Here is a 53,315-nt window from a genome sequence, read left to right as displayed (position 1 = left end):
TACCTCGACCCTAGGGTCGATTCCTATTATTGGGTTCAGGGCCTGTCTGCCGACAAAGGCAGGCCTGCCCTGAGGTTTAATACCTTTTATTGCACCATGATGGATGGCAATAGTATGGAAGTACATGAAACGGCCTTTGTAACCTCTAGCTTCCGTGCAACGGATGTAAATCTAAGTAGGTGTCATGTGGTCTATTTTTGGATAATCCAAAGGTGGAAAAATGAATCGAAAAGCAGCTGTTAAAGGTGTGCTCCGAAGAAATTTTCACCTCTTGCAGAAAGTAAATCCATGAACAATATTCAATGCTCAAAATATAAATTAAAATTAGGTGACTTATATTGATACCAATATTTAGACCATGACCAAATATGAATAAATTAAAGTTTCCAACAGCCCAGACCATTCTTATCCTTATCGCTGTAATGGTGGCCCTATTAACATGGCTTGTTCCTGCCGGCAAGTACGATAGTCTGGCATATGATGCCAAAGACAATAGTTTTACTAAAATAAGCATGGAAGAAAGTGTTGTTTTACCTGCAACACAGGCGACTTTGCAAGAGTTGGGCATTAAAATTCCAATAGAAAAATTCACCAATGGCGATATCTATAAACCTATTGGGATTCCCAATACCTATAAAGAAATGAAAGCTCAGCCCCAAGGTTTCGCCGCCTTGGTGCAATCACCCATTAAGGGGATCATAGCCGCGGCCGACATTATTTTTTTAATCCTTATAATAGGTGGGCTCATCGGCATTGTGAACCTAACAGGTGCTTTCAATGCTGGAATTGCCTGGATGGCCAAAGTACTTAAGGGGAGGGAATATATTTTAATCATTGCTGTAACCGCGCTGATTGCCCTGGGGGGGACCACTTTTGGACTGGCAGAGGAAACCATGGCGTTCTATCCCATTTTAATCCCCGTATTCCTGGCGGCCAAATATGATGCTATGGTTGGTCTTGGTTGTGTGTTTCTGGGTTCAGGAATTGGTTCTATGTGTTCTACCGTAAATCCGTTTGCTACCATTATAGCTTCTGATGCCGCAGGAATAAATTGGACCACGGGACTCAATAATCGTATCATTATGCTGCTGCTATGTACCACCATCACCATTCTTTATATCCTTAGGTATGCCAAGCGTGTAAAGGACGATCCTTCCAAATCCCTTATTTATGATCAAAAGGAGCGTATGGAAAAGCTTTTCGGTATGGGGACAATGGATACCAATGTGAAATTTACCAACAGATTACGCCTCATCACTCTTGTGTTCTCCTTATCGTTCATTGTTATGATCATTGGAGTATCCCTTTTGGATTGGTGGTTCGTGGAAATGACGGCAACATTTTTGGTCGGGGCCATTGTCATTGGGTTTATTGCGAGAATTAAGGAAAGCGAATTTGTGGACGCCTTTGCCAAGGGAGCTGCCGATTTGCTTAGTGTGGCTTTTATTGTGGGGATTGCAAGGGGGGTAACCATCTTGATGGAAGACGGATTGATCAGTGATACGATTTTGTTTTATGCCAGTAACTTTACCGAAGGTATGCATAAAGGTGTATTCGCCAATGTAATGCTCTTTGTTTATGGAGGATTATCGTTTTTTATGCCATCTTCCTCAGGTATGGCGGTACTGACCATGCCTATTTTTTCGCCTTTGGCGGATACTGTAAATATAGGTAGGGAAATAATTGTGGACACGTATCAATACGGTATGGGCCTGTTTTATTTGATCAACCCAACAGGTTTGATCCTGGCCGCCCTGGCCATTGTACAAATAGGGTTTAATAAATGGATGAGGTTTGTAATTCCCCTTGTACTTGTATTGGTACTCACTACGATGATTTTATTGACCATTTCAGTGTATACCAATTAAATAAAAAAACCACGAATTTTTAAGATTACCCTTCAAGTTTTTAAAAAATTAAAGGGTAAATAATTAACTTTAATCGAGGATAATGGTTTGGCTGTACCTGCCAGTTATCAATTCCCCCGGAATTCTTAACTCCTACAAGAATGGTTGGTGTTGACATAATGAAAAACCCTGCATTTGTGTAATGATTATATCGAAAAAAATAAAACAGCAATGGAAAAGACAAAAATAATGGTCCAAGTGACCATTTCCGATGGAGTGGATAAGGTTTGGGGGTATTACACCAAACCAGAACACATTGTAAAATGGAATTTTGCTTCGGACGATTGGCACTGTCCCTATGCCTCCAATGATATGCGGGTAGGCGGAAAATATTCGTCGAGGATGGAAGCCAAGGACGGCAGTTTTGGTTTCGATTTCGAGGCTGTTTATGATGAGGTGATGCCCAACAAACAGTTTGACTATACCATGCTGGATGGGAGGCAGGCAAAGGTCACTTTCTACGAAATAAATCACAGGACAACTGTGAAGGTGAACTTTGATGCCGAAACCGAAAATTCCATTGAAAAGCAAAGAGGAGGTTGGCAGGCCATCCTTGATAATTTTAAAAAATATACGGAGTCCAATTAACTTAGGTGTAAATTGCTACTAGGAGTATTTTGCGTTAGTACCCAGATCAATTTAACCTGGGTAGTATTGTACTATGGGATATCGGCTTAAATTAGAGCTAATAAAAAGATAATTGAGTAACTTTGCCATAGTAAAATATGAACAACAGAACCCACATATTATCAATACTTGTTTTTTTGCTGTTTCTTGCAACTAGCAATGTACGGGCTTGTAGTACTACTGTTGAGAAACCCAAATCTGAAAATTTGGATGCTTGCAGCTCGGATACCCATACAGAAGATAAGTCGTGCTGCGACTCCGAAACGGATAAAGAGGATGAGGGTTGTAGAGGAACCTGTAACCATAATTTGTGCCACTGTCCTGTTGTGGTAAATACGCCTGTTTTTTTTAACGGATTCGAAGTGAAATTCTCAAATTTCAATACTGAATTGGAAAATAATTTGGCTTATATCCAACAAATTCCAAAATTAGTTTATCTCCCCATTTGGCAACGCCCCAAAATAGGTTAACTTTTTAGTAATAGCCATAGGTCTGTCTTAGTATTTCTGGTCAGGACCCATATTATATCTAGTATAATTAGTTTTTATAAATCGAAAAGGGATTCATGAATTCCTTTTCACAAAATATTAGTACGATGAAAAATTCAATAAACATATTGATGGTAATTTCCGTATTGCTATCTTTTATAGCAAGCAACGCCCAGACAAAAAATTTTAAATCAGCATCTGTAAAAATCTATGGAAACTGCGCCATGTGTGGGAAAACTATAGAGAAAGCTGGTAATCTAAGCAATGAAGCCAATGTAGATTGGAACAAGGACACGAAAATGGCAATTATCTCCTTTGACAGTCTTGCCACTTCCAAAGAGGAAATATTAAAAAGGATTGCATTGGCAGGATATGATAATGATATCTTTTTTGCTCCTGACGATACCTATGCCAACTTGCCGGAATGTTGCCAATATGAACGCGCCAAAAAAGATGCCCATAATAGGCAGATGCATAAGATGATAATGACAGGAGACCATATGCAACATGGAGCCATAGCCCAGGAGAATCAAAACAAAAATACGCTTGCAGCTGTTTTAGAACACTATATTTCTGTTAAGGATGCCTTGGTAAACACAGATGGCTCCTTGGCTTCCAACAAAGCTGAAATACTTTTGAATTCTGTTTCAGGAGTGGAAATGGATAAACTTCCAATGGAGGTGCATATGGCTTGGATGAAGGTACTGCAAGATCTTAAGCAAGATATAGGAAATATTATGGCAACTAAGAACGCGGATAAACAACGGGTTTATTTTAAGTCCTTATCAAAAAACATGTTTGAGGTAATTAAGGTTTCAAAATCAGAAACACCGGTGTATTATCAATTTTGCCCTATGGCGGATGGTGGAAAAGGTGGCAGTTGGCTTAGTTTGGAGGAAGTCATCAAAAACCCATATTATGGCTCTCAAATGTTGAGTTGTGGGAAAATCGTGGAAACTATAAAATAGCATGGACATGACCTATAGCAAGTATTGTTTGGCTGTATTGATACTAATACTGTCCAACTTTTTTGGGCATGGCCAAAATGTAGTCAGATACGACTTAACCATAACGGACACCATTGTTAATTTTTCAGGCAAGGACAAAAGAGCTATCGCCGTTAATGGGCAGATTCCTATGCCAACCCTCACCTTTACCGAAGGGGATATTGCCGAAATTGTGGTACATAACAAACTTCGGAAAGGGACCTCTTTACATTGGCACGGAATATATCTGCCCAATAAGGAAGATGGGGTACCTTTTTTGACGCAAATGCCGATTGCACCGAACACCACCCACACCTATCGTTTTCTAATTATTCAAAATGGAACACATTGGTACCATAGTCATGGTGGAATGCAGGAGCAAATAGGAATGTACGGAGCTATGATTATAAAGAAAAAGGAAACGGATCCTAGGTTTAGAAAAGGTATAGACGACCTACCTGCAGTTCCTCTAATTTTGAGCGAATGGACCGATATTAAACCTGAAAATGTGCATAGAATGTTGCACAATGCCAATGATTGGGGTGGAATTAAAAAAGGTACCGTTCAGAGCTATTCAGAGGCAATAAAGAAGGGACATTTTAAAACTAAACTGGAAAATGAATGGAAGCGCATGCTGGCCATGGACGTTAGTGATGTGTATTATGATAAATTTCTTATCAATGGGAAGAATGAAAGCCAACTTTCCCAATTTAAAGCTGGGGACAAAGTACGGTTACGTATAGCGAATGGTGGGGCCTCGTCCTACTTTTGGCTCTCGTATGCAGGGGGCAAAATGACTGTTGTAGCAAATGATGGAAATGATGTGGAACCGGTAGAGGTGGACAGATTAATTATTGGTGTTTCAGAAACCTATGATGTTGTAGTTAGTATTCCTCAGGAAGATACGGCCTATGAATTCTTGGCCACCCCTGAGGACCGTACGAATTCGGCTTCAATATATTTGGGGAATGGTACTGTACAATTGAAAAGTAGAATGTCAAAACTCAAGTATTTTGAGGGAATGAAAATGATGAACGGGATGATGAATATGGATGGTTCCATGGATGATATGGGTATGGATATGTCCCTTCAGAAAATGGATATGAACACGGTGATGTATCCGGAGGTCACGGGTAGTGGCAAAAGGAAAATGGACCATGCAAATCTTTCCATGAAACCCGATGTAGAATTGGTTACCCTAAATTATGGTATGTTGAAAGCACCACATCCTACCACCTTGCCCAAAGATGCCCCTGTAAGGGAATTGCGTTTTGAGCTTACTGGAAATATGAACCGTTATGTTTGGAGCATGGATAATAAAGTGCTTTCAGAAACTGATAAAATCCTGATAAAAAAAGGTGAAAATGTAAGGATAACCCTGTACAATGGATCCATGATGAGGCACCCCATGCACCTTCACGGGCACGATTTTAGGGTGCTGAACGGGCAGGAGGAATATGCACCCTTAAAAAATGTCTTGGATATTATGCCTATGGAAACAGACACCATAGAATTTCAGGCAAATGCAGAAGGGGATTGGTTTTTTCACTGCCATATACTTTATCATATGATGGCAGGAATGAATCGCGTTTTTTCCTATGAAAAGCAAACCTCCAATCCGTATCTACCCAATAAGGAATGGGCCTACAAAAAGTTGCAAGAGGAAAGTAACAAACTCCATTTTATGGTAGAAAACGACTTCGCATCCAACGGTAATGATGGTAGGGCCATGTTGCAAAATGCCCGTTGGAGTTTTGGAACGGAATGGCGTTTAGGCTATCATGATGACCATGGCTATGAAAGTGAAACCCATATTGGTAGATATATAGGAAAGAACCAATGGTTTATGCCATTTGTTGGGTTCGATTGGCGCTACCGGAAAACAAAGGGAATGGTTGAGAAAAACATTTTTGGTCAAGGAAATACTAAGGATACCAGGGCCGTAGCGAGTCTTGGAGCTGAATATACCTTACCTCTGTTGGTAACCTTACAAGGAGAAGTATTTACGGACGGGAATATACGTTTTCAACTGATGAGGGAGGATATTCCGGTTAGTCCTAGGTTACGATGGGCCTTTATGGTAAATACGGATAAGGAATACATGACAGGTTTTAAGTATATCGTAACACGCAATCTAGGAATTTCCACCCATTATGATAGTGATATGGGATTGGGATTCGGTGCTACCTTAAATTATTGAGTCAACAAATTGAATTACCAAAACTGGCTTTTGTCTTATAACATAGGTCAGTGGTTTAAATAACGAATACCAATGCCCTATTTTGAAATCATATAACAAAATAGGGCTTTTGCTATATGTGTTGCCTAAACGGAGATATTCTATGGAAGTAAACCCTTCAAAACCTAAACAGAAGATTGTATCTTTATGAGATGATCAAAGCAGATAAATTTCAGGAACTGGAAACGAACCGACTTCTCTTAAGGAGGTTGGAGGAGACGGACTGGGAGATGATCAGTTACTTGCGATCGGATAAGGTAGTAAATAAGTTTGTTAATAGACAGAGCGCAGAAACTAAGGAAAAGGCACTTGCCTTTATAGCCAAGACCAACACCGATATAAACAATGTACGATTGTACCAATGGTGCATTTCCCTGAAGAACAGTCCGGCAATGATTGGAAATATCTGTCTGTGGAATTTATCCCAAGATTATAAAACAGCGGAAATGGGATACGACCTAAGTCCCGAATTTCAAGGTTTAGGCCTCATGAATGAGGCTGTGATGAAAGTGTTGGACTTTGGGTTTAATAAATTGCATTTGGATAAAATTGAGGCTTTTACCAATTATAAAAATGAAAGTTCCAAAAAATTGTTGATCAAAAATCAATTTATTTGGAATGAAAAAAGGAAGGATCCAGATGATGGGGGGAATGTTATTTATGAGATTTATAAGGAGGATTACCAACCTAACCCTTAGGAGGTAAATACTTCATTGGCCAATGGTCTTCCGTAAAATTGAATGGAACGGCTACAATGTTCTTACTTTAAGTATGCCAACGGTAAGAACGCAAAAGATTTTATATCTTACAGTACCGATATTAATTATAGTATTAAAATCCTTATTCCATGCAATATTCAAGAAATTCATTTTTAAAGGCATTAGGTCTTGGTGGCCTATTGGCCACTGGTTCAGTATTGACCGCTAGTCCATTCCGGGATATTTTGGGAATAACTAATATAGGTACGGAAGCAAGGGGCCTTACGCTGGGATTGGCATCCTATTCCACAAGAAAATTTAGTTTGGATGAAACCCTGGCAATGGCCAATCGTTTAAATCTTAAGCAGATTGCCCTAAAAAGTATGCATATGCCCTTGGAGAGTAGTGAGGAAGATATTAAAAATATAACTGCGAAATTTGAGAAGGCAGGAATAGGCCTTTATGGCGGAGGTGTCATTTACATGAAAACGGCCCAGGAAGTTGAAAATGCCTTTAGGTATGCCAAAGCGGCCAAAATGAAGGTAATCATAGGAGTGCCCAACCACGACTTATTGCCTTTGGTTGAAATGAAAGTTAAGGAGACCAATATTAAGTTGGCCATTCATAACCATGGCCCGGGTGATAAGATGTACCCAACACCTGAGGTGGTTTACGATAAAATTAAAATGCTCGACCCACGTATTGGTCTGTGTATAGATGTGGGCCACGTACAAAGATTGGGACTGGATCCCGTGAAAAACATTAAAATGTACGCAGATCGCTTATATGATATCCACCTTAAGGATGTTGACAAGTCGGAGGCCGATGGGAAATCGGTTGAGTTTGGCAGAGGGGTTCTTGATATTCCAGCAGTATTGAACGCCTTGAAAGCGATCAACTATACGGGGGTTATGGCAATGGAATTTGAAAAGGATTCCGAGGATGTTTTTGCAGGCCTTGCAGAATGTGTAGGCTATGTAAATGGGGTATTGGATGCCATAAAATAGGTAATGCAAAAATGGGTGTACTGCTAAGATGCCGTAATTGCTGAGATAACACCTTATCTGGAAGAACTAAAAGACTATAAGGTTCAATATTTTGTGAATGCCATTCCTGCCTATTTAGGTAGGGATGTTCTCCTCCTGGAAAAACTGGCAGTTAAAACAGGATTGAAGATTATTAGCAATACGGGGCTATATGGTGTACGCAATCTTAAATTCCTTCCAAAATATGTTGAAAATATATCCGCTGAAAATCTAGCGAAAAAGTGGATTGCCGCATTTGAAGACGGTATTGACGGTACCGGTATCAAACCAGGTTTTATCAAGATTGGGGTAGATACTACCCACCCTTTGGATACCCTGCATCAAAAATTGGTCATAGCAGCTGCGATAACTAGTTTAAAAACCGGATTGACCATTGCCTCCCATACAGGAAAGGCCATAGGGCTTTGGCCACAATTGGGGATCCTTACTAAAATGGGAGTTTCCCCAGCGTCTTTTATATGGGTACATGCCCAGGCAGAGGATAATAATAAAACTTATTTAAAGGCTGCGGCTTTGGGTTGTTGGATAAGCCTGGACGGATTGGGTTGGGATGTGGAAAGACATTTGGAAAAGTTGGTTTATGCCAGGGATCATGGCATTTTGGATCGTATACTCATATCACACGACGCCGGGTGGTACGATCCCCAAAAGGAACAACAAAACATTGCCTCCTATACTAATATTTTCACCAAACTCCTACCAGCACTAAGGGGCCATGGCTTTACAGAGGATGAGATAACACTTTTGCTTTCGGATAATCCAGCAAAGGCTTATGGTCTGGTAATGAAGGGTTAATATTCAATTTCCAATTCCTCATATCGTACTTCCTCAATAATATTGGATCTGTTGGAATCAACTTTAGGATTGTATAGGTCCTTGCTTATGGGGTGGGCCTTTATGGCCGCATCTTCCATATCATCTTCCATGACATTACGGATTTCTTCTTCATTGAGGTCGTTGTTCAACCATGCATCCACATCCTCATCCCTTAAGATAATAGGCCTCCTATTTTTGGTATTGTGAATTTTCTTGAAGAGGGGAGTGGCCGCCTTCGTCAGGATAGTAAAGGTGTTGTAGCCATCTTTGGTGGTGGTATAAAGTCCGGCCAGGCTCATAAGGGCTTCATTTTTTAATTCAAAATAAAAAGGAACCTTAAACTTTTTGGGAGCCGTGTGAGGTTCGTAAAATCCGTTTACGGGTATTATGCATCGTTTGGTCATGGCACTGAATCTATAGATAAAATGATCAAAGATCTTTTCGGATTGGGCGTTGAGTCCGGCTCCAAACCTGGCGCCCTCCTTATAATATTTTTTATAATCGGCCCCCATAGTGTTCTGTGGCATAATGCCCCACATGGATGGCGTAATGTGATTTCTACTTTCTTGTGGAAGGATCCATAATAGCGGATGCGCCCATCCATTGGCATGGTGATAGGTAAGCTCCCCCTCAATTGGGGTTTTACCCATTAATTTGGAAACATTGTAAAATTTCTCCACCTCCTTGGCAGAGGTGGTTACCCTAGTACCGAAACACATTTGAATAATTTTATCCTAAATTAAGAATTTAACTTTTTTGGTCCGACTTCAAAATCTAAAATTTGTAATTTTGGAAAATATCCATAAAATAGGATTATTTCCAATAAATGAAAAATATTGTATACAGAAATCATGATCGATATGCCATTAAGCGCCTTTTAATGGAGATAGGTGCACACCAATTGAACAAGGAATGTGAGTTGATGAAACTTCCTTTTCCAAAACGCCTTGGTCTCTTTTATATAGAAAGTTCCGATGATTGTGTGTACCTGGTGTACAAGTATTATGATGGGATAAGAAAGATCATGAAATTGGATCGTTATGAACTACCGGAAGCCGGATGGGAACGGGTTTCTTTGGAATAAATTTTAATAGGAGATGGGGTGTATTGAGCATTGGGTGGTGAGAGGTAGAAAAAGGGAGATTGGAATCTGGATACCTGAGTCTGGAATCATGGTTACTGGCTGCAATTACATTGCCCCTCGGCATGATGCCTGTTCGTTTGCGTCTGTTTGCCGGAAGCCAATTGGACCAAGGAGGATCATCATATTGGGAAGGAGGTAGCTATGAACAGCTATAAACCCAATTGCAATACGTCCAAGTCTCCTGTAATTGTCTTGTTATGGTTGAACTACTAATGGAAATAGGGAATATTATCTTTATATAACTCCATCCATAACTATAAGTTGAACTTATTTTAACCGTTAAAGTGGAAAACTATGATAATTTGATATCATTATAATTTATGAAAATCGTAGTTTTACAGTCATGGCCTAAAATTATAAAATTTGATTTGGTATAATTTATATAACCGTTTTAAGCGAATCAAAAGAGTAAAGGATAAGTCACGTCGCGAACTGGAAAATCAGATTGCCGAACTTCAAAAACAAAATGAAATCCTTAAATCGCTTTTGGCCTTTCAAAGTGAAGAGGGAAAGGATGAAAATGAGAAATATGCCAATACCATTCTCAACAATATGGGGGATGCCGTATTTGTAAAGGACAAGGGGAGCAGGTTAGTCTTGGTCAACGATGCTTTTTGCAATCTGTTCAACCTTCCAAGAGCCAAAATAATAGGAAAGACACTAGCCGAAAGTGTTCCTCCGAATGAGAGGGAGAGTTTTTTGCGAATAGATAAGCAGGTACTTACGGATGGTGTAGATAATATAAATGAGGAGTCGCTAACCATAAGTAAGGACCACAAGAAAATTATTTCAACGAGGAAGTCGAGATTTGTAGATGAAGACGGAGAGAAGTTTTTGGTTGGGGTAATACGCGATATTACCGAACGGATAAAGGCGGAGGAAGATTTGAAGGAGAGTGAAATTCAATTGAGGGAACTAAATGCTACAAAAGACAAATTGTTTTCTATCATTGCCCACGATTTAAGAAGTCCGTTTAATAATATCCTGGTGTTGTGCGGTATCTTGAAGTCACAGTTATCAAAATCGCAAGATTCGAACGCTCTAGTGCCTTTGGGACTGATACATACTACTGCCAAAAATACCTTGGTTCTACTTGAAAATTTATTGGATTGGGCAAAATCCCAATCCGGTCAAATCAGTTTTAAATCAGAAAAAACAAGTGTATCTGCTGTTATCCATGAAATATTGGAACTCTCAACATCCTTGGCCCAGACGAAAGACCTTTACATAGAGGTAAACGCAGCAGATGAAATTGAAGTGAATTCCGATAAAAAAATATTGAAGACTGTCATTAGAAACCTTATTTCCAATGCCATTAAATATAGTAGGCCAGGCGGCAAAATAAGGGTTTCTGCAATAGAGCAGGAAGATTACGTTAAGATTGTAGTTTCCGATTCAGGTGTTGGGATGGATGAAAAAACCCTTAAGAATTTGTTCGGTATAGCTACCAATACCTCCTTGCCGGGGACCCTCAACGAAAAAGGCTCGGGTTTTGGATTGGTATTGTGCAAGGAATTTATTGAAAAGCTAGGAGGTAAGATATGGGTTGAAAGCGAGGAAGATAAAGGAAGCGATTTTATATTTACAATACCTCGTAATTGATTATCTATTAAATGTACTGGTTGGAATAGGATGTGGGGTAGTTACTTTTTCTTTTAAAGAAATACAACATAGAAGAAGCCTATACACTTTACTGAAATTGTAAATGCATAGGCCTCTTATTATACAAGGGTACAGGGAGTGTTCTATTGTAGCCAAGGAATGCCTGCTACCTGTTGGTCTTCTCCATTATTCTTTACAGAAAGGCACCAGGGGTCATTCTTCCTGATTAATTAACATCCAATAAAAGTACACTTCAATTATCCATTTTTACAATTTTGGAATCAGCGGAAAGTTTTTTATGTGTAATGGTGGCATTGCCCTTATAGGATAACACACTGTTTCCGCTGGCATCGATCCAAATAGAGTTGTTTGCCGTTAGATAGGCATTGCTATTACCGGAAAGATTAATTTTTAAGCTGTCAACGCTTAGGTCGTAATCTGATAGTTCACAGTTACCACCTAGATCCATGTCCATATTTTTTACACTTCCCAAGAGTTCTATCATACAGTTTCCTTTGGATACAAGATCAAGCTTTTCTGCTGTCAAGGTCCCGGAAAAGAAACTATTTCCACTTAGGTACATTTTTATGTTATCTGTTTCCAAGGGGTCTTCAAGTTCCAATGTGGTATTTCCCTTAATGGTAAAATTGTTGATACTTTTGGTGGTAATAAACACATTTAAGGTTTCCTTTCCTTTGATTCTTCGAACCTTGTCCAGCTTCACCGTTAACTTATTGCTTTCCTTGTTTAACAAGATATATTCGTGAAGGTTATCGTTGGCCTCGACCCGCAATTTCTCTTCAGTATCCGAGAAGCTTATATAGATATTAAAGTTATCGTTAACCTCCAAGGAAGTGTAGCCAGAGAATTCATGGTCCTTGGAGGTTACATCCTCTGAAACGGTTATAGTATCCTTTTCGCAGGAAATTGAAAATATGGTAAATGCAATGAGAAAATTTATTTTAAATGACGTTGCCATTCCCTTATTTGTTTAATTATTTGTGAGCCGTTAATAGTAGATAGATGAGGAAAATAGTATAGATGACATATATACATCTTCTGTAAAATTCAATACTTGGATTTTTCATTATTCATTTTTTAGAGATTTTTTAAACTATCGTGTTTTTTATCAATGGTTTGCCGTAAAGCGTCTTAAGGCCGACCATTGACTTCTTTTTCCATATTTAATTTGTGAGAAAAAAGCGTGTTTCTTGGATTCTGAGGGAATTCTTCGGTAATTATCAAAAGCTTTCATAACTATATTTTTTATAATCAATAATGATGACAAAGGTCGGTTGAAGATCAACAGTCCACAATCGCATAATCATGTGGAAGTTAATAGATTCCCCTTTGCCCATAGGGCCATTAATCACATCTTTGACGAGTATTCCATTTTACAACCCAAGGTTAAAAGTTATAATGATATGCCCACTGTAATCTACTAGGGCAGGGAAATGTCTCCAAGACTTAGGTCTTCAAAAAGGTTTACCATATTAAAATCAGGGTTTATGGAGGTATTGCGGTTTTCAAAGGCAATTCCGTAGCCATGGCCATGTGCAATCGTGGAATTTTTAAGGGTTAAATTGGCCATATAATCCCCATCTAGGCCAATACTCGCTATTTTGGAAACCCCGGGCATTTCGGTTTTTCCGGCATAGAGTACCTCCGTATGGTCCATTAGGTTTTTGGCACTGTCCGATTGGATTCGGATCCCGTTCCAAAATCCTTTGCTTGCATTGGCCCCGGTAAAGACAATCTTTTTATTTGCGGTACCCTGGGCAATTAAATAGCCATTGGGAAACACTCCAAACATCTTATCTTCGGCAAATTTGAAAATGGCACCAGGAAGTATTTTTAAACCGGATTGAACTCCTAAATTACCGCTCACCAAATAGCTGGCACCAAAGTGCAAGGCTGGCCAAACAGTCTCGCTACCATCTGGATTGAACAGGGTAGACCCAATAATTTCAACGCCATTATGACCGTTGCCCATAAACTCCATTCCCGCTCCATCCCTTAATTTCTTTACCTGATTCGCGGACATGGACATGGCGGGACCTTGATTATCATGAAACTTAACAAAGTCTATGTGCACAAGTTCGGCTCCGTTTTCAACATAAATACCATTGCCACCGCTTGCCACAATTTTGGAGCTGAACACTTTTAACTTAGCCTCATTGGCCCCTGCCATTCCAATAGCTGTCCTGTTCTGAAACCCGTCCATTACCTCACTTCCTGCATGGTATATTTCCACATTGTCCAATTCATTTCTCATGTCGTCGGACATTATGGAAATACCTTTCCAATATCCTCCGTCCGTGGCTTCCTTACCACGGAATTTAATTGGGTGTTGATTGCTTCCAAGGGCCACCATATAGCCCTTTTTGGTGATATTTATCTCCGAATCCCTATCCATGTACAGTTCCAGACCTTCCAAGATCCTAAGGCCGGAAACAACCTCTATTTTTCCTTCTACGATATATTTAAGGTCAAACGTACTATCGTACAAATTGCTCCAAACAGTTTCTTCGGTATTATAGATTCGGTCACCAATGACCTGGATAATATTTACTTCATTGTTGTGTATTTGGGACAGGGCCGATACCACTCCCAGTTGTGAGGCAGGTACTCTAATAATTTTGTTGTTGTCCCTGTACACATTAAAGGATTCGGTGTTCCATTTGGCCCCAACTTCTACGGCCATGGCATAGGAAGCACTGTGTTGGATAATGGAGGATACCAAATTAAGGTGTCCGGGCCCCTCATTGTCGATACCCAAGCTAGTAGCAACTTCCATTCCTTGGGCAATAGCTCCGCCCCCGTATTCAATGGTTGTTCTGTCCAATTTATTCAACGGGTTATTGGAATTGATAATTAAGCCCTTCCAATACCCTGGAACCTTGTTCTTACCAGTAAAGGTGATAAATGAACTGGCGGCTGCGGTTGTGATAATGGCCCCTGGATTGTCTATATACATTGCCGTGTTTTCCTCAAAGGCAATGACCACGTTCGGATCAATGGTGAGCAATGCCGTTACATGGATATCGCCAGTTACCAAATAATCAAATTTATTGGGGTCGTCAAAAACGTTTGCCAAATGGCGACGTTCCGTAATATTTTCTGAAATGAGTATGGTTTCTTGTACAGGTGGGGTGTTCTGCTTCTTTACCAAGACCACCAATGCATCCGTATCATAAAATCCGTCATTGAAAATTTTTAGCTCCACAGAATAGTTCCCGGCCTTATCAGGAGTAAATTTTGGCTGGGCCGTGGTTTCTTCCGTCAATTCGGTTAAACTTCCACTCGGTTTGGCTTTAAGGCTCCATAGGTATTGAAAGGGTTTTCCGGCTTTGTCCAGGGACTTGGAACCGTTGAGGATTACAGCCTGACCAGTAAAGATGTCCCCTTGATTTTCAATAGAGGCATCTGCCTCCAAAGTGTTCTTAGGAATTTCAGAATGATCATCATCGGAACATCCAATGAACATTAAGAAGAGGATTGAAAGAGTAAAAAGTTTTGTTTTCATTGCCTGATATTGAGTTTTAGTTTCAAATTTTTTCAGGACAAAGGAAGTGCGCTACCCCGGTTCTTACAATCGCATAAGTATGTGAAATCCGAGGATTTTTAAATGGTTTGGAAGCAAATATGTTATAGCAATTTATCCTTAAAGGCCTTGGCAACGGCTTCGCTTTTGCTGTTTACGTGTAGCTTTTCGTATATTTTTTTGATATGTGATCTAACAGTGTCAATGGCTATATAAAGTTCCGAAGCAATCATTTTATAGCTGTAGCCATCCACCAGAAGTTGCAAGACTTCTGTTTCCCTTTCACTTAAGCAATAGTCCTGATTCTTGGTCTGGGGTATTACTTGGAACATTTTTAACACTTGTGTAGCGATAGAGGAAGTCATGGGAGCTCCACCCAAGGTGGCATCTTGTATATATTCCAATAATTTTGCCGGTGGGGTTTTTTTGAGCAAGTATCCATTGGCCCCGTTCCTAAGTGCCTCGAAAACATTCTTATTGTCGTCAAAGACGGTAAGCATCAATACTTTGACCTCGGTGTTAACCTCCCTTATTTTCCTTAATCCTTCCAGACCATCGGTACCAGGCATATTGATATCCATCAAAATAACATCGGGCGACCATTTTTCCATTTCCGCGGCTACATTATTGCAATTCCTGTACGATGCCAAAACGGAAAATCCATCACTGCCATTGATCAACATGGTAAGCCCTTCCCGAAATTGGGGGTTATCCTCATATATTACTATCCTAATCATAATTGTGCTTTTTGTAAAATTAGACAGGAAATCCATAGGGGAAAATCACATAAAGATGTTAAATGTCCTCTAAGGTACAGGAACGTTCAAACAAATTTCCGTACCTAGATCCGGATTACTGTCAATTTTTAATTCTCCTTTCATTTTGGATGCCCTTTTAACCATATTGTCCAGACCATTTCCGCTGTCGGCTTTTTCTGTCTCAAACCCAATACCGTTGTCCATGATCTGCATTCTGAGCCACTTATCCCTATAGGTTAGTTGAACCTCTGCTCGTTTGGCATGGGAGTATTTGGCGATGTTATTGATAGCTTCCTTAAAAATAAGAAATAGGTCCCGCCGGGCTTCCATATCCAGTTTTAAATCGTTTATTTTATCCTCTACCTCAAAATCAAATTCTATGTTCTTGGCCTCCAGGATGCCTGTGGCATATTCCCTCATTCTTGCAATAACCCTGTGCATGTTGTCGTTGTCCGGTTTTATGCTCCAGACAATATCATCCATGGCCTCCATCATTCTTTGACTGTTGTCCGTAATCTTGGAGAGGTAGTTGCTACTGGTTACTGTATCGCTGTTCATTTTACTCTTGGCCATGGAACTAAGAATGTTTATGGTACTCAAGGTAGAGCCCATATCATCATGCAGGTCCCTGGCTACTTTATTCCTTAAATTTTCAACGGCCAAGATGCGGTTTACCTTAAGTCTGTATATAAAATAGGCCATTCCTACCCCAGTGCATAGGAGCAGGGCCATAAACCACCAGGTACGATAAAAGGGAGGGCGTATCCTAAAGTCGATGCTGGTAATTTCATCCGGTTCCAGACCTTGGAGGTTCATGCATTTTACCTGAAAGGTATATTTTCCTGAAGGCATGGTGGTATAGGTGGCGGCCATATCCATTTCGGCCTTTACCCAGTCTTTGTTCACCCCTGGAATGCGATAATAGTACTGTAATTTTCTTTGTTGGGAAAAGCTTAGGGCGGAAAAATAGAAAGTAAACGAGTTTTGATAATGATTGAATACGATTTCTTTTTGGGCCATGATCGAATCCAAAGGCATATAAGTATTAAAGAGTTTAAAATCGGTAATGTTTACCTTGGGCGGTTTTTGTTTATAATTTAGTTTTTCGGGTGAAAAGCCAAAAACAACATCTTCCCCTCCAAACCATATCTCCCCGTTTTGCATCATCCATTTGGCACTATTGGTCTTTTCCGCATAGATAACGCCATGAAGGTTGTTATAGGAACTTATGATGTTTTTTTCATAATTATAGCTGCTAAGGCCATTACTGGTTATCATCCAGGCTATTCCTTCCCTATCCAACATTAACTGTAATACCCTGGATCCATAGAGTCCGTCGTAAGATGTAATTTTCTTTACCTCGGAGGTGTTGATGTTAAGTATGTTCAATGCTTCGGCACCCACCAAAAAAATACTGTCGTTATATTGTTGGATATCGGAAACGGTATTGTCCATTATCCCATAATTATCGTTGAATACTGTATTAAAATGAAATAAGATTTCGTTGGTTTCCACATCAATTACATAAACACCTTGCTTATGGGTCCCAACCCATAACCGCCCCTGCAGATCTATATAAAGTCTGTAAATAATGGTGTTGAAATTGTGGAGTTCTTCAAAACTGGTATCGGTAATGGGGTCGTTCTTTTTCCATTTTACCAATAGCCCACTTTGCGTTCCAAACCAAAGATTTCCGTTTTGATCCTCCTTCACCTGCCGTACTGTAGATTGTTTAAATATGGGGGGATGTAACCAATGTAACGCCTTTTTGGTATTTGCATCAAAAACGGCCAGTCTACCCCCCTGACAGGCAGACCAAACGCTTCCCGATTCACTGTGCTGTTGAAGGTCCCAAATGGAAGAATATAGAGTGATGGATTCCGTTCCCAGACCCGTATAGGGGTTTCCTCCCAGTTTATTGAAATTCTCGTCATAAAAAAGGATACCCTTGCCCCATGTACCAATCCAATTCTCCTTGGTCTTGGTTTCCAATATGGCATTTACTGGAGAGTCCAGTCCAAGACCATCTATCACCACAAGGCTATATACATCCTTTTGATTGGGATTTATAACATACAGCCCATTTTCCGTACTAAACCAAATGTTGCCCTCCCTGTCTTCAAAGAGATGCCTGGCCTGATTACATCTAATATCGAACTCCAGGGGGTTGGCTTTGAAATGTTGATAAAAACCTTTCAAGTCACTATCATAGCTCAATAGGGAATTCTCACCCCCGATCCAAATCTGCCCATTACGGGTCTCTAAAATTTGCTTTAGAACGGTATATTTTTTTGTGGTCGTATGGTTTCTTAAGGTATCTGTGGGATATTGATTTGTTTTGGGATCGAAATGCAGGAGAACAGGGTGTTCCCGATGGGAATTAAAATCCCAATAGGTTAGCCACCAAGTGCCTTTTTGGTCCTTGATGAAATCTACGGAATTGGTAATGGCCTTGTTGTTCAGTATTGGTATGTCCTCCGGATTGTTGAGTCGGTGAAAGACCTCGTCTCTAGAACTCTTGTATACGGCTAGCCCCCGTTCACTACAGATCCAATATTCTCCAGTATGCCTATCTTCAAAAAGGGAAACGACGCCCCAATCTCTAGGAATCTTTATAGGTAAATTGGACTCTACAAAGGCGTTGGATTTGGCGTCGTACCATAAAAGACCATATTTTGATACACAGAGAAATACCTGCTTCTTACTATCTATAAACAGTTTAAATTCCGACCTTGGGGGAATGCTCCCATAACTTCTAACGGGTACCGGAGTATAATGAAAATCCACTGTGTTGAATTTTCCTATCTGGCCACCCTGCAATAACCAAAGATTGCTATTGCCAGCATCTAAAATTTGATCCACACCCAAGCTTGGTGGTAACTGGTAATTTTCGGGACCGGCATATGAAATGAATTTTCTCCCATCAAAACGCTGTATGCCCACCTCCGTGCCTATCCATAGAAATCCGATGGAGTCCTGCCAAACACACTTAACTTTATTGGTGTTCAGACCATCCACGGTAGAAAATCTATTAAAGACATAGGAATTTTGTCCAAATAGAAAGGCTTGGAAACATAGTAAACAATAAAGGATCCTTATGCCCATGCAGCCAGGTGGTTTATTATAAAATTACGTAAAGATTGGATATCCCAAGTATAAAAAAAACGGATATTACACCTTGATAGGCCGGTCATTTTCCGCGACTTGGAATCCAAGTTACTTTTACAATAGAAAGGTAACCCCAAGCTCAATTAAAAAGTTGATAAGAATTTGAAATAATGTAAGCATGATTGTTTTTGTTTAATCGATTTTATTAGTGAAACTCAATTTTGAGAAGTCGGTAAGACACACTTAAAATTGCAAGTTGAACTAATCCCGCCTTTTTTGGCGGGATCTAGGTTCAATACCTCTACCCTAGGGTCGATTCCTATTATTGGGTTCAGGGCCTGCCTTTGTCGGCAGACAGGCTTGCCCTGAGGTTTAATACCTTTTATTGATTGATGAATAACTCCATTTTTATTTTATTGATTCAAGGACCATTTTATTCAAGGATTTAATTGAGTTCCCTACCTGAAATTTAAATGGTAAACAACAGTACAAATATAGTTTTGGTTGGTCGTCCTTGAAATAGCATAAACATGTGAAAAATTCCCCATTGGTACATATAGTAAATGGGTCACTTTTAATGCGCTCGTGAAAATCTGGGTAATACATAGGGTTTCTCATAAAATATCACATTCTTATGTGATTGTTGGGTATGACGGATCCTGTGATCTTTGCTTTTAGATAATGCTTTTACCAAATATAGAGGTAAGGGATTGGTTAATTATTTAAAGCTATGGAACCAAAATTATTATGGCATTTGGTGCTCTTTATGACCCAAATTATAGGTGCCCCAGTGGTGGATGCCCAAAGCGCCATGGATCCCCCACAATTAAAGGAAGACTTTGAACTTTTCAGGACGGCCTTGGAGGAGGCCCATCCCGGTATTTACCGGTATGAACCCAAATCATCAATGGATTCAGGCTTTGAGACAATTTTTAAGGAACTTGATCAACCACTTAGCCAACAGGAGTTTTATAAATTATTGAACCCTATATTGGCAAAAATTGGATGTGGCCACACCAAGTTAATACCTTCGGAGGACGAGGAATTTATGTATTATTACAATACGGCAGCCCTATTTCCTTTAAAACTTTTTCTAGAGAATAACAGGGCCTATGTTCACTATAGCTATGATTCTAACATTACATTGGAGCCAGGTACCGAAATTACAGCCATTAATGGAATAGCTATGGAGGAGATAATTGATGGCTTAATGAACAATCTGTTTTCTGACGGGCGCAATCAAACCTTCAAGTATCATGAGCTTAACAGGTATTTTAATGCCTTATTTTCCAATTTCTATTTGGAGGAGGGCAAATCCCACAGCCATTTTGATATCACCTATATGCGGCGAGGGAGGAAGGTCAAAATGAAGTTGCCTACGGTTCCCGTTCAAAAGGTAATGGAAAGGGATACTGCCCAATATAACAACTTACCCTATCAATTGGAATTTAAGAATGCGAAGACGGCCGTTTTGACCATACGTACCTTCTGGCCAGATGAAAGGAAATATAATTTTGAAAACTTTCTAAAGCAATCATTTACGGACATCAACACCAAAAATATTCAAAATTTGATCTTGGATTTGAGAGGCAACGAAGGGGGGAAGGATGCCTATGGGGCACTATTGTTGTCCTATTTGGTAAATGCCCAATTTAGGTATTATGACAAATTGGTAGTGGCAACCAATGAAAGGTTTTCATTTGTAGACCACGCACAACTACCGGATGGATATGAGCAGTTAAGGACAATGATAACCCAAACTGCAGACGGGGAGTTCCGTTGGGAGCACAATGTAAACCTGCAGCTACAAATACCACAAGAGTATCCTTTTATGGGTCAGGTATATGTACTAATAGACGGAGCCAGTTTTTCAGTAACTTCTGAGTTCTGCGCCGTGGCAAACGATCTGGATAGGGTCAGTTTCATTGGGGAGGAAACAGGAGGTGGATATTATGGGAATAATAGTGGAGCCTTTGCCATAGTTACGCTCCCGAACTCCAAGATGAAATTGGGGATTCCTTTAATGTCCTATTACACAGCAGTAAAAGATAATCAATTTACAGATAGAGGAATTGTTCCTCATTACCAAGTGCAACCTACAATAAAGGGGATTTTATCTGGTAAGGACGAAATTATGGAACAGACCATGAAAATCATCCATAAAGGATAAGTGCGGTACCTGCTGGGAAACAATATAGAAATTTAATAAAGTATGCTAGCTAATATGGTCATAGAAACAGTTAATTTGAGGTTGGTTCCGTGTAATGCCCAAATGCTTAAAATGGCAATTAAGGGAAATAAACAACTTTCTAACCTTTTAGGAGTGTCCCTAGCGGAGCAGTGGACTGCATTTGGGGTAGATGCTTTGCAGTATGCTCTGGACCAAATTTTAGACAGGCCAGGGGAATTGGGGTGGTGGACCTATTTTCCAATTCATAAATTGGATAATATGCTGATTGGAAGTGGTGGATTTAAGGGAAGTCCAACTAAGGAAGGTAGTGTTGAATTGGGTTATGAAATTGCTCCGAAATATAATAACAGGGGGCTGGCTACTGAAATGGCAAGTGGATTAATTTTGAAGGCGTTTACGGATAATCGGGTCAAATCAATTTTGGCACATACCTTGGGTCAATCAAATGCATCCACAGTAGTTTTAACAAAATGTGGTTTTACTAAAATAGAAGAAGTTGAAAGCTGTGAAGATGGCCTTATTTGGAAATGGGAGTTAATGAGGCCTTAATTAATAGATGTGGCCGTTACTTTTTGCTAAGAGCCAATTTCTAAATGAAAAATATCTCCTTTAGTTTTAAATTTACCTTATGGAAAAAAGAAATTTGGTCTTTATAGCCACTAGCTTGGACGGTTATATCGCTGAAGGGAATGGTCCTTTGTATTGCTGCTATTCCCAATCCCGACCAATCGGATGTGGGCTTATATGAATTTATTAGTGAAACTCAATTTTGAGAAGTCAGTAAGACGCACTGAAAATTGCAAGTTGAACTAATCCCGCCTTTTTCGGCGGGATCTAGGTTCAATACCTCGCCCCTAGGGTTGATTCCTATTATTGGGTTCAGGGCCTGCCTTTGTCGGCAGACAGGCTTGCCCTGAGGGTTAATACCTTTTTTATCCCAAGGGGATGCCTTGGTGATGGCTGTAAAACGTATGAAACAGTCTGTGGTTTTGGAGGGGGTTGGCCTTACGCCAAGCCCAATTTTATAGTGATCGGCACTTTGGAAGTATTAGTCGAGGAGTATAGGGGCAAAGCCTAATTGGACAAAGGGAATTTAGCGGAAACCTTGGTGAAAAGACATAAAAGGGGATACCATAGGCCCTATTTAGATGGGGGGATAACCATCCAGAACACTTAAAGAAGATCTCATTGATGAAATGATCATTACGACCATTCCTATAGTCTTGGATGGGGGGAAGTAGGTTGTTTTTCAAACTTCCCACAGAATGGGAATTTACTTGGGTAGCTTCAAAGGTCTTTTTGAATTAGGTGGTTCAAAATCATTACCAGTGCAAGGGATAGATTATGGCACCTAATTCTATCAATATTGCTGAAAATTTTAAATTTATTTTTAAAGATACCTTTTTCTGCGCTCAGGGGTGTTACTGGATTTTTTTTAAGGATTTTAAGCTGAGGTAGAATATACCGTGAAGATGTTTTGAGGTTTTCCTATCTTAGGACCATAAATTCAATTATTGAATGTGGCTGTTGCAAGGCAGCTTTCCTAAAAAATCGTAAATGCGTTTAAAATTATTTATTGTCTTAATAATTGGTACCCTATTCAGTACCCAAATGTGTAATTCCCAAGAAGAAATTCTTTATAAAAAAGTGGATACGACCCATTTGTTTTTGGAAGTACATTATCCGCCCAATATGGATTCTTCCAAAAATTATCCGGCCATGGTCTTCTTTTTTGGAGGGGGTTGGGTAGGGGGGAAAAGATCCCAATTCTTGAATCAGGCCAAATATTTTGCCAGAAGGGGCATGGTTTGTTTTTTAGCGGACTATCGTACCTCAAAAATAAATGGAACAACTCCCTTCGAATCCTTGAAGGATGCCAAATCGGCTGTTAGATTTATAAGAAAAAATGCCAAAATATTCCATATAGACAGCACCAGGATTATTGCTTCCGGTGGGTCTGCAGGCGGACACTTAGCGGCCGCAACGGCTTTTATTGAAGGGTACAATGATTCTGCCGATGACACCTCCATTAATTCCATTCCCAATGCCTTGGTGCTTTTTAACCCCGTAGTGGATAATGGTCCAGGGGGGTATGGGTACGAAAGGATAGGGGATGCATATAAAGATTTTTCGCCTCTCCACAATATTAAAAAGGGGGCTCCCCCAACCATCATCTTCCAGGGAACCAAGGACCACTTGATTCCAGTGGTGACAGCTGAGTATTTTAAAATGGTCATGGAAAAAGTGGAAAGTAGGTGCGATCTTAAATTGTACGAAGGGGAAGGGCATGGATTTTTTAATTATGCCAATCAGAAAGCCTACAAAAGTACTGTTGCCGAAGCAGATCAATTTTTGGTGTCCTTAGGGTATTTAATGAAGGAACCAATAATAAATATTGACTAATAGATAATTTTAGATCAGAGAACTAAAGGATATTTATGAATTGGATTTTTTTAATCATTGCAGGCCTTTTTGAAGTGGCTTTTGCAGCCTGTCTTGGAAAGGCCAAAGAGTCTACCGGCGCAGAAGCGACTTATTGGTACATTGGTTTTTTGCTTTGTTTGGCTATTAGTATGCTGCTGTTGGTGAGGGCAACACGCGAATTGCCAATAGGTACCGCCTATGCCGTATGGACGGGAATTGGGGCGGTAGGGACCGTATTGGTGGGTATTCTGGTATTTAAAGAGCCGGCCACCTTTTGGAGGATTTTCTTTATTACAACCTTAATATGTTCCATTATTGGACTGAAGTTTGTTTCCAATTAATACCAAGGGTATTACCTATCTAGAACAGGAACCTTACTTTGGACCCGTAAATTTGTTTGTTTTTTTAAATGGATCCATCGAATCGGCTTTTCACAATTTAATAGATACACACTCATAGCGGGCTATTTTTTTGTTGTCGATATATTCTGTATTCAGAAATTCGAATAGGGGGTTAGCACCTTTTTTAATCATCTGTCCACTCGGCAACCTAACGAGGACCAAGAACCAATTAATTAAATCGAAAATGTTAAATACAAGAAAAGCCATCCTATTGGGTTATTCTTTTTTAATTTTATACTCCAAAATTGTTATAGTTAGTGTACGCCATAATTGAAACAGAAACTACCGGATTGCGGGGAGAGGATAATAAGATTACCGAAATCTGCATCCTTATTCACGATGGCGAAAAGATAATAAAGGAATTTTCTTCTTTGGTAAATCCCGAAGTTTCCATTAAATATAGGGTGTCGCGTCGCAATGGTATCAATAATGATAAGGTGCGGAGCGCCCCCAAATTCTATGAATTGGCCAAAGAAATTGTAGAACTTACCAAGGACTGTATTTTTATTTCCCACCATGTAAATTTCAATTTCAACGGTATAAAAAATGAGTTGGCATCACTAGGAGCTATATACAAACGCAAAAAAATATCGACGCTTAAATTGTCCCGTAAACTAATTCCTGGACAACAAAGCTATAGTTTAGGGGCTATGTGCAATCATTTAGGAATTAATGTAGGTCATGTACAAAGCGCATTGGATAAAGCAAAAGCCACGGTTGGATTATTGGAAAAGCTTTGGGATTTGGACACCAATGGTGTATTTAATTTCATGTTGGGTCAAAAATCCGGAGATTCGGGAATACCGCCTCTTTGGCCCAAATCCGTAGTGGCCGCCCTTCCCAATATTACCGGGGTGTATTATTTTAAGAATGCGGAGGGAAAGATTATTTATGTGGGCAAGGCCAAGGATATTAAACAACGGGTATTGAGCCATGTCTATAGTAAGGCGCATAAAGAAATGCGGCTTTGTTTTGAAACAGTGCACATAGACTATACCCATACGGGCAGCGAATTGGTAGCCCTGTTATTGGAGTCGGATGAAATAAAAAAACACCTCCCTAAATTCAATCGGGCGCAAAAGCGGATCGGTTATAGGTATGGGATAGGGGCAAAAATGGACAAAAACGGAATTACAAATCTATTTTATGATCGATTGGGCAAACTAAAATCGCCATTGGTCTGTTTTTACAACCAAGGGGAGTGTAGGTCATTTTTGGAGGAATTGTGCGAAACTTATGAACTGTGTTCCCTACATTGTAATTTACAGCAGATTTCAGGTGTCTGTTTTCATTTTCACATTAAAAAGTGTCATGGTATTTGTCTGGATATGGAACCGGCGGAATCTTACAATAAGCGGGTGGAAAAAGCCTTGATGCCATTAACTGAAGATAAAAATACCTATTTGATTAAAGCAGAGGGAAGAAACATGAATGAGAAATCGGTTATTATGGTGGAAAAAGGGGTATACAAGGGGTTTGGATTTTTGCCCAAGAAAATAAAGATGAAGGGCTTCAAGGAATATGATAAGTATATTACTCCCATGGCCGATAACAACGACGTGCAAAAAATACTTAAAAGATATTTAAGGAGAGGGGATGGGAAGTTGGTACTTATTGACTATTACCAAAAGGTAGCTGCCAATAACGAAAATCCTTAATCTACGGATTCACAAGTGGAAATGTAACCAGAAAGACTTCTTTTCATCAAAATAAGGTAACTACTTATTTTTAGAAGTTGGGCTTTACATTTCCTTATAGCGTGAAAATTTTAGAAAAAAAATATCTCAACCATAACGTAATCCGTTTTTGCGTTCAAAAGCCATATGGATATGTCCATAAGCCTGGACAGGCCATAGAACTAAGTATAGCAAAGCCTGGATATGAACTTGCGATTGCCCCCTTTACTATAACCAGCCTTAGTAGTGATCCTCACTTGGAACTGATCGTAAAGATTAACCAAGAGGTGGACAGCCTTACCTATGGTATGTCTACATTAAAGATTGGGGAAACCTTGCAAATTACTGAACCATGGGATTCCTATAATTACAAAGGTCGCGGAGTTTTCATTGCAGCAGGCACAGGAATAACCCCTTTTTTACCTATTTTAAAAGAACTTGAAGCCAAAGGTGAGGATCTGCTAAAAGAACATGTTTTACTATATGGCAATCGGACTAAGGAAGATATCTTGTTTTATGGGAAATTGAAGAAGGTTTTGGGAAGGAATTGCATCCATATCCTTAGTAGGTCAAAATCTCCAAATTCCATTTATGGCAGGATCAATATGGATATCTTAAAAAAAAATATCAAGGATCTACATCAGCAATTCTATATTTGTGGGCCCAGATTGTTCGAGAAGGACATTAGCAAACAGCTAATTGCCATAGGTGTTAAAAAAAGATACATCCAAACAGGTAATAAGTTCTAAACCCTAGGAAAATTTATATAAGCGGTTCATATCTACTTATAAAAAAAATGCCCATCAACATATAGGATTAATCCGAATGTCATGGGCATTTTCAACACTAGCCAATAAGTAAAAAGAGCAACTAAAACTATATTGATTTTAAATATTCCTCTAAATCGGTTTTATCTTGAGCGGTTAAATCCAATTGAAAGTGGGTATCATAATGGTTAATGACGTCGTTGAGGGTCGCAAATCTACCGTCGTGATAAAATCCACCCTGCATTCTGGCAAAGAGTCCTCTAAGCGGAGTTGTTCTATACAATCCAGTGGGCGATCTTTTTGCCTCAAAGTCGTCTATACCAATTTCCTCTGCGCTATGAAGGTTATATCCGGCATCGGTAAATATGGGGGCTATGTGGCAGCTGGCACAATTTGCTTTGCCATCGAACAATTCTTTGCCTCTTGCTGCGGCCGTGGCATCGTAGCTCCCCTCCGGAGGTGTTGGTGCTGTTAGCGAGAGCTGATAGGCCTGTAAACCTGGAAGCTTGGAAGTTATCAAATCTTGGTCGTTCACAATGTTTCCAAAATTGTTTTCTGCAGCTATTGGGAATTGGGGAGCATTATCCAGTCTAGAGTCGGTAAAGCTACCTTGACCGTGCATTTCCAAGTTGGCTACAAAGGCATTCCAATAAACCATGTCTCCCCATCCAGTATAGGTTGCTAGGTTTACACCTTGCAGTCCATATGCGGCTGGTAGTAGGTTGGCAGCAATACTTCCGTCCGGACGTAGTGCTTTACCGTCTACAAAAAGTCCTGCATTGAATTTTCCAGGTCCCCATCCATTAAGTACAGTTTCTACGGTGGGTTCATCTACATGAAGTAAATCCGCCAAGAATTTCTTGTTGTCGGTTAAATTTACAATACCTCCTACGTTAAGGTCCCTATTGGGATAACCGTCCAGACGTTTTCCTATACCATCGGTAAATGAGTTGTCTACCGTTGAATGGCACAATGCACAATTGATTCCCACTGCCGTCATAGTACCGTTATCATCAAAGGTTCCTTTAACCCCCACAACAGCGTTCAATTGAAGCAGTGCAATGGTGGTTGCCGGATCATTAAGATCTACTTGGTCTGCCTGAATTGCCGCTACCAATTCTGCAGGTAAGGCCTCGGAGTCTACTTTTAATCCTACTCCCAAAGCGGTAGCAGGACTAACCCCATCCCCGTAACCGCCATTGGCTTCTCCAAGTATGGCCTTGTCCAAATGCAAAATTCCGCTCCAAAAGGCTTCATCCCCAAAGGTGTCATATCTAAAGATTTGTTTCCCCTCAGCTACCAATGCAGGGTCAAGATGAAGGGCCAAGGTGTCCGTTCTGGTTTCTATAATAGTGTCGTTTACTATTTCCGTAATAGTTTCGGTTATGGTTTCTGTCTTGGTACAACTGATAAGGATATTGAGGGTTATCAGTAGGCTTAGTAATTTGAATGAATAAAGTGCTTTCATTTGTCGTTATTTAATTGTTTTACATTTGGATGTAGAAAGCACTTCAGGGTTACAAAAAAAAGAAAAGTTCAATGGGTAATGGATTTAAGATATTGATTTTGAACCTTGCCTTTACGGAATTTTCCCGAAAAAAAGTTGGTATTGGTAAGGCTATTGGTATCGCTTACACCTCTCGATGCCACACATAAATGCTTTGCTTCTATTGAAATGGCAATGTCATCGGTATGCAGTAAATTCATTAGCACGGTTCCCAATTCCATAGTTAATTTTTCTTGTACGTGCGGTTTACTGGCAATAAATTGAACGATTCTATTAATTTTGGAAAGTCCAATTACGCGATTCGTTGGGTAGTAGGCAATGCTTACTTTACCAAAAAAAGGTACAAAATGATGCTCACAATAGGAGTAAAGCGTTATGTCCTTGATCAGGATCATTTCATCGTATTTGTAGTGGTTCCCGAAAAATGATATTTTGGGAAAATTGGATTCGTCCAGGCCTTTAAAGGCTTCATTAATATACAATTTGGCCACCCTTTCAGGGGTATCCCGCAAACCAGGGTCTTCTAGATTGAGCTCCAAGGTTTCCATGATCTTTCTAAAATGAAAGGCTATGGTAGCAATTTTATCCAATTTATCGTCTGAAATATTTATTGGTACTTGGTCTTGAATTTCTGCCGACAAATTTACTCTTCCGTTTGTTTCCATGTTTAATAGCCTGTTTGTATGTTTTTCTTTTTAGCGCCGGATCTAAGGAGTTCTTTTTTCACACTTTCCATAAAGGCATTAGGTCCACAGACATAGAAATGTTGACCGAACCCCTCAACTTTCGACTGTAGGTAGTTGTAATCAATGATGCCGTAATCGAAATCAGTTGTTTTCTCTTCACTTAGGATAATGTGTAAATGGCTCTTGAATTGGTCGGTTAGTTCCTCATGAAGAATTATATCCCCAACACTACGATTGGCATATATCAACCCGTGATTTTTCAATTGTCTGTTTTTATTTAAATCCCGGAACATTGGAATGAATGGAGTTATGCCCGAACCGGCGGCAATAAAGCAGCCCTTTCCTTGGTATTCATAGGAATCCCAGGAGCTGGTGATAATCATGGAATCTTTTGGGTTTATTTTGGACAGAGCTTCCGTTAGGCCATGATGCTTGGGGTATATTTTAATGATAAGCTTTAATTGATCTTCCTCTGGTAAGCTTACAAGGGTAAAAGGGGCATACTGACTTCTGTATTGTGGAGTGTTCAGGGTGAGTTCAATGGCTTGTCCGATTTTGTGGGTAAATCCTTCAGGCTTTTCAAAAACCAACAATATTACATTATGTGTTAACCAGGATTTTTCTAGAATTTTAACTGTATAGTTCACAATTGAATTTATTTAAGGGATTAAAATATTTTATAAAAGCACTATTTTGTATATTGTAATAACATGATTATCTGTGTGTTATGTTTTTTTTGAAACTTGTGTTTAAGGATAATTACCGTATGATTTGATGTGAAATATGAGATTGGGTTACAAAATTTTGTAACCTTTTTTACCACTTGGCATCCAATACTTAAACAATGATAATGGACAACTGTAAACCCATAAAAATGATGGATATGTCTTCACAGCTAACTATGGCAGATTACATGGTGGTTCAGAAGGTACTGGAAGGAAATACTGAGTTATTTGAAATTCTTTTAAGGCGCTATAATGAACTGCTGTATAGAACAATAAGGAGTTATTTGGACAGGCCCTCGGATATAGATGATGTAATGCAGGATACTTATATTAAGGCGTTCCAAAAATTATTTCAGTTTAAAAATGAGTCTTTGTTTTCCACTTGGTTAATACGGATAGGAATAAATGAGGCGCTGCAGAGAAAAAGAAAGTCCAAGAAGTATCACATGTTGGATATCGGTAACGAAAAAGGTATCGATCAAATTGCTGATATATCTATTATGAATCCTGAAAGAAAAACTATGTATGCGGAATCGGTACAAATTGTTGAAAAGGCAATAGACCTTCTACCAGAGAAATATAAGATCGTATATATGCTGAAAGAAGTTCAAGAGTTGGGGATTTCTGAAATCTCGGATAGCCTGGGATTAAGCAATAGCAATGTGAAAGTGAGGCTTCACCGGGCCAGGAACATGATGAAAGATACGATTATGAAGTTTGCCGATGCCAAAAATGCCTTTGAGTTTGGTAATTCCAAATGCGATCGCCTAGTGGATCAGGTAATGGCAAAGATTCAAAAACTTAGGGGGCATTAAAACAATTGACATGGGGGAGATTTACCAACATTTTTGTAACCCCAGCCGTGTTCTTACATCTAAAGGGCATAATATTAAAATAATAGAATTATGAATGCAAATGCACAATTTGTTAGTAGCATGCTGAAGTTTACGTTTGGATTGGTTCCTATAATTGCCGGTTTGGATAAGTTTACCAACATTCTGGTGGATTGGACAATATATTCCTCGTCTGGAATGGTAAGTTTATTGCCTTTCGATGCAAATACTTTTATGGGAATTGTTGGGGTAATTGAAATAGGTGCCGGAATTTTGGTTTTGGTGAAACCTTTTATAGGGGCTATGGTCGTTTCGGCCTGGTTGGTCCTTATAGCTTTGACACTTATATTTGGAGGTCAATATTTGGATGTGGCGGTTAGGGACGTGGTTATGGCGATCGGCGCATTTTCCCTTGCTAAATTATCCAAAAGTGGGGCTTAACAGGTTCTGCAGAATGTTTTATCAAGATTGGCCATAAAAGGCTCAATATATATCCCCTAGTTGTATACAACTAGGGGATTTTTTTGAATCGTTTTCTTTGTAAAGGATCGCGATCATAACATCATAAGTCTATTGTAGACTTCAACGTTCTCATTAAGAGTCTTTAATATTTTTTGCCGATCGGAGTTCCCTAAATAATAAAACACCAGAGTTATTTAAACCGGTGTAATATTATAGCTAGGTTATAAACGGAAAGCTTCAATTGATAAATATTCCAATATGAAATGGAAATATTTGTGACATTGTTGATGCATTATAAAAAAAAGCCAATAGAATATGTTCTATTGGCTTGGTAAAGATTGGTTGGTTAATTGGTATTATTTAAAGTCGGATACTTTTAATTGTTTTTCATCCCAGTATTCATCTGTCCTGAATTCATAGGTGGTAGGATTATAGGAACCTACCAATTCTACCTTGGTTTTGGTAGGTACTGGTAGATCCAGTGTCCAATATACGGCATTTACGACTAATCTCCGTGTTCCTTCAATTGTGAAATCTACTGCGGAAAAGGCGGTAGATGTAAAGGCTTTTCCTTTCTTTCCTCCTGGTACTTGATAGGTTTTTGTCCATGCCACAGGCATTAGGGGCGCACTAACATCCTTACCGGAATGGTTGGTTTTGGCAGCTTCGTCATCTGTTGGTCGCATTCCATAGAATATATCATTTTCGTCGAATTCGCCTTTTCTGTTCATTACCTTTCCATAAATTATTGGCTGGGAATCCCCGGACATCGGTAAGCTTACTTCATAAACATCGGCAGAGGCCCAAACATCCCCATCAGCGATACTATTTGTAATTCCAGTAGTTTTCCCTGCATCGGCTACAAAACCTTTGGTGCTTTGTTGTTTGTGGTGTCCGTGGTGGCTCACCCATTTTTCACCTAGAACAAGTTTGCCAAATCCACCGTGCCACTCCTCTATATCTCCTTTATAGGAGTTTCCGTAATGTTTGTAACTGGAGATATCTTCCTCTTTAAAATTAAAAGCATGTGTTGCCGTTCTTAGTCCAATGACTGGTTTACCTGCCATAAGATAATCATCAATATGTTTCATTTGATCATCGGGCAAGGCTCTGAACCTTGTAGAAATAATCATTAGGTCGGCACTGTCAAGGGCTTCCAATCCAGGTATGTTTTTTGCATAATTGGCATCTATAATCCCTGGGTGGGCCGGGTCTTGCGCGAACAACACCGTACAGTTAAAACCATGGTGCCGGGAAAGGATTTTTGCCAATTGCGGCAAGGATTCCTCGGAACGGTATTCTTCATCGCCCGAAATAAGGACTATGTGCTTTGCATTCTTATCACTACCTTCAAAATTAAGCCATTGTTGTGGGGTATCGGTTGTAGCCTCGGTTGCGGTTTCATTCGTTTTTGCCTCTTTTTGCTCTTTACAGGCAAACATTAAAATGCAAATAAGGATAGGTAATAGATTTTTCATTAAATTTTTTTTAATTAATTCATTCATATAGGATGTAAAGTACTGGATTAATTATTTAATCCCCATCCCTTCTTTTATCAAATTTAGACCTTTGGTGTAGATTTCTTCGGAAGGAGAATAATCCCGCCAAACATTAATGGCGTTTGCAAACTCTGGGATAATGGTACTAAAAGCCTCTATGGTAAGCCAACCGTCATATTTCACCTCCTTTAATGCCGAAAAGACGTCGTCCCAATGTACTTGCCCACTACCGGGAGTTCCCCTGTCGTTCTCGCTAATATGAACATGTTTTAAATGGGGGGCTATAGTCCTAATGGCTTCGGCCTGATTTTTTTCTTCTATATGGGCATGGTGTGTATCGAACATCGCGCCCAAATTGGGGTGGTTCACTTCCCTGACCATAGAGCCAAGATCGGCCATAGTGTTATACAGGTAACATTCAAATCTGTTTACGGCTTCTGGAGTTAGTACAATATTGGCTTTTTGGGCATATTCCGCCGCCTTATACAACATCTCATTGCTCCATTGTTTTTCTTGTAATGTGGGGGGTTGGCGAGTAAAAAAGGCAAAGGTGGAATGAAATGGCCCACATATTACTTCTACATTGGCCGCTTCGGCCATATCAATGGTCCACTTTAATCGCTCCAAACCTGCCTGCCTGGTCTTCTTGTCGGGACTTGCAATATTTTGCTCTGCAGACAAGGCACCTACTGCAGTGACGCCCATATTGATGCTAGAAAAATACTTGCCCAATTTTGTATAATGCTTTAGATCTCCGTCGCCCAAAAACAGCTCAATACCATCATATCCTGTGGTTTTTAATCTGTCAACTATGGGGTAATGTTCCTCTGTAACATGATTTGTCCACAGCAACATATTCATTCCAATTTTCATACGTATGGTCAATTAATTATAAAAAATAAATACCCTATCCGGATTCCTTTGGGTATGGCTTGCCTTAGGGAAGACCTCCTTTACCATACCCTAGAAATTGGTTATTGTTTTCTTGATTTTTGTTTAGTGGTGGCTAGGCTACGGCCTCCTGTCCTTGTTTTTTTGATGAGCGTACCCAAAACCAAAGTATGGTAAAGAGGACGATCAGGATAGCAGGGAAGGCGACCATGGTTCCCAAGGTGGCCTGTCCGGAAACAAGTTCCAATTCATCACCTGTCAATCCTGCAGCAGCAGCTTCGGCCTTATCAGAATCGATCCATCCACCAATTATAGGTTGGAATATAGATGAGGAAAACATACCTACGGCACCAATAATGGACAATCCCAAGGCTCCACTTTTTGGTATTTTGTCAGCAATAAAACCAATCATATTTGGCCAGAAATAGGCGATACCCAATGCAAAGAAGATGGCAGCAACATAAGCCATGGTTCCGGTTTGGGTACTAAAAAGATAAATTCCAATGGTGGCCAGTACAGCAGAACCCAAAAGGACTCCTGTTTGATCAAATTTGTGAACCACTTCTCCTCCAAAATAACGGGCAACAGCCATTAGTCCTGTAACCAGGGCCAATATAATCATGGGCTCGGCGCCACTCTTGGCCAAGATAAGTCCTACCCATTGCTGTGGGCCAAATTCCGAGATTGCCGTCAAAGACATACAAACAATCATAAAAATAAATAGAGGGGAAAGCATGGCTTTGAAATTACCACTAAGTGTGGCAGCCGCTTCAATTTTAGCTTTTGGCCAAGCTTGTCCAAAGTACAGATAGGCATATATCAAGGTCGGAATCATTATCACCCAAATTTGTGTTTCCCAGCTTAAGCCTGCATCGGTCATAAATTTGGATATAAGGCTACCTAATACAATACCTCCCGGAAACCACATGTGGAAACGGTTCATCATTCTACTCATCCTGGTTCCTGAATAGGCGTCCGCAATCATGGGGTTACAGGCAGCTTCGGTACAACCATTGCCAAGGCCTATCAATAGTGTTGAAATGAGTAAACCAACATAACTGCCAGAATAAATGGTTAAAATAATCCCTAGGGCATGGGCAAGGAAGGCAAATTGCATAATGGCCTTTCCACCTACCTTATGATAGATTAATCCTCCGATAACCATCGATATCGGAAAACCAAAAAACCACATGGAATTGATAAATCCTAGTTGTTCGGCACTCAAACTTAATTCTTCTCCCAACTGTGGAAGAATCCCTGCTCTAATACTAAAAGAAAATGCGGTCGTAATTAATGCGAAACAGCTACCGTAAAACAGTCTGTTCGCATTGGTTTTTTGTTGATCATTTGAATTTTCCATTGAATTTAATAGATTTTTAATTAGTTGGTGTATACTTTACTTTTTGATTTCAGCGTATAAGTTTAATCTCTTTTTTACAATAATCATAATTTATTTTTAATTGTTTTATTAAATAATGAATAATCCACTACCTATTTTATGCTTTTATAACCTGACCATTAAACCCTTGGTTCATGATGTATGCAAGACCCTAGCAACCCTAAAAATTTAAAAGCTGATAAATTTAAACTTTAAAGATTTTTAAAAGTCCCTATATCCTACTAAAAGATGACACTTTTTTGTCATTGGGTTATTTTGGTTTATTCTCTGTAAATAGGAGGTGTGTTGCACTGTTTTATATCTATAATATATAATGATGGATAATTTTGGCTGGTCAATACAAGAATTCCAATTTAATTTAGCTGGGATAAAATATGCTTATAATTTATAAAGATCATGTTTTACGTTAAAACCATCATTGTGGTAATCGCTCCAAAAGGAGATCTAACCACTAGGATATACTGGTCTTGATGTTCAGGAACAATTTTCGATACTCGTGGGGGCTCATTTGTACAATTGCCTTGAATTGCCTGTTAAAGTTTGATAAGGCATTAAAACCGCACTCGTAACTTATCTGTGAAATATTTAGATTATCCTCCAGTAATAGTTTTCTTGAATGACCTATTCTGATTTCATTTACGAAGCGGGTAAAAGTTTTGTTTGCCCGAGGTTTAAAATATCGGCAGAAGGAGGTTGTGGTCATATTGAGCATTTCCGCTATTTCCTCCAGCGAAATTTTGGTCTTAAAATTGGACATGACATAGTCGTAGACAATCCGCATTTTGTCTGCATCATCGCCCTTGAAAACATTGGTGTACCCCGGACTGGACAATAGGTGGTACTCTTCGCTATTGGCTAGGATATCTATGATTTCCAATAATTTTATAATTCTTCGAAATCCGTGTTCGTTGTTTATTTTAAGTAGAAGTTTGTTTATTTTATTGCGGGTTTCCCCATAAAATTCCATACCCCTTACCGAGTTTTCCACAAACTTGTTTACATTATAAAATTCTTCCTTGCTTAATAAGGATTCACTAAATAGATCGTGGTCAAAGTAAATTACCAAACCTCTAGTGGAGAGTTTGCTGTCCTTTTCAAAATAAGCGTCATCGCTTCGCCATAAATGTGGAAGGTTGGGGCCTGTAATTACCAGATCACCTTTTTCAAATGATTGTACGTGGTCCCCAACAAATCGTGTTCCTTTGCCTTCTGCAATTAACGATAATTGGTAGTCAGGGTGAAAATGCCAATTTGGATTAAAGTAGGGGCCAACAATATCCTTGAAAATAAAAGTTTCTTTCGTTGTTAGTGTTTTTTCGATATTAGGGGTACTCATAAATTTCCGGATTGTATTTTATTTGGGCTAATTTAAGACAAAAAAGTGTCATCTTTTAGTAAGATATAGGGAATATTCATGCCGATAGTATTTTAGATTTGTAGAGTTAAGTTTTTATTGTCAGATTTTATCGTGTTATATTTTAAGAATAGTGTATAAAAATTGATAATAAATTTAGATATTGATAAACAATATGGCCAACGTGCCCGCTGGTTATCCGTGGAACTTTTTAATTGGGGATTGCCACTAACCCAAGAAGGAGTGGCCTAGGAATAGTTCCTGCATCAAGTATTTAAGATTTGTAATATTATGTTGGAATCATTAATTTACGGGTATTCTGTTTATTGGAAGATTGCATGGAACGGTATATTGTCTATGGTTGTGGTCTGCATGTTGGTTTCATGTGAAGATAGGGGAAGTAAAACCACTACCATTTTGGATGCTGAACATTCCGTACATTTAGTGGCGCAAGCCATTATACCGGATTTGGGCAATAGTAGTAGCTTGATGATGGGGGAGGCGATTGATGCTAAGAGGAGTGCGGATGAGTATCGTATTACATACAAGGGAGAAAATGGTCCGGGCAAGGGCAAACATATTGTTTTTATTGCTACGGATCATGAATATAGGGGGGAAGAGACCTTACCGGCCTTGGCACGGATATTGGCCAAAAGATATGGTTTTAACTGTACGGTGGTATGGGCTTTGGACGATAGGGGCAATATATTACCAGGGGGGTCGGACCTCAAAGGACTCGATGTTCTTAAAGAAGCGGATCTAATGGTAATGTTTATGAGGTTTGCAAATTTTGAAGATGGGCAGATGCAATATATTGATGATTACCTAAATAGGGGAGGGGCTGTAATAGGATTGCGGACTTCTACCCACGCCTTTAAAAATGCCGATAATCCCAATTGGGGACATTATGATTATAAATATGATGGGGAAAAAGAGGCATGGCACGGTGGATTTGGTGAAGTGGTTTTAGGGGAAACTTGGGTAGGACACTATGGCAAAAACCATCAACAGGCTTCCAAACTTATTATAGAAGAAAGTAACAAGGAGCATCCCATTATGCGGGGAGTACAAAATGCCTGGGCACAGTGTGGAGGCTATAACGCCTACCCGCAAGGGAAGGACTTAAAGATATTGGCCAAGGGAAGGGTGTTGAACGGCATGACGCCAGAAGCAACACCGGATACTAGTAAGGACGAACTTCCAGTTGCCTGGGTTAGAACGTACCAGTTGGAAGGGGGTAGGCCCGGGAGGGCGTTTACAACTACCCATGGAGCCTCAGAAGATATCCTGAGTACGGGGTTTAGAAGAATGATCATAAACGCCTGTTTCTGGGGATTGGAAATGGAAGAAGATATTAAAGCGGATAATCCGATAGATTTTGTAGGGGGCTATGAGCCAACTACATTTAACTTTGAGGGTTATCAGAAAAATGTAAAGCCATCCGACCTGAAGGGGTGGGAATCGGTAATAATGCCAAGAAAATAATATTACGAATAAAAACTGTTGTTATGCCAGAAAACAATTACCCAAAACTCCACAACGCTTCGTGGCCCGGTGTGGTAGGGAAAGGACCTGATTCAGAGCCACCAATATCCATTGATACCATGATAGAGCTTACTGCCAATGCAGAGGTAGATGGAGTTAAATTTGACGGTTTTGACCTTTTTGCTGCGGATCCTCATTTGGATATCGATTCCAATGATGATGGTATTAAAAAATTGGCCGACAAGGCGAGATCCAAAAATCTTGAAATTGGAAGTTTGGTAGCCCCTGTATGGGCTGGAACCGGTGGTGGCTCTGCCATGGGCTCCAGGGAAGAACGCAACCAATTTGTAACCCAGGTCCGAAAGGCTTGTGTTATAGGTAAAAAACTGCGTGATTTGGGAATACGCCCCAATGGAATAATCAGAATAGATTCGTCCGTTGATCCACATAGTTGGGCGGCAGATCCCGTTGCCAATACAAAATTGATTGCACAAACCTTTCGCGAGGCATGTGACGTGGCCGCGGATTATGGGGAGTCTTTAGCTGCCGAAGGTGAAATTTGCTGGGGCGGGATGCACGGTTGGAAAACCATGGTGAACACCCTTGAAGCCGTGGATAGACCCAATATCGGATTTCAGGCCGATATGGCCCATACCTTGTTGTATCTTTTGGGATATAATAAGGAGGACGAAAGAATACTGCCCAAAGACTTCGATTGGAACGATCGGGCAACATTGACCGAAGGTCTTAAGACCGTTACGGCTGCACTTCGCCCATGGACAATTGATTTTCATGTGGCCCAAAATGATGGCACGGTGTTCGGGTCCGGATCCCATGATAAAACAGGTAGGCATTGCCAGGCTACGGATCCCAATGGAAAATTGGACATCGCTGTGGATGCTGGCCATTGGTTGCGTGACGAAAATGGCAACCTGACCAAAAAAATCCGACATATCTGTTGGGATGGGTGTATGTTCCCCAACGATGTTATGATGCAACCCAAAACTTGGAACGATATTTTAGGGGCCATGATCAAGGTACGTCAACAACATGGTTGGTACGAAGCGCCTTAAGATAATAGGCTGATTATACATTTGTTAAGCTGAATTTTTAATTAAAATAAAAAATAGAGTACACATGTCAAGTAAGAAAGAATTACGAATAGGATTGGTAGGTTACGGATTTATGGGAAGAACCCATTCCAATGGTTATCGTAGGGTAGGCAATTTTTTTCCCGAACTGGAATATCAGCCTGTATTAAAGGCAATTTGTGGGCGTAACTTGGAACGTACCCAGGCCTTTGCCGATCAATGGGGTTATGAGTCCGTTGAAACCGACTGGAGAAAGCTTATAGCTCGTACTGACATTGATGCCATAGATATTTGTACCCCCAACAATATGCATGCTGAAATTGCCATAGCAGCGGCAGAAGCCGGAAAAATGGTTTTGTGCGAAAAACCTTTGGCGCGTACTGTTGCGGAAGCCCAGCCAATGGTTGATGCGATTGAAAAGGCAGGAGTGCCCAATACCGTTTATTTCAATTATAGGAGATTGCCATCGGTAACCCTTGCGAAACAACTTATAGATGCAGGTAAACTGGGTAAAATATTTCATTATCGCGCCAATTTTTTACAGGATTGGACCATTAGTCCAGAACTCCCACAAGGTGGAGAGGGCTTGTGGCGCTTGGATAATGAGGCGGCTGGATCTGGTGTTACGGGAGATTTGCTGGCACATTGTATAGATACGGCCATGTGGTTAAATGGGGGGATCAAGGATGTTTCCGCCATGACCGAAACCTTTATTAAAGAAAGAGTACATACCGGTACCGGGGAAAAACAAAAGGTAACCATAGATGACGCCTGTTTGTTCCATTGTCATTTCGATAATGGCTCTTTGGGCCTTTTTGAATCCACACGATACGCTAGAGGGCACAAGGCTTTGTATACTTTTGAAATAAATGGGGAACATGCCTCCATAAAATGGAACTTACATGACTTAAGTCGCTTGGAATATTTTGATCATAGGGATGAATCACAGGAGAGAGGGTGGCGTTCCATCCATGTAACGGATGGTGATCACCCGTATATGGATAAATGGTGGGTGCCAGGACTGTCCATTGGCTATGAGCATAGCTTTGTACACCAAATAGCCGACTTTCTTAAAGCCCTACAGGAAGGAAAACCCTGTTCCCCTACGTTTAGGGAGGCGCAAGAAACACAGAAAGTTTGTGAGGCCGTTTTGGAATCGGCAAAAACAAAAAGTTGGAAAGACACCGGCGTTAATTGGAAATTTTAAACTTGTCTATAGAAGGGAAGTTCATGGTGTAAAATTGAATTATCAATTTTAGGCTTTAATGTGTACAAAATATTGAAATCAACAAACTATTGCTATGAGTAATTCTATAAAAGGATTTTGCCTACAAACCAATGAAAAAATATATCCAAATACAGATCAATCGGTCCTTAGTAATTCAGCGGTTGTAGAAATGGAAATGCCGCCTTTGAAGGAAGGCGAGATATTGGCCAAAACATTGTATACCGGCATCTGTGGTTCGGATAACAGCGCCACTATTGGCAAGGCCAATTTTGATTGGGTACAGCGTCCCAGGGTTATAGGGCACGAGTTTAGCGCCGAGATCTTGGAATTGGGTCCCGGGGACCACGGGGACCTCAAGGTTGGGGATATTTTCACTCCTCTGGCCATGTTGGGATGTAGGGATGAAGAATGCCCGGCCTGTAGTGTGTCCAAATGGAATCTATGTCCTAAAAAGGAAATAATAGGCTTTCACAGGAACGGGGGGTTTGGGCAACAAGTAGTTTTGGAGTCGGATCGTGTAGTGCCCTTAATGAAAGGCCTAACTCCGGCCCAGGGAGCCTTGGTGGAACCTTTGTCCATCATAACCAATGCTCTTTACAATAAGTGCGATATTAAACCAGGGCAGGATGTCGTGGTAACCGGTTGTGGGATCATAGGGATGATGTCTGCGGAAGTTGCCCGGGCAGCAGGAGCTAGAGTGGCAGTAACCGGTATTGCGCATGATCGTGACATCCGTTTGAAAAGAGCAAAAGAGAGAGGGTTCATAACCATAGAAGTCTCACCGGAAAATTCCTTGACCACCCAATTGCAAAAAGGTATAACCGATGATAAGGGTATTCCTTTCGGCACCAATGGAAAAGTTGATCTGCTTATAGAATGTTCGGGTGTACCACCTGTACTAACCGAGGCCATAGGTGTTGTTAGGCCCGAAGGGGACATATGCGTAATAGCTACCTATGGAACCGATGTACAGATCAACGCCACGCACCTTACCCGGACCTCCTTGAATATGAGGGGGTCCATGGGGTCTTGTAGGGCAGACTATATGGCCGCACAAAAACTAATGGTAACTGGTATTTTTCCTTCTGAACACTATACGGATTACTATGATTTTAAAGACATCAATCAGGCTTTTGAAGATTCGATAAAGGCAAATAATATGAAGGCCGTTGTAAAAATGAACTGATAACTTCAGTGTTCTTGTTCAGGCGTACAACCTATTATTAAAAAAAATCTAGCATTAAGGATTATGCACAAAATATTTATTACCGGAGGTACCGGCTGTATAGGATCGGTCACTATTTATAAGCTTCTACAATCAAAGGAAGTTGAAAAAATTGTTATAGCAACACGCTCCAACAATACAGACCCATTAAAATTATGGCTCCCTGCCGAGTTGGATTCCCGTTTGGAGTTCGTTACCTTGGATGTTTCCAATTACAAAGAGATTGAAAGGGTATTGTTCCAAGTAGATCCCACGCACATTATACATTTAGGGGCCTACCAAAGTCCGGATTGTTCCCGAGATCATATTGGTGGCATGGAAATAAATACCGGAGGTACAATGGCGCTTTTTGATGCTGCTGAAAAATTAACCAAGCTTAAACGGTTTGTTTTTGCAAGTTCGGCCGCAGTCTATGGAATGCGCTCCATGTATCCCCAAGATATCATTAATGAGGATGTTCCCTTGGCCCCACCAAACCATTATGGTATCTGGAAATTATCTGGCGAACACTTGGCACGTCTTTTTCACGATAACACCAAGATACCCACGGTTTGTTTAAGGTTGAACACTACTTATGGAAAGGGACGGGACAAAGGAAAAACCTCTGCCCCCACCAATGCCTTAAAGGCCATTGTCCTTGGACAGGCGGCAGGAAAGGTAATCCCCTTTGAAATGCCATATCAGGGACGGGAAAACTATCATTTTGTTGAAGATGTGGGGGCTCAATTCGCCGCCTGTGCATTACAGCCCTACGAAGGCTTTGGAGCCTTTAACATACAGGGGGAAACAATACCGATTACCTCCTTCCTGGATATTGTAAAAGAACAAGCTACCGCATTGGGTATGGAGAAATATGTATCCCTATCCGTAACCGATGGTGCTCCGCCCAACCTGTTCGTTTGCGATTTGGATCACAGTAAAATTGCAGGTACATTCAAAGATTTGCCATTGACCGATATCGCAGAGGGAATACGGATTTCATTGGTTGAGTTCAAAGCTATGGCCGAAAAAGGCATATTAAAATATTCTACTGCAGCCTCATGAAAGATATAGGAATAGGATTTATTGGAGCGGGAGATATAGCTGATCTACATGCAGAGGCCATTAATAGTTTGCCAGGTACCCAACTTGTGGGACTTTGGAACAGAACCTTTGAAAAAGGGGCAAAAAAAGCCAAGAAATTCGGTTGTAAGACCTATAAAACAGAAGATGAACTGTTTCAGGACCCCAAAATCGATGCCGTTTTCATATTGACCAATATGGAGACCCATTGCGATTATACCATTAGGGCGGCAAAAGCGGGAAAACACATTTTGGTAGAAAAGCCTGCAGCCTCCAGTATTGCTGAACTTCAACTCATGACGGAAGCGGTTGAGACAGCTGGTGTTAAATGTATGCCAGTCCATAATTATATCTATGAATCAGGGATAAAAAGGACGAAATCCATGATCGATACTGGTAAATTGGGGGCTATTTCCCAGTTCTACATGATGTACAATATACATCATGCCGAAGATGTCAGGGCCCGCTATCCTGGGGTAATCCGTCAAATATTGACACACCATAGCTATACTATGTTGTATTTGGCAGGACAACCTAAAACCATATCCTGTCTAAAACATACCGTTGATACCACTATAGCCCCACAAGAAAATGTGGCTATGGCCAATATACAAATGCAAAACGGTACCTTAAGCCATTTATCGGCTAGTTTTGCCAACGATGATCATGCGGGTGATCCATGGACTTGTATTATAAAGGTTATTGGCACAAAGGGAAGTACGCGTTACAGCTATCGGGATTGGGTAATCAATGATCGTAATGGGGCCCATTCCCAAACGTACCAGTGTTATCCTGAATCCATAAAGAATACGGCAACCCATTTCATCAACAATGTTCTGCGGAATAATGAAGCCCCACTTTCAAGCCTTGAAGATGCCATTACATGCCAGCGAATTATAGAGGCTTGTGAAAAATCTGAAAAAGAGGGAATACACGTGAATATCAATTAATTATATACCAAAAAAAAGATGAATATTAACAAAAACGTTGCAAGGGGAAAGTTGTTTTTAATGCTTTTCCTAGTCCTTGGATTTTACAGTTGTAGTAAAGAGGAAGACAACACTTTAAAAATTTCCCCTAATTCACATATTGTACTAGTGGGTAATAATTTAGGATCACGTATGATGAACTTCGGGCATTTCGAAACTGAAATGCAACTTCGTTTTCCCAATGATTCCTTGTATATCCGCAATATGTGCGATGGCGGTAATACGCCCGGTTTTAGGCCGCATTCTTCACGGAATTCGCCATGGGCCTTTCCAGGTGCGGAAAAATTTGAGCACGAATCCGGACAAGCCATACATTTTGAGGATGATGAAAACGGACGCAGATCGGGCCCAATAGGTCATTTTCCTTCTCCAGATGAATGGATTACTAGCTTGAAGGCCGATATTATCATCGGATTTTTTGGGTATCCCGAATCCTTTGAAGGACCAGAGGGAGTGGATAATTACAAGGAAGAATTACGGGCCTTTATCAAGCACACGCTCAATCAAAAATATAATGGTTCCACTCCTCCGCAGTTGGCCCTTGTTTCACCTATTGCCTTTGAAGATCTTTCAGATAAGATGGATCTACCGGATGGAAAAAAGGAAAATGGGAACCTTGAACTTTATACGGCTGCCATGAAGGAAGTTGCAGCTGAAGAGGGTGTCCTTCTGGTGGACGCCTATGAACAGACCAAGGAATGGTACCAAACGGAAAGTACGGATTTGACCCAGGATGGATTTCAGTTGAACGATTTCGGATATCGGAAGTTTGCCACATTGCTGGCCGATAAAGTTTTCGGGTCTAAAGAAATTAAGTTGGAAGAAAACCGTGAATTGGTAAATGAAGCTGTAAATGAGAAAAACTGGTTCTGGCATAACGATTTTAAGATCCCGAACGGGGTACATGCCTATGGAAGGCGTTATGACCCATTTGGTCCGGATAATTACCCTTATGAAATTGAGAAGATAAGGCAGATGACCGCCATAAGGGATACGGCTATTTGGCAAGCCCTAGAGGGTAAGAAAATGGATTTGGCCAAAAGTGATGCCAAAACCAGAACATTGCCCGAAGTAAAGACCAATTATAAGCCTAGCAATAAAAATGGAACACCGGAATATCTGTACGGCCAGGATGCACTGGACAAGATTAAACCGGCACCGGGCTATAAAGTGGAACTTTTTGCTTCAGAAGTGGAATTTCCCGATCTAGCCAATCCAGTGCAAATTTCCTTCGACAATAAAGGAAGGTTATGGGTAGGGGTAATGCCCAGTTATCCACATTACAAACCGGGTGATAGTAAACCCAATGATAAGTTATTAATATTTGAGGATACCGATAATGATGGTAAGGCGGATAAGCAAACTGTTTTTGCGGACGGACTTCATCTTACTATAGGATTTGAATTTGCACCAGAAGGAGTATATGTTTCCCAAGGTACCAACCTGGTATTGTTAAAGGATACTGATGGTGACGACAAGGCCGATGCAAAGGATATTATTTTAAGTGGTTTTGATGACCATGATACCCACCACGCCATTAGCGCTTTCACAGCAGATCCTTCCGGGGCAATCTATATGGGTGAGGGAGTGTTTCTTCATACCAATGTGGAAACTGCTTATGGAACCGTTAGGGGTACCAACGGAGGGTTCTACAGGTATAGCCCACAAAGACATTATTTGGAGCGTACCGCGCAATTGCCCATTCCAAATCCATGGGGTATTGCGTTCGATGATTGGGGGCAACCGTTTTTTGAACATACGTCGGGACCCTCTGCCACTTGGATGATGCCCGGAACCATTGTGCCCAGGTACGGCGTAAGTTCGCCTTTACCGGAAAACCTTATAGAAAAAGACCATTTAGTGAGACCCACTTCAGGATTGGAATTTGTGTCGAGTAGACATTTTCCTGACGCGGCTCAGGGCAATATGTTGATTGCCAATACAATTGGGTTTTTAGGGATTAAGGAACATTCCATGGTAGATGACTCTAAAACCGCTGGTTATGTTAGTAAACATCAGGAGGATCTAATTTCTTCAAGCGATAAGAATTTTAGACCTGTAGATATGGAATTTGCCCCGGATGGCTCCTTGTATTTCATAGATTGGCACAATGTGCTAATTGGCCATATGCAGCACAATGCCCGTGATCCATTACGTGACCACGTTCATGGGAGGATCTATCGGATTACTTATCCATCCAGGCCCTTGGTAGAACCTGCCAAGATAGTCGATGCCAACATTGACGAATTATTGGACAATCTTAAGCTTCCGGAATACCGTACCCGTTATAGGACCAAAAGGGAATTACGAGCAAGGGATGCCTCTGAGGTATTGTCGAAGTTAAAGACATGGGTAGCAAACTTGGATACCACAGACCCTAGATACGAACACCATGTTTTGGAAGCCCTTTGGGTTACATGGGGCTTGGATAAGGTTGACGGGGAATTGCTAAAACAAGTGTTGAATGCCAAAGATTTTAAGGCTCGGGCAGCTGCAGTAGGCGTTCTTCGCTATGCAGGACATCAAATTCCCGATCAGGCCGAACTTCTTATGCAGGCAGCCAAGGATGACAATCCAAGGGTAAGGTTGGAAGCCTTGGTAGCAGCCTCGTGGTTGGGTAGGGATATTGGAATTCCCATAATCACAGAAGCTGGTAAAAAAGGTTTGGATAAATGGATGGAAAAACCATATGAATCGGCAATCGCCCATTTAAACGGGCACAAGGCGGGCGAAGAGCCCAAAGAGGTGATTAAAACGGATCTAAAGGGAAAGGATTTGGAATTATTGGTTGCCGGAAGGGAAATATATATGAGGGATGGTTATTGTGCCACCTGTCACCAAGCAGATGGTCAAGGACTGGAAGCTTCTGGTTTTCCTCCCCTTGCTGGCTCCGAATGGGTTACCGGTAATGAGGATAGACTTATAAAACTTACTACCAAGGGTCTTATGGGGCCTATTGTTGTCAATGGTAAGACCTATCCGGGTCAGGTACCTATGACACCATTTGGAAATTTACTTACTGCAGATGAAACTGCAGCCGTATTGACCTATGTAAGGAATACCTTCGGCAATAAAGCCGCCCCAATTTCACCGGAGAAAGTGAAAGAGGTACGCGAGCAGATCAAGGACAAGCAAGGCTTTTATTCGCCAGAGGAATTGTTAAAAGAGCACCCTCACGGCAAATAGTCGAGTTGGCAGTTAATTTTTAATATTTGGTAAAAAGGCTGGTTATAGGATTTTCCTTATACCGGCCTTTTACATTGGAAAGGTCCTTGATTGTTTTGGATGGGACTTTTGGCTGTTTCTTTTCCAGTATTCAAATTGTTCATATCTGTATTGACTTACACTCCATTCCTAGTTCAAAAAAGTGAGTAGGAGGTATTACAACCTAGTTGATACCTTGGCAGGAATCAAAGCCTCTTTCTGCTAAGTTTATGTTAAAAGTGACTGTTTTTTAGGTTTATATATTAATAAGCCATATTATTCCTGATTAATGTGTTAAGTTTTCAAACGTTTATACGACTAAGGAGATTTAGCACAAATAGAATTAATAGTTAAACAGTAAAAACGAGTTATTAAATATGGGAAGGCCGGCGACAAAACCAACGGAACTTAAGGACGGATATTACATTGAAGTTCGTAATAGAAACCAGAAAACTGGAGGTATAAAAATCAGAAGGGACACGGAGGAGCAAATGCTTCTTGCCCTTGCAGAATATAAGAAAAGCAAAGACGTTACAGTACTTGGTGAATTAAAAAACGGTAAAATGCTGGATTTGGCAGGTTAGCCTCCAAAGTACATTGTGGTATAAAAACCCTGCTTTCTTTAGGGCAGGGTTATTTTTTTTTATTAAAAGCGTTTCTGTGTACATGCCTTATAGATAAAGAAGTCATCATTAATTGGCTTGGGCATAATTTCATCACAGATGACTCAATATGTTACTCGGGCAATGATTGGGGTTTTAAGAATCTTTATCCGTTACGTTTACACTATTTTTATGTTTTGAGGTGGACTCAGACTTAGTCTTAGTTGATTAAAATAAAGACCAATATGCCTGAAAAGTAGCCAAGTAAGGCCAGCCAGGCTATATGGCGCAAGTACCATAAAAAATCTATTTTTAAAATTCCCATTGCTGCCACTCCAGCGGCAGAACCTATAACAAGAACACTACCCCCAGTACCTGCGCAATAGGCCAAAAATGTCCAGAATTCATGATTTTGTGGAAAGGTTTCCATAGAATACATACCCATGGCACCAGCCACCAAAGGTACATTGTCTATCAAGGACGATAAAAGCCCCAATAAGGTATTGGTAATATGGAAATCGTGAAAAGCGGTTTCTAATGCACTCCCCATAAATTCTAAAGAGCCATTGGTTTGTATGGCGGCAACCGCCAACAGAATCCCTAAAAAGAAAAGAATACTGGGGGTATCAATTTTTTGAACCGTATAAGCGACGGATAAATGGTGTTTTAGTTCAATAGGTTTATTTTTATGCAGTATTTCCGTGATCAGCCACAATAAACATAAACTAAATAACATCCCTAAAAAAGGAGGTAGATGTGTAATAGCTTTAAATACCGGTACCATCAAAAGCAGACCTACACCCAAAATCAAAATAAAATTGCTTTCCCCAGGACTAATTTGATGTGTCGTAGGGGGAGTGGGAACCTCGGCTTCAATAGTTCTGCCCTTATAATTATACGAGGCAATTAATAAAGGAACCAATAAACAGACCAAACTAGGTAAGAATACCTCGGTTATTATGGTATTTGTGGAAACTTGACCCCCATTCCAAAGCATAATTGTGGTAACGTCGCCAATGGGTGACCAGGCACCACCTGCATTGGCGGCAATGATGATAAACCCGGCAAAATACCAAAGGTCCAATTTGCTTTTAAAGAATTTTCTTAAAATGGCCACCATGACAATTGTGGTGGTTAGGTTGTCCAAGACAGCGGATAGGAAAAAAGTAAGCAAGCAAAGTACCCAAAGTAGGACTAACATGCTTCGAGTTTTTATGACCCTTAGGATAATTTCAAATCCATTATGTATGTCTATCAATTCAACAATGGTCATTGCTCCAAGTAGAAAGAAGAGAATTTCGGAAATTTCTTCAAAATGTTCCTTAAGTTGTATTAAGGTTTCTGAAAAATTAACTCCCGAATGGGCAACTATGATCCATAATACAACCCCAATTAACAATGCGGTAGCTGCCTTGTTAATTTTAACAACATGCTCCAGTGCTATGATCATATAGCCGGCAATAAAAAAAAGTGTGGTGATCAGCATGATAGTTTTATAGAAAATCTATTATTTGTTCTCATTATATTTTCAGTTTAACCTGTGTACGATTAGGTATTCAACTATTGAAATTGGTTCTTTTGCATAAAGTTTTTTTACCTCGTTCAATGGGCAATTGGAGAAATGATGGCTTTGGGATAGAGCGGTTGCCCCTTTTTATTTCAACAAGGCCAGATGGCACTTGCTATTTATAATACTAAGTAGATGCTATGTGCATAGAAAAAATAGTGTTATTTAAAGGCGTGACAATAAAGAAGGAAAGGCATTTGCCTAAATCCCTTTTATCTAATAGCCAATTCTAAGGTATAAATAATAATCGTTAATGGATTGTTAAAAATAAATTAGGGGTACGCTTTCTTGTAGAGGTGTCCATTTGTTTTGGTTTCTATAATTTGTGGAATCATTTACTGTAGGCACAAACTCGTTGAGGAGTCGGGGTTGGGCCGGCCATTGCCTTTTCAACGGGGTTTTGGGATTGGTACACAGTCCCCTGGGCTATTATAGTTTACTCACTAAGTATTCATAGATCGACATATCTTAAAAATACCAGAATGCCAATACTATTTGGCCAAAGGCAATGTTTACACCCCTTAAACACAGTTGATTTATGGTTAAGTGGCCATAGGGGAGGGTAGATCATTGGCTGCCAAGTTGCATGGCTAAAACAGGTGTTTTATTTTTTTTACGATTAACATGGGCAGGTTGTAAGGGGGATATCGGAGTGGTGCATCCAACCAATTTGCTTTTTTAACAATGGCCTTATGATGTGAAAAAAGGTCGAAGGATCTTTTACCGTGATAAGCTCCTATTCCACTAGCTCCAACTCCTCCAAAAGGGAGGTTTTTATTCGTAATTTGAATTACGGTATCATTGATAGCACCCCCGCCAAAACTGTATTTATTGATTATTTTTTTCTGAAATGATTTTCGGTTCGAAAAGATATAGGTGGCCAAGGGCTTTCCGTAATTCGTTATATGCCTATCTATGTCATCTTCATTGGAGTAGGCAAGAATTGGTAGAATTGGCCCGAAAATTTCACCATGCATCAATTTACTGTCTAATTTGGGCTCCTCTACCAGTGTAGGGGATAGGTAGTTGTCCTCATCGTTACAATCTCCGCCAAAAAATATTTTTTCGCCCACTAGCATATCTTTTAATCCATCATAATGCCCTTTGTTAACTGCTCTGGTATAATCGGGAGATTGCTCTATGTTTTCTCCATAGCATTTGGTGATATTTTTTATTAAGGCAGCCACAAGCTGGTCCTTCACTTCTTTATGGACAAGTATATAATCTGGAGCAATGCAGGTTTGGCCCGCATTTAAGAATTTGCCCCAAACAATGCGTTTTGCGGCCAGGTTGATGGATGCCGTTTCATCCACTATTGTGGGGTTTTTACCACCTAGTTCCAAGGTGACAGGGGTAAGGTGTTTTGCCGCTGCCTCATAGACTATTTTACCTACCCGGGTACTTCCCGTAAAAAATATGTAATCCCATTTTTGGGATAAAAGTTCTTGGGATACTTCCACACCACCTTCCACTACGGCTACATGTTCCGATTCAAAAACGGCAGAGATGATCTCCGATATGATCGACGCTGTATGGGGTGTTGCTTCGGAAGGTTTTACAACAACCGTATTTCCTGCAGCAAGGGCAGCGATCATTGGGGCAAATACCAATTGAAAAGGATAATTCCATGGGGCAATAATAAGGACTGCCCCAAAGGGTTCCCTATAGATCCAATCTGAAGACGGCCAATTCATCAAGGAGGCCGATTTCCTTTCGGGACTTGCCCAATTGTCAATATTTTTTAATACCAATTTTAGCTCTGCCAAAACAAACTGTGTTTCTGCTGCCAGGGTCTCAAATTTAGGTTTTTTGAAATCTTTGTAAATGGCTTCCGCAATATCATCCTCACGGGCAATTATTTCTTTTTGCAATCGCCTTAGGGCATTTTTTCGAAATGGAACATCTTTGGTCTTTTGTGTTGCAAAAAATTCATGTTGTTTTTCCAGTATCTTCATGGCATTAAATTAATATAAAAAACATCCACAACCTTCCCATATGGCATAACATTAATATTATATTATAAATCAGGTACAAAATGTACTTGACTATTTATTTTTTTTGTCATAGCAATCATTTGTATTGATTTCGAACCATGTTGAAATCATAATTCGCTGATAATGTATTGATGCAGCTATTTTTTTGTAGCTGTGTCCTTGGTTCAATGCTTTAATGAGAGAATATACTCCGCTACGGCCATTTTGGCTTCCTCCGATAAATAATCCTGGGGAGGCATTTCCGGATAGTCTTCCCTAAGGTTTTTTGGAGCAGTGATATAATCCACTATGCCCTGTGGGTTGTCTTGGTGAATGGCCTGTAGGATTTCTGTTGGCGGACCTATCAGTCTAGTGCCAAAGGCGTGACAACCAGCACAGACTCCATAATAGGTGAGCTCGCCCAATTCTTCTTTGGAAACCGATCTTGGTGGCACCGGCGCTGGAGTCCTCATTGTTGGGATATCTTGGGTGTCGCTTATTTGAGCGATGCCGTAATTTTCCAAACCAAAAGTTCGATATTTGCTTCTATCCCTTATGGTACTTCCGGAGCCTCCACCATAGGCGAAAATATCTGGGCCATGGGTATCCATTTGGGTAAGCATTATGGCCTTTATTTCACCCGTTGGGTCGTTGCCGTTTTCGAACATAATATTGTCCAAAATAACGACCCTGTCCGGGTTTCCTTCGGAATTGGGATCGTTGGCTTTGGGCGCCCCAGTAGCGAGATCCACGATGGTAATCCCTGTGTTGTTATTGCCGGTAATAATATTGTTCTCAACAATCACATCATCGGCGGCCATGATTAAAATACCCGTACCTGATGGAATTCCCGAAACCGTAGACCCGGGGGCACCAAAGTTTTCGTGGTTGTTGTTTACCACAAAATTGTTTCTAAAGATAACGTCAAAGGTGGTTTTTATGGGAAGTCCCGGGGTTACAAATGCCAATAGTCCCCCTGTATTGTTGTGCGCATAATTGTTTTCCACCAAACAGTGCCTGGAATTCTCGATCTCTATACCTGCAACGTTGTCAAATACTTCATTGTGCAGTACGTCCACATTATCGCACATGCCAATATATATGGCAGCATCCGCAATTTTACTCAGTACGTTATGAGCTACCAAACCGTTTTTGCCATACTGTGGAAAAATGCCATAAACACCGGTATCTATAATCCAGTTGTTGCGTATTGTAAAATTGTTACCGGCTTGGCCCATTATACCATTGCCTTTGTAATGGATTATTTTAAAATTCTCGATTAGAATTCCATTGCCCGAATATAGGAAGGCATCATTTATTTCCTTTTGGCCATCCAAGGTTGGCCATTCTCCGTTGATCACCACCCCTTGAAGGCTAATATTATCCTTGTCAATGTAAACGTTCTCCGAGTACGTTCCCGGATAAACACGTATTAGATCACCTGGATTGGCCTCTTTAACGGCATTTTGAATGGACGAACCATTTTTGACTTCTATGATCTTACCTGAAAATTCTTGTTCGTAAACAGCTTGTACCGAGTCATTGGCTAGCCTTACATTTCTATGTTTTAGGGAGGAAGGAATAGGAACGGTCCCTATATTTTTTTGTCCAAAGAACGATTTTCCAAGGAATATACCTGTCCCTATGAGTACAACGGCGGTGATGATCCTTATAAAAGGCGATTTTTTCTTCATTGTTCCAATTGGTTATTAATTAAGTAGATACTTTAAGTCCTGAAGGCAATACTTCCGGAATTTCTGGTTTAAAGGATTCATCGGTCAAGGTCTTAAGAAAATCCACTAAGCGATCCATTTCGTAATCGGTTAAATTAGGTTCCCATATATGCCAATGAATCAGTAGGTTTTCATCTTCCGGTACCGCATGTCCACGCCCGTCCGTATAAAATTGAACGGTTTCGCGAAGTGTTTTGAATCTTCCAGAGTGCATATAGGGAGCGGTTAGTGCTATATTCCGTAAGCTGGGGACCTTAAAAGCTCCTCTTAGGCTTTTGTCATCGAACGGTATTTCGGCTCCTGGGTCCAATGGAAGTCCCTCTGGTTCAGGGGTGCCTATAACGGCAAATTGTTGATTTGTAAATAGGGGAGGGGTATGGCATTCGGCACAGCGCGCAACAAAAGACCTAAAAATGTTGAGTCCTTCAATTTCGTTTTTGTTCAGGGCTTGGTCATAACCATGGGCATATTGGTCATATTTACTATTTAGGGAAACCAATGTGGATTGGAAGGCGGCAATGGTCTTTGTAATTTCCTTGAGCAGTATTGGCTCGTCCATGGGCTTATTTGGAAATGCTTCCGCAAATAGTTTTTTGTAATTATCAACTTCATTCAGGGTACTGAGTAAGTTCTCCGGTGTATTTCCCATTTCAACCTGGGAAAACAATGGTTCCAACATTTGCTCTTCCAAAGTAGAGGCACGACCGTCCCAAAAAAGTTTTTTTAGATACCCCACATTATACAGGGAGGGGGCGGCCCTTTTTAGTTTGTGCCCATCTATGCCACGGCTTACCGCCAGTCCATCACTAAATCCTTTATTCGGATCGTGGCAGCTGGCACAGGAGATGGTTTGGTCCACAGACAGGATGGGGTCAAAAAATAAATACCTTCCCAAATCGATTTGTTGCGGGGAAAAGCCATCCCTGATTTCTGGTAAGGCCGATTTTAAGCCTCCTACACCCACCTTGTTGGTTGTGGCGTATTGGCTATAGAGATTTCTTGCAATACACTGATTATTGGCGTTCAGTTTAAACCCGGGAGGGCAGGTACTTTTTAAAAGGGGCACTAGGTAATAGGCAGTGGGTCTTTGGCCTGCAAAAAACACCAGCGCCAAGATAGCTGGAATTGCCACTGAAATAATTATTTTTAAAACGACCCTACTTTTTTTCATTTGATCCTGTGTTGGTCTTTGGTTATTTCATAACGTTTTGAACAGCAAAAGCTAAACTGGTTTTCAATGATTTAAAGTTTCATTTAATTTAACGTGAGTTCGATATAAGGACTATCCAATTCTTTGAAGGTTGTCTATATTGATGTTTGGTTTTGTTGGGTAAAAGGCATATGCAATGAGTCCGGAAACCATATTTGTGATGAAGTT

General features: G+C 40.4%; 43 protein-coding genes and 1 pseudogene. 27 read left to right on the top strand and 17 right to left on the bottom strand.

What is annotated here, in order from left to right; genetic code table 11:
* The 9 genes from QSE00_RS09510 to QSE00_RS09470 form a co-directional block, all read left to right on the top strand.
* On the top strand, window positions 1–243 hold a 243-nt coding region (locus tag QSE00_RS09510), incomplete at its 5' end, for a hypothetical protein (RefSeq protein ID WP_286105757.1).
* A gap of 125 nt (window positions 244–368) precedes the next feature.
* Window positions 369–1,868, top strand: coding sequence for a YfcC family protein (locus tag QSE00_RS09505; RefSeq protein ID WP_286105756.1), 1,500 nt, complete (start codon window positions 369–371; stop codon window positions 1,866–1,868).
* A 210-nt stretch (window positions 1,869–2,078) separates the two neighbouring features.
* Entirely contained in the window at window positions 2,079–2,495 is a 417-nt protein-coding gene (locus QSE00_RS09500) for an SRPBCC family protein (RefSeq protein WP_286105755.1), read from the top strand.
* Window positions 2,496–2,632: 137 nt separating this feature from the next.
* Window positions 2,633–3,004, top strand: coding sequence for a hypothetical protein (locus QSE00_RS09495; RefSeq protein WP_286105754.1), 372 nt, complete (start codon window positions 2,633–2,635; stop codon window positions 3,002–3,004).
* A gap of 125 nt (window positions 3,005–3,129) precedes the next feature.
* On the top strand, window positions 3,130–3,990 hold the full coding sequence (locus QSE00_RS09490; RefSeq protein WP_286105753.1) for a DUF3347 domain-containing protein: 861 nt from the start codon (window positions 3,130–3,132) through the stop codon (window positions 3,988–3,990).
* A gap of 7 nt (window positions 3,991–3,997) precedes the next feature.
* Window positions 3,998–6,208, top strand: a complete 2,211-nt coding sequence (locus QSE00_RS09485; RefSeq protein ID WP_286105752.1) for a multicopper oxidase family protein — start codon at window positions 3,998–4,000, stop codon at window positions 6,206–6,208.
* 191 nt (window positions 6,209–6,399) lie between these two features.
* A complete protein-coding gene (locus tag QSE00_RS09480; protein ID WP_286105751.1) occupies window positions 6,400–6,945 on the top strand; it encodes a GNAT family N-acetyltransferase in 546 nt (181 codons plus the stop codon).
* A gap of 149 nt (window positions 6,946–7,094) precedes the next feature.
* The gene (locus tag QSE00_RS09475; RefSeq protein ID WP_286105750.1) at window positions 7,095–7,952 is read left to right on the top strand and encodes a sugar phosphate isomerase/epimerase family protein; all 858 of its coding nucleotides are present in this window, start codon (window positions 7,095–7,097) and stop codon (window positions 7,950–7,952) included.
* 36 nt (window positions 7,953–7,988) lie between these two features.
* The gene (locus QSE00_RS09470; protein ID WP_353477453.1) at window positions 7,989–8,786 is read left to right on the top strand and encodes a phosphotriesterase family protein; all 798 of its coding nucleotides are present in this window, start codon (window positions 7,989–7,991) and stop codon (window positions 8,784–8,786) included.
* On the opposite strand, the gene QSE00_RS09465 is transcribed toward QSE00_RS09470, so the two are convergent.
* Window positions 8,783–9,526, bottom strand: coding sequence for an SOS response-associated peptidase (locus QSE00_RS09465; RefSeq protein ID WP_286105749.1), 744 nt, complete (start codon window positions 9,524–9,526; stop codon window positions 8,783–8,785). The two genes, QSE00_RS09470 and QSE00_RS09465, sit on opposite strands and share 4 nt — an antisense overlap.
* A gap of 107 nt (window positions 9,527–9,633) precedes the next feature.
* Between QSE00_RS09465 and QSE00_RS09460 the strand changes: the two genes are divergently transcribed.
* Window positions 9,634–9,891 carry a hypothetical protein gene (locus QSE00_RS09460; protein WP_110356043.1) on the top strand — a complete coding sequence of 86 codons (258 nt, stop codon included), beginning with the start codon at window positions 9,634–9,636 and terminating at the stop codon, window positions 9,889–9,891.
* Between the two features lie 423 nt (window positions 9,892–10,314).
* Window positions 10,315–11,553 carry a PAS domain-containing sensor histidine kinase gene (locus tag QSE00_RS09455; protein WP_286105748.1) on the top strand — a complete coding sequence of 413 codons (1,239 nt, stop codon included), beginning with the start codon at window positions 10,315–10,317 and terminating at the stop codon, window positions 11,551–11,553.
* A gap of 253 nt (window positions 11,554–11,806) precedes the next feature.
* Here QSE00_RS09455 and QSE00_RS09450 read toward each other — a convergent pair whose 3' ends face one another.
* The 4 genes from QSE00_RS09450 to QSE00_RS09435 form a co-directional block, all read right to left on the bottom strand.
* Complete coding sequence (locus QSE00_RS09450; protein ID WP_286105747.1) at window positions 11,807–12,532, bottom strand: head GIN domain-containing protein; 726 nt, start codon at window positions 12,530–12,532, stop codon at window positions 11,807–11,809.
* Window positions 12,533–12,994: 462 nt separating this feature from the next.
* A complete protein-coding gene (locus QSE00_RS09445; RefSeq protein ID WP_286105746.1) occupies window positions 12,995–15,079 on the bottom strand; it encodes a hypothetical protein in 2,085 nt (694 codons plus the stop codon).
* Between the two features lie 122 nt (window positions 15,080–15,201).
* Window positions 15,202–15,834: a response regulator gene (locus QSE00_RS09440; RefSeq protein WP_110356086.1), complete on the bottom strand. Its 633-nt coding sequence runs from the start codon at window positions 15,832–15,834 to the stop codon at window positions 15,202–15,204.
* A 69-nt stretch (window positions 15,835–15,903) separates the two neighbouring features.
* Window positions 15,904–18,960, bottom strand: a complete 3,057-nt coding sequence (locus QSE00_RS09435; protein ID WP_286105745.1) for a ligand-binding sensor domain-containing protein — start codon at window positions 18,958–18,960, stop codon at window positions 15,904–15,906.
* A 733-nt stretch (window positions 18,961–19,693) separates the two neighbouring features.
* Here QSE00_RS09435 and QSE00_RS09430 point away from each other — a divergent pair.
* The 6 genes from QSE00_RS09430 (at window position 19,694) to QSE00_RS09405 (ending at window position 26,404) form a co-directional block, all read left to right on the top strand.
* A complete protein-coding gene (locus tag QSE00_RS09430; protein WP_286105744.1) occupies window positions 19,694–21,133 on the top strand; it encodes a S41 family peptidase in 1,440 nt (479 codons plus the stop codon).
* Between the two features lie 111 nt (window positions 21,134–21,244).
* Window positions 21,245–21,703, top strand: a complete 459-nt coding sequence (locus QSE00_RS09425; RefSeq protein WP_286105743.1) for a GNAT family N-acetyltransferase — start codon at window positions 21,245–21,247, stop codon at window positions 21,701–21,703.
* Window positions 21,704–22,711: 1,008 nt separating this feature from the next.
* Window positions 22,712–23,557 (top strand): alpha/beta hydrolase, encoded by an 846-nt coding sequence (locus QSE00_RS09420; protein ID WP_286105742.1) that lies wholly within the window; start codon window positions 22,712–22,714, stop codon window positions 23,555–23,557.
* A 35-nt stretch (window positions 23,558–23,592) separates the two neighbouring features.
* Window positions 23,593–23,919, top strand: coding sequence for a DMT family transporter (locus tag QSE00_RS09415; protein WP_110356035.1), 327 nt, complete (start codon window positions 23,593–23,595; stop codon window positions 23,917–23,919).
* A 317-nt stretch (window positions 23,920–24,236) separates the two neighbouring features.
* A complete protein-coding gene (locus tag QSE00_RS09410) occupies window positions 24,237–25,637 on the top strand; it encodes an exonuclease domain-containing protein (protein WP_286105741.1) in 1,401 nt (466 codons plus the stop codon).
* A gap of 101 nt (window positions 25,638–25,738) precedes the next feature.
* Entirely contained in the window at window positions 25,739–26,404 is a 666-nt protein-coding gene (locus QSE00_RS09405; RefSeq protein ID WP_286105740.1) for a ferredoxin reductase domain-containing protein, read from the top strand.
* 127 nt (window positions 26,405–26,531) lie between these two features.
* On the opposite strand, the gene QSE00_RS09400 is transcribed toward QSE00_RS09405, so the two are convergent.
* The 3 genes from QSE00_RS09400 to QSE00_RS09390 form a co-directional block, all read right to left on the bottom strand.
* Window positions 26,532–27,890 carry a hypothetical protein gene (locus tag QSE00_RS09400; RefSeq protein ID WP_110356032.1) on the bottom strand — a complete coding sequence of 453 codons (1,359 nt, stop codon included), beginning with the start codon at window positions 27,888–27,890 and terminating at the stop codon, window positions 26,532–26,534.
* A gap of 68 nt (window positions 27,891–27,958) precedes the next feature.
* Complete coding sequence (gene folE, locus QSE00_RS09395) at window positions 27,959–28,594, bottom strand: GTP cyclohydrolase I FolE (protein WP_286105739.1); 636 nt, start codon at window positions 28,592–28,594, stop codon at window positions 27,959–27,961.
* Between the two features lie 2 nt (window positions 28,595–28,596).
* Window positions 28,597–29,262, bottom strand: a complete 666-nt coding sequence (locus QSE00_RS09390; protein ID WP_286105738.1) for an FAD-binding oxidoreductase — start codon at window positions 29,260–29,262, stop codon at window positions 28,597–28,599.
* Window positions 29,263–29,465: 203 nt separating this feature from the next.
* Here QSE00_RS09390 and QSE00_RS09385 point away from each other — a divergent pair, with 203 nt between their 5' ends.
* Both QSE00_RS09385 and QSE00_RS09380 read left to right on the top strand, forming a co-directional pair.
* Window positions 29,466–30,155: an RNA polymerase sigma factor gene (locus QSE00_RS09385; protein WP_258364814.1), complete on the top strand. Its 690-nt coding sequence runs from the start codon at window positions 29,466–29,468 to the stop codon at window positions 30,153–30,155.
* A gap of 90 nt (window positions 30,156–30,245) precedes the next feature.
* A complete protein-coding gene (locus tag QSE00_RS09380; protein WP_110356029.1) occupies window positions 30,246–30,614 on the top strand; it encodes a hypothetical protein in 369 nt (122 codons plus the stop codon).
* Between the two features lie 377 nt (window positions 30,615–30,991).
* Here the strand turns inward: QSE00_RS09380 and QSE00_RS09375 are convergent, their stop codons facing one another.
* From QSE00_RS09375 to QSE00_RS09360, 4 genes are all read right to left on the bottom strand, one after another.
* Complete coding sequence (locus QSE00_RS09375) at window positions 30,992–32,113, bottom strand: ThuA domain-containing protein (protein ID WP_286105737.1); 1,122 nt, start codon at window positions 32,111–32,113, stop codon at window positions 30,992–30,994.
* Window positions 32,114–32,164: 51 nt separating this feature from the next.
* Window positions 32,165–33,007 (bottom strand): sugar phosphate isomerase/epimerase family protein, encoded by an 843-nt coding sequence (locus QSE00_RS09370; RefSeq protein WP_286105736.1) that lies wholly within the window; start codon window positions 33,005–33,007, stop codon window positions 32,165–32,167.
* Window positions 33,008–33,140: 133 nt separating this feature from the next.
* Window positions 33,141–34,385, bottom strand: a complete 1,245-nt coding sequence (locus QSE00_RS09365) for an MFS transporter (RefSeq protein ID WP_110356027.1) — start codon at window positions 34,383–34,385, stop codon at window positions 33,141–33,143.
* A gap of 490 nt (window positions 34,386–34,875) precedes the next feature.
* Window positions 34,876–35,760, bottom strand: coding sequence for an AraC family transcriptional regulator (locus QSE00_RS09360; protein ID WP_110356026.1), 885 nt, complete (start codon window positions 35,758–35,760; stop codon window positions 34,876–34,878).
* Window positions 35,761–36,069: 309 nt separating this feature from the next.
* Here QSE00_RS09360 and QSE00_RS09355 point away from each other — a divergent pair, with 309 nt between their 5' ends.
* The 8 genes from QSE00_RS09355 to QSE00_RS09320 all read left to right on the top strand — a co-directional run bounded on the left by QSE00_RS09355 (window position 36,070) and on the right by QSE00_RS09320 (window position 46,646).
* Window positions 36,070–37,263, top strand: a complete 1,194-nt coding sequence (locus QSE00_RS09355) for a ThuA domain-containing protein (RefSeq protein WP_286105735.1) — start codon at window positions 36,070–36,072, stop codon at window positions 37,261–37,263.
* 23 nt (window positions 37,264–37,286) lie between these two features.
* A complete protein-coding gene (locus QSE00_RS09350) occupies window positions 37,287–38,336 on the top strand; it encodes a sugar phosphate isomerase/epimerase family protein (protein ID WP_110356025.1) in 1,050 nt (349 codons plus the stop codon).
* A gap of 64 nt (window positions 38,337–38,400) precedes the next feature.
* A complete protein-coding gene (locus QSE00_RS09345; protein WP_110356024.1) occupies window positions 38,401–39,561 on the top strand; it encodes a Gfo/Idh/MocA family protein in 1,161 nt (386 codons plus the stop codon).
* Between the two features lie 94 nt (window positions 39,562–39,655).
* A complete protein-coding gene (locus tag QSE00_RS09340; protein ID WP_110356023.1) occupies window positions 39,656–40,768 on the top strand; it encodes a zinc-dependent alcohol dehydrogenase in 1,113 nt (370 codons plus the stop codon).
* A 63-nt stretch (window positions 40,769–40,831) separates the two neighbouring features.
* Window positions 40,832–41,851 carry an NAD-dependent epimerase/dehydratase family protein gene (locus QSE00_RS09335; RefSeq protein WP_110356022.1) on the top strand — a complete coding sequence of 340 codons (1,020 nt, stop codon included), beginning with the start codon at window positions 40,832–40,834 and terminating at the stop codon, window positions 41,849–41,851.
* Complete coding sequence (locus QSE00_RS09330; RefSeq protein ID WP_286105734.1) at window positions 41,848–42,819, top strand: Gfo/Idh/MocA family protein; 972 nt, start codon at window positions 41,848–41,850, stop codon at window positions 42,817–42,819. The genes QSE00_RS09335 and QSE00_RS09330 overlap by 4 nt, the downstream gene beginning before the upstream one ends.
* An 18-nt stretch (window positions 42,820–42,837) precedes the next feature.
* Window positions 42,838–46,044 carry a PVC-type heme-binding CxxCH protein gene (locus tag QSE00_RS09325; RefSeq protein ID WP_286105733.1) on the top strand — a complete coding sequence of 1,069 codons (3,207 nt, stop codon included), beginning with the start codon at window positions 42,838–42,840 and terminating at the stop codon, window positions 46,042–46,044.
* Window positions 46,045–46,439: 395 nt separating this feature from the next.
* Window positions 46,440–46,646, top strand: a complete 207-nt coding sequence (locus QSE00_RS09320) for a hypothetical protein (RefSeq protein ID WP_110356019.1) — start codon at window positions 46,440–46,442, stop codon at window positions 46,644–46,646.
* 238 nt (window positions 46,647–46,884) lie between these two features.
* Here QSE00_RS09320 and nhaD read toward each other — a convergent pair whose 3' ends face one another.
* The 5 genes and pseudogenes from nhaD to QSE00_RS25345 form a co-directional block, all read right to left on the bottom strand.
* Window positions 46,885–48,150 (bottom strand): sodium:proton antiporter NhaD, encoded by a 1,266-nt coding sequence (nhaD, locus tag QSE00_RS09315; protein WP_286105732.1) that lies wholly within the window; start codon window positions 48,148–48,150, stop codon window positions 46,885–46,887.
* 671 nt (window positions 48,151–48,821) lie between these two features.
* Window positions 48,822–50,186, bottom strand: coding sequence for an aldehyde dehydrogenase (locus QSE00_RS09310; RefSeq protein WP_286105731.1), 1,365 nt, complete (start codon window positions 50,184–50,186; stop codon window positions 48,822–48,824).
* A gap of 203 nt (window positions 50,187–50,389) precedes the next feature.
* The gene (locus QSE00_RS09305) at window positions 50,390–51,898 is read right to left on the bottom strand and encodes a parallel beta-helix domain-containing protein (RefSeq protein WP_286105730.1); all 1,509 of its coding nucleotides are present in this window, start codon (window positions 51,896–51,898) and stop codon (window positions 50,390–50,392) included.
* Between the two features lie 19 nt (window positions 51,899–51,917).
* Window positions 51,918–53,108 (bottom strand): cytochrome-c peroxidase, encoded by a 1,191-nt coding sequence (locus QSE00_RS09300; RefSeq protein WP_286105729.1) that lies wholly within the window; start codon window positions 53,106–53,108, stop codon window positions 51,918–51,920.
* A gap of 111 nt (window positions 53,109–53,219) precedes the next feature.
* Window positions 53,220–53,315 (bottom strand): annotated as a pseudogene (locus QSE00_RS25345) (IS982 family transposase); the annotation flags it as partial.

Source organism: Arenibacter flavimaris, from assembly GCF_030291335.1.
Classification (GTDB): Bacteria; Bacteroidota; Bacteroidia; order Flavobacteriales; family Flavobacteriaceae; genus Arenibacter.
Note: the sequence above shows the minus strand (reverse complement) of the source record. Positions and strands in the feature narration are given on the sequence as shown.

Bases quoted from the DNA above. Each gene is read 5' to 3' on its own strand.
- QSE00_RS09380 (WP_110356029.1), top strand. From the start codon at position 30,246: ATGAATGCAAATGCACAATTTGTTAGTAGCATGCTGAAGTTTACGTTT.
- nhaD (WP_286105732.1), bottom strand. From the start codon at position 48,150: ATGCTGATCACCACACTTTTTTTTATTGCCGGCTATATGATCATAGCA.
- QSE00_RS09375 (WP_286105737.1), bottom strand. From the start codon at position 32,113: ATGAAAAATCTATTACCTATCCTTATTTGCATTTTAATGTTTGCCTGT.
- QSE00_RS09495 (WP_286105754.1), top strand. From the start codon at position 2,633: ATGAACAACAGAACCCACATATTATCAATACTTGTTTTTTTGCTGTTT.
- QSE00_RS09480 (WP_286105751.1), top strand. From the start codon at position 6,400: ATGATCAAAGCAGATAAATTTCAGGAACTGGAAACGAACCGACTTCTC.
- QSE00_RS09485 (WP_286105752.1), top strand. From the start codon at position 3,998: ATGACCTATAGCAAGTATTGTTTGGCTGTATTGATACTAATACTGTCC.
- QSE00_RS09505 (WP_286105756.1), top strand. From the start codon at position 369: ATGAATAAATTAAAGTTTCCAACAGCCCAGACCATTCTTATCCTTATC.
- QSE00_RS09465 (WP_286105749.1), bottom strand. From the start codon at position 9,526: ATGTGTTTCGGTACTAGGGTAACCACCTCTGCCAAGGAGGTGGAGAAA.
- QSE00_RS09360 (WP_110356026.1), bottom strand. From the start codon at position 35,760: ATGAGTACCCCTAATATCGAAAAAACACTAACAACGAAAGAAACTTTT.
- QSE00_RS09340 (WP_110356023.1), top strand. From the start codon at position 39,656: ATGAGTAATTCTATAAAAGGATTTTGCCTACAAACCAATGAAAAAATA.
- QSE00_RS09305 (WP_286105730.1), bottom strand. From the start codon at position 51,898: ATGAAGAAAAAATCGCCTTTTATAAGGATCATCACCGCCGTTGTACTC.
- QSE00_RS09415 (WP_110356035.1), top strand. From the start codon at position 23,593: ATGAATTGGATTTTTTTAATCATTGCAGGCCTTTTTGAAGTGGCTTTT.
- QSE00_RS09425 (WP_286105743.1), top strand. From the start codon at position 21,245: ATGGCAATTAAGGGAAATAAACAACTTTCTAACCTTTTAGGAGTGTCC.
- QSE00_RS09300 (WP_286105729.1), bottom strand. From the start codon at position 53,108: ATGAAAAAAAGTAGGGTCGTTTTAAAAATAATTATTTCAGTGGCAATT.
- QSE00_RS09400 (WP_110356032.1), bottom strand. From the start codon at position 27,890: ATGAAAGCACTTTATTCATTCAAATTACTAAGCCTACTGATAACCCTC.
- QSE00_RS09345 (WP_110356024.1), top strand. From the start codon at position 38,401: ATGTCAAGTAAGAAAGAATTACGAATAGGATTGGTAGGTTACGGATTT.
- folE (WP_286105739.1), bottom strand. From the start codon at position 28,594: ATGGAAACAAACGGAAGAGTAAATTTGTCGGCAGAAATTCAAGACCAA.
- QSE00_RS09440 (WP_110356086.1), bottom strand. From the start codon at position 15,834: ATGATTAGGATAGTAATATATGAGGATAACCCCCAATTTCGGGAAGGG.
- QSE00_RS09490 (WP_286105753.1), top strand. From the start codon at position 3,130: ATGAAAAATTCAATAAACATATTGATGGTAATTTCCGTATTGCTATCT.
- QSE00_RS09330 (WP_286105734.1), top strand. From the start codon at position 41,848: ATGAAAGATATAGGAATAGGATTTATTGGAGCGGGAGATATAGCTGAT.
- QSE00_RS09310 (WP_286105731.1), bottom strand. From the start codon at position 50,186: ATGAAGATACTGGAAAAACAACATGAATTTTTTGCAACACAAAAGACC.
- QSE00_RS09350 (WP_110356025.1), top strand. From the start codon at position 37,287: ATGCCAGAAAACAATTACCCAAAACTCCACAACGCTTCGTGGCCCGGT.
- QSE00_RS09450 (WP_286105747.1), bottom strand. From the start codon at position 12,532: ATGGCAACGTCATTTAAAATAAATTTTCTCATTGCATTTACCATATTT.
- QSE00_RS09460 (WP_110356043.1), top strand. From the start codon at position 9,634: ATGAAAAATATTGTATACAGAAATCATGATCGATATGCCATTAAGCGC.
- QSE00_RS09320 (WP_110356019.1), top strand. From the start codon at position 46,440: ATGGGAAGGCCGGCGACAAAACCAACGGAACTTAAGGACGGATATTAC.
- QSE00_RS09435 (WP_286105745.1), bottom strand. From the start codon at position 18,960: ATGGGCATAAGGATCCTTTATTGTTTACTATGTTTCCAAGCCTTTCTA.
- QSE00_RS09355 (WP_286105735.1), top strand. From the start codon at position 36,070: ATGTTGGAATCATTAATTTACGGGTATTCTGTTTATTGGAAGATTGCA.
- QSE00_RS09500 (WP_286105755.1), top strand. From the start codon at position 2,079: ATGGAAAAGACAAAAATAATGGTCCAAGTGACCATTTCCGATGGAGTG.
- QSE00_RS09420 (WP_286105742.1), top strand. From the start codon at position 22,712: ATGCGTTTAAAATTATTTATTGTCTTAATAATTGGTACCCTATTCAGT.
- QSE00_RS09430 (WP_286105744.1), top strand. From the start codon at position 19,694: ATGGAACCAAAATTATTATGGCATTTGGTGCTCTTTATGACCCAAATT.
- QSE00_RS09475 (WP_286105750.1), top strand. From the start codon at position 7,095: ATGCAATATTCAAGAAATTCATTTTTAAAGGCATTAGGTCTTGGTGGC.
- QSE00_RS09370 (WP_286105736.1), bottom strand. From the start codon at position 33,007: ATGAAAATTGGAATGAATATGTTGCTGTGGACAAATCATGTTACAGAG.
- QSE00_RS09445 (WP_286105746.1), bottom strand. From the start codon at position 15,079: ATGAAAACAAAACTTTTTACTCTTTCAATCCTCTTCTTAATGTTCATT.
- QSE00_RS09325 (WP_286105733.1), top strand. From the start codon at position 42,838: ATGAATATTAACAAAAACGTTGCAAGGGGAAAGTTGTTTTTAATGCTT.
- QSE00_RS09365 (WP_110356027.1), bottom strand. From the start codon at position 34,385: ATGGAAAATTCAAATGATCAACAAAAAACCAATGCGAACAGACTGTTT.
- QSE00_RS09335 (WP_110356022.1), top strand. From the start codon at position 40,832: ATGCACAAAATATTTATTACCGGAGGTACCGGCTGTATAGGATCGGTC.
- QSE00_RS09385 (WP_258364814.1), top strand. From the start codon at position 29,466: ATGGACAACTGTAAACCCATAAAAATGATGGATATGTCTTCACAGCTA.